The organism is Bradyrhizobium sp. Leo114 (assembly GCF_055229415.2).
This window is the reverse complement of record NZ_JBUYEN020000042.1, coordinates 1-57,109: the sequence shown is the minus strand read 5'-3', so window position 1 is coordinate 57,109 and position 57,109 is coordinate 1. Positions and strand designations below refer to the sequence as shown.

Here is a 57,109-nt window from a genome sequence, read left to right as displayed (position 1 = left end):
GCACATAGCCTTCCAGGCCCATGCCGCCGAACTCGCCGGTCGGCCAGGCCACCGTGAAGAACGACGCGTGAAAGCCGCCGCCGATCATAGATTGCGCGCCGAGGCCATAGCCCTTGCGCAGCACGATGCCGAACAGCGGCACGGTGAGACTCGCGCCGGTGACGAACATGCGCGAGACGTGACGCACGATCGCGGTCTTTTCGGCTTCCGGCCCGACCATGAAGCCGGGCGTGTCGCAGAGCGAGATGATCGGGATGTCGAAGGCATCGCAAAGCTGCATGAAGCGCGCGGCCTTGTCACCGGCCGGCGCATCGATCGCGCCGCCGAGGTGCTTCGGATTGTTGGCGATCAGGCCGAACGGCTTGCCTTCGATGCGGATGAAAGCGGTGATCATGCCGACGCCGAAGTCGCGGCGGATTTCGAGCACGGAGCCCTCGTCGGCGAGGAGATCGATCACCTTGCGGATGTCGTAGACGCGCAACCGGTTCTCCGGGATCGCGCGGCGGAGCAGCCGCTGGTCCGGCGCCTTCCAGTCGCCGGTCGCGCCCTGGAAGTAGGACAGGTATTTTTGCGCGGCGACGGTCGCCTCCGCCTCATCCTCCACGAGGATGTCGATGACGCCGTTCGGCGCCTGGAACGACACCGGACCGACCTCGGCCGGATGATAGACGCCGAGGCCGCCGCCTTCGATCATCGCCGGCCCGCCCATGCCGATCGACGCGTTCTTCGTCGCGATGATGACGTCGCAGCAGCCGAGCATCGCGGCGTTGCCGGCAAAGCAATAGCCGGAGACCACGCCGATGACGGGGACGAGGCCGGAGAGCCGCGCGAACTGCACGAAGGACGGGCCGTCGAGCCCGGTCATGCCGAGCCGGTCCGTATCACCCGGCCGCCCGCCGCCGCCCTCGGCGTAGAACACCAGCGGCAATCGCCACTGCTCGGTCAGCGTGAGCATGCGGTCGATCTTCTTGTGGTTCATATGGCCCTGCGTGCCCGCGAGCACGGTGTAGTCGTAGGCGATCACCATGCAGCGCGCGGCTTCCCCGCCGAATTTATCAGCATTCACGGTGGCGACGCCGGTGATCAGGCCGTCGGCCGGCGTGTTGCGAATGAGATCGTCGACCTTGCGCCGGCGGCGCTGCGCGGCGATGGCGAGCGAGCCGTATTCGACAAACGAGCCTTCGTCGACGAGATGGGCGACGTTCTCGCGCGCGGTGCGCTGGTTGGTCTTACGCCGGCGCTCGACGGAAGCTGGCCGGTTCTCATCCAGCGTGATCGCGTGGCGGGCGATCACCTCGGCGAGATCGGGACGGATGTAGTCGAGATCGATCTCCGCTTCCTCGGCGACATGGTGGCTGTCGACCTCGGCAGGCTCGATGAACAGAATCGCCTCGCCATGCATCAGCGTGACGCCGACGCCACCGGCGATCTTCGTCACCCTGCCGCCATGCGGCGCGGTGACGAGATGCTCCATCTTCATGGATTCGAGCACTGCGATCTGCTGGCCCGGACGGACGAGATCGCCCGCGGCGACATCGATTGCAACGATGGTTCCCTGCAGTGGTGCCGGGACGGCGACGGAGCCTTCCGGGCCTGCCTCGCCCGTCGACTGTCCGACCGACGCAGCAGCGCCGCCGTTGACCTCAACCAGCACTGGCTCATCGGCTTCCTTCGCCGCGGCGACCAGCGAGCCGGCATGCGCATCGATGAAATTGGTGCTGACCCGGTTGGCGGCAAAATCCGGATGCGCGAGGATCGCGCCGAGGAACGGGATGTTGGTGGCGACGCCGCCGATGCGGAATTCGCACAGGGTGCGGAGCGCTTTCTGAACGACGTCGGCCCAATTCGCGCTCGGCGAATGCACGATCACCTTCGCGAGCAGGGAATCGAAGGCGGCGCTGGTCTTGTACCCCGTATAACCAAAGGTATCGACCCGCACGCCCGGGCCGGACGGCAGGTCGAACACCGACAACGTCCCACCGGTCGGTTTGGTCTCGCCCTTCTCGTTCATCACTTCCATGTTGACGCGGAGCTGCATCGCAAAGCCGCGCGGCGACGGGATCGCTGCCTGCGCCAGACCGAGCGAGGCCAGCGTCGCGCCCGAGGCGACGGCAAGTTGCGCCTTGACGAGATCGATGCCGAGCACCTCCTCAGTGACGGTGTGCTCGACCTGCAATCGCGGATTGGCCTCGATGAAGGCGAAGGCGCCCTCGCCTTCACGTGCCTCGTCGTCAACGAGGAATTCGAAGGTGCCGAGATTGTCATAGCGCGCGGCGGCTGCCAGCTTCTTCGCGGCTTCGATGATGCGCGAGCGCTGGGCCTCGCTCAGCGACGGGCTTGGCGCCGCCTCGATCAGTTTCTGGTTGCGCCGCTGGATCGTACACTCGCGCTCCCACAAATGGCTGATCTGACCGGAGCGGTCGCCGATGATCTGCACCTCGATATGACGCGCTTTTCGGATCAGCCGCTCGACATAGACACCATCGTTGCCGAAGGCCGCCTTGGCCTCGGACTGGCAGCGCGCATAGGCCTGCTCCAGCTTGGCGGCGTCATCGACGATGCGCATGCCGCGCCCGCCGCCGCCGGCGATCGCCTTGACCATGACGGCGCCGCCGGGGCCGAGCGAGGCGAAGAAGGCCTTGGCTTCCTCCAGGCTGGTCGGGCCGCTGGTGCCTGATATGATCGGCACGCTGCAGCTTTTCGCCAGCGCCTTGGCTTTCGCCTTGTCGCCGAACAGTTCCAGCGCCTCCGGCGACGGTCCGACAAAGGTGATCCCCTCCGCAGCGCAGCGCCGCGCCAGCGCCGCGTTCTCGCTGAGAAAACCATAGCCGGGATGCAGCGCGTCGCATTTCGCAGCCTTGGCTGCGCCGATCACCGCTTCGATATCGAGATAGGCGCGCGCGCCGCGGCCCGGAATCTCGTGCGCCTCGTCCGCCGCGCGGACATGCCGCGACGTCGCGTCATCGGCCGGATAGATCGCGACGGTGGCGATGCCGCTTTCGCCCGCCGCGCGGGCGATACGGATGGCGACCTCGCCGCGATTGGCGATCAGCAATTTCTTGAAGGACATGAACGTTTCCATGAAAACTCTAGATCAGGCCGCGAGCTTCCACCTCTCCCCGACGGGGAGAGGTCGGCGCGCAGCGCCGGGTGAGGGGCAGCAGGTCCCACGAGAAAGCGTATCCCCTCACCCGGATCGCATCTTGCGATGCGATCCGACCTCTCCCCGCTGGAGAGAGGTGGGGTACCTTCGACGAGGCACCAACGCAGTGCAATCATGCTCTATCGATCCTTCATGGTCGGATCGAGCACGATGCGCAAGGACTCTCCGAGCGCGTTGAAGGCCAGCGACACGACCAGAATGGCGACGCCGGGCGCATACATCTGCTCCGGCGCGATCTCCATATATTGGTAGGCGCGCGCCAGCATCGCGCCCCAGCTCGGGTTCGGCGGCTGGATGCCGAGACCGAGGAAGCTGAGGCTTGCTTCCGCCAGCAGCGCCGCGGCCAGCAGCAATGTCACCTGCACGATGACGGGCTGCAGCGCGTTCGGCAGCACGTGCCGCCACAGGATATGCCAGGCCGGCGCGCCGAAACACCTGGAGGCATCGACATACAGCTCCTGCCGCACCACCAGCGTCCGCGCCCGGACGATGCGGGCGAGCGCCGGAAACATCACGATGCCGACCGCGATCATGCCGTTGGTGAGCCCGATGCCGAGCGCGCCGGTCACCGCGATCGCCAGCACGATTGCCGGGAACGACAGGAAGGTGTCGATGATGCGGCTGATGATATCGTCGGTCCAGCCGCCGAAGAAGCCGGCGACCAGCCCGACCGGCAGGCCGATGGCGACCGCCACGGAGACCGCGAGCACGCTGGCGTAGACGGTCGCCGGCGCGCCGTAGATCAGGCGGCTGAAGATGTCGCGGCCGAGGTCATCGGTTCCGAGCAGATGCGCCGGGCCCGGCGGCGCCAGCATGTTGTTGACGTCCTGCACGGTCGGAGAATAGGGCGCGATCCACGGCGCGCCGATCGCGACGACGACGAGCACCAGCAGCACGAGGATCGCAAGCGCGGCCCGCAGATCTCCGGCCAGCCAGCGCAGGAAGCGGCGCAGCCGGGTCGGCTTGGCAGGCGGTCGCGCAGAGGCCAGCGCGAGGTCGGTCATTGCTCGATCCTCGGATCAATGGCGGCGCAGAGCAGATCGGTGATCAGGTTGACCAGGATCACCACGATCACCATGGTGAACACGACGCCCTGCACGATCGGGAAATCCCGCTGGATCGCGCCGCGCACGATCAGGCTGCCGAGACCGGGAATGGCGAACACCGCTTCGATGACGACGGTCGCGGCCAGCATCCGGTTCACGAGCAGGCTGATGATGGTGAAGAGGTTGACGCTGACGTTCTTCAGCCCGTGCTGCCAGAGGATGCGGCTCATCGACAATCCCTTGGCGTGCAGCGTCCGCACATATTGCGACGATAGCACTTCCAGCAGCGAGCCGCGGAGCTGACGCGCCACTTCGGCCATGCCGTAGGCCGCGATCGCAATCCCCGGCAACAGCGCGTGCCTGATCGCCTCGAACGGAGACGCGGTGAAGGATTTGGCTCCGGTCGCCGGCAGCCAGTTGAGCCTGAGCGAGATTTCGGCGACCAGGATCATCGCGAGCCAGAAGCCGGGAATGGCGACGCCGAGCGAGGCGATCATGCTGACGGCCTTGTCGACCCAGCCATTGGGCTTGATCGCCGCAATCACGCCCATCGGAATGCCGGTCATGAGCGCGAGGATCAGAGCGATCACCACGATCAGAAGCGTGTTCGGAAAGGCGCGGCCGATCGAGGTTGCGACCTGCTCGCCCGTCAATAGCGATTGCGAGAGGTCGCCCTGCACGACGTTGCCGAGCCAGACGGCGTATTGCACCAGGAACGGCCGATCGAGCCCGTAGATGCTGCGGATCTCGGCAATGCGCGCATCCGAGGCGTTGTCGCCCGCGAGCGTCACCGCGATGTCGCCGGGCACGAGCTTCAGCAGCGCGAACACCATGAAGGTCGCGAGCACGATCACGGGCAGCGCCTGCAACAGGCGGCTGCCGACAACCCTGACCGGACTGCGTCGCGCCATGTTCCTCAGCTCTCCAGCCAGACGTCGTCGTATTTCGGCTTGCCGAGAAGGTTCGGCCGATAACCCTGCACCTTCTTGTTCATCGCGACCAGCTCGAACTGGAAGGCGAGCGGCGCGACGAAGGCGTTCTCCATCACCAGCCGCTGCACGGTGGCGAAGGCCTTGCGGCGCTGCTCGATGTCTTCCGATGCCCGCGATTCCTTGATCGCGGCCTCGAGTTCCGGCGGCACCGGCGCGCGGCCGGCATTGTAATAGGCGTCCTTGGTAAACATCAGCGAATAGGTCAGGCTCGGGTCCGGCCGCCCGGTCCATGCCGACAGCAGGCCGGAGCCTCGCTTTTCGCTGGCGAAGAAGGCGGCGGATGCTTCCGCAATCGGCGCGTTCGAGAACCGTGCGGTCATGCCCGCCTTGCGGAGCTGCTCGATCAGGATTTCCTGGCGCTGCACCGAGTCCTGGTCAGGATAACCGAGGAGATCGAGCGTGAGACCATCCTTGAAACCGGCTTCCGCCAGCAGCTTGCGCGCTTTGTCGGGATCGTAGGGGTAGAGCGCGGCGACCGATTTATCGTAGGCCCAATGTGCCTTCGGCAGGTTCATGTAGGCGGGCTCCGCCAGCCCGGCGAGCGCCGCCTTCACGAAGGACTCGCGCTCGATCGCGAAGTTGAGGGCCTGGCGGACCTTTGGATTGTCGAAGGGCGGCTTGGCCCAGTTCAGGAAGATCTGCAGGACATAAAGCGTCGGCCCGCTCACGACCTTGATGCTGCTGGCGCGATCGAGGATGGCCTTCTGGCGCGGCGGCAGTTGATAGATCAGGTCGTTCTGTCCGGCGGTGACGGAACGTGCACCGGTGGTGAGTTCCGGGATGATCGAAAACTCGATGCCGTCGGGAAGAGGACGGTTCGGCTTCCAGTATTTCTCGTTGCGCTTGACGACGATGCGCTCGCCATCCGCCCAGCTAATGAACGCGTAGGCGCCGGCGCCGACCGGCTTGCGCGCGACGGTGCCGCCTTCGGCCGCCTTCAGCGCTGATGGCGAGACCATCATGCCGGCGCGGTCGGAGAGGATGAGAGGCAGCGCGGTGTCGGGCGTGCTCAGCTTCAGCGTGACCTGCGTCGGGCTGGTGACCTCGACCGAAGCCACGGAAGCAAGATCAGCCTTGATGTTGGACTTCTGGTCGCTCTTGTTGCGCTCGAGGTTGAATTTCACGGCTTCCGCATCGAGCGGCGTGCCATCGTGAAACGTGACGCCGGTACGGATGTTGAGCACCAGGGTGTTCGGATCTATAAACTTCCAGCTCTCGGCAAGGCCGGGCTTGGGCGCCAGCGTCTCGAAATCCCATTCGATCAGCGTGTCGTACATCGTGAACAGAAAGGCGTGATCGGAGCCGGCGCCGCCGGTGGCCGGATCGAGGCTCGAAGGATTGGCGGGCGCCGAGATGCGCAAGGTGCCACCCCGCTTCGGGGCGACATCCGCCCACGCACGGCCACCGAGCGTCACGCCGGCTATCGCCGCCGATGTCAGCGCGATAGCCTCGCGTCGCGTCATCTCTGTCATGTCGTCTCCTCCCGGCAATTCTTGTTAGTTTGGCGCAAAGTTTGGATGCTCGGCGAAATGGCAGGCAACCCAGTGGTCCGGGTGAAGCTCGCGCCACTCCGGCGTCTTCTCGGCGCAGAGCGGCTGCGCGTGGGCACAGCGGGTGCGGAAGCGGCAGCCCGAGGGCGGATCGATCGGGCTCGGAATCTCGCCCTGCAGCATGATGCGGCTGCCCTCGCGCAAGTGTGACGGCAATGGTCGCGGCTCGGCCGACAAAAGCGCCTGCGTATAGGGATGCAGCGGATGCTCGGAGACGCGCTCGGTCGGCCCAAGTTCGACGAAGCGGCCGAGATACATCACGGCGATACGCTCGCTGATGTGGGAGACCACCGCGAGATCGTGGGTGATGAAGACATAGGTGAGACCGAGCTCACGCTGCAGGTCGGCGAAGAGATTGAGCACATCGCCCCGAATGGACATATCCAGCGCGGCCACCACCTCGTCGCAGACGATCAGCTTCGGTTTCAGCGTCAAGGCGCGGGCGATCACCACGCGCTGCTTCTGGCCGCCGGAAAGCTGGTGTGGATAGCGCTCGCCGACGTCCTGTGGCAGGCCGACGCGGTCGAGCGCCTCTCTCGCCTGCCACTCGCGCTCAGCACCGGTGCCGACGCGTGCAAGCTCGAGCGGTTCCAGCACTGACGAGAGGATGGTCATGCGCGGATTGAGCGCCGCATTCGGATCCTGGAAGATGATCTGGTAGTCGCGGCGGTGGCTTTGAAATCTCTTCCGCGGCAGCGCCAGCGGATCGATCCCCTCATGCCGGATGGCGCCCGCGCTCGGCTTGAGCAGGAATACCAGCGCGCGGCCGATCGTGGTCTTGCTTGAGCCGGATTCACCGATGATCCCAAAGGTCTCGCCGCGGCGGACGTCGAAATTGACGCCATCAACCGCCTTCACGGTGGCACGGCGATCGCTGGTCTGAAAGTGCACTTCGAGGTCGCGCACCGAGACGATGGTGTCCTGCCTGATATCGGGGGCAAGCGGCATCACTGCGTCCCGGCAATCGCGGCGATCGGCGCCGATGCCGCGTGCTGCAGCGCGCCCGGCAGATCGAGCTCGCGGAAGCGCCAGCAGCGTACCTTGCGGCCGCCTCCTGCGTCGCGCAGTTCCTGCTCAGCCTCGCAGCCCTGTGCCGCATGGGCGCAGCGCGCGCGAAAGCGGCAGCCGTTCGGCATATCGACGATCGAGGGCACACGGCCCGGGATCGACGGCAGCCGGCCGTGGCGCGGGCTCAAGTGCGGCAGCGAACGCAACAGGCCCGAGGTGTAGGGATGCAGCGGCCGCACCAGCGCATCGTCGACCGGGGCGTCCTCGATCACCTCGCCGGCATACATCGTGATCATCCGCGTGCAGGTCTCGGCGACCACGCCGAGATCGTGGGTGATCAGCATCAAGGCGGTGTTCGAGGTCTCGCTGAGCTCGCGGAGCAGCTCCAAAATCTGCGCCTGCACGGTGACGTCGAGCGCCGTGGTCGGCTCGTCCGCGATCAGAAGCTGCGGGCCGCAGATCAGGGCGGCTGCGATCATCACGCGCTGCCGCATGCCGCCGGAAAGCTGATGCGGATAGTCGTCGATCCGCCGCTCGGGCGAGGCGATGCCGACCCGGCGCAGCATCTCGAGTGTCTTCGCCCTCGCCTCCTCCTTGCCGACGCCGGTATGAACGCGCAGCGTCTCGGCAATCTGGTGGCCGACGCTGAAGACGGGATCGAGCGCGCTCATCGGCTCCTGGAAGATCATGGCGATCCGACGTCCGCGGATCGCGCGCATCGCCCGCGCGCTGCAGGAGACGAGGTCTGTGCCGTCGAACAGGATCGAGCCGTCGAGGCCGGCGAGATTGCGCGGCAACAGCCGCAGGATCGAAAGGCCGGTGATGGTCTTGCCGCAGCCGCTCTCGCCGACGATGCCGACGCGCTCGCCGGGCGCGATATCGAAATCGATCTTGCGCGTCGCCTGCCAGACGCCGACCGAGGTCTTGAAGCGGATGCCGAGGCCGCGCACCGACATCAGCGGCGGCGCAGCGCCGGCCGCGGCTTCCGATCGGGACTGTTGTCGTGCAGCCGCGGCCATCAACCCGCCGCCTGCTTCTTCTTCACGAGTTCTTCTTCCATCAGCATCTCGGTTCCGATGATGCCGTCGCGCTCAAGCTGCTCGATTTCGGCCTCCGACAGGCCAAGCATGCCGGAAAGAATCTCGTGGTTGTGCTCGCCCAGCGTCGGCGGTATCCGCCGGATCGGGAACGGGTGCGCGCTTTCACGAAACGGCATCGACGGCTGCGGATGCTTTCCGATGAAAGCGCGATTGACCTCCTGGATGAAGCCGCGCGCCTGAAGCTGTGGGTCACGCAGGAGATCGATCGGCAGCCGCGTCACGCCGGCGGCAACGCCTACGGTCTGCAGCAGGTTCATCGCCTCTTCCGCATCGCGTCCGGCGGTCCAGGCCGCGATGGCCGCTTCGATCTCGCTTTCGATCCGTCGCCGGCCGGCGGCAGTCTTCAGCGTTTCGTCACTGGCCCAGTCGGCGCGTCCGAGCAGTGTTGCGAGCCTCAGCCACATCGCGTCGCTGGACGCGGCAATCACGATCCAGTTGTCTTCGCCCGCACAGCGGAAGCAGCCATGCGGCACGAAGTCCGGGTGACGACTGCCGTATTTGATCGGCGGTTTTCCGTCGATCGACTGCGCGATGATCCAGGGCGCGGCGAACGGCATCATGCACTCGATCTGCGCAAGGTCGATGAACTGGCCCTTGCCGGTCAGCTTCGCATGGATCAGTGCGGTGAGCACTGCGGCGCAACCGTTGAGGCCGCCGACGGCGTCGCCAAAGGCGGTGTGGCTCATGACCGGCGGCCCGCCGGCATCGCCGACCACGCTCGGCAGCCCCGAGCCTTGCTCCAGGGTGGAGCCATAGGCGCGGCAATCGCGATGGACGCTGCCCGCGCCGAAGGCCGACATCGACATCATCACGAGCTTCGGGTTCAGCTTGCTGAGCACGTCATAGCCGAGCCCGAGTTTCGGCAGCACCTCGACCGAATAATTGTCGACGACGAGGTCCGCATCCGCGAGCAACCGTTTGGCAAGACTGAGCCCTTGCGGCCGGGTCAGGTCGAGCGTGATGGCGCGCTTGTTGCGGTTCATGATGCAATAGCGCACCGACTTCTCGTACATCTTCTCCAGTACATAGGCCGGCCGCCGGTCGACGCCGCGCCACCAGTCCGGATACTGGATCGCCTCGATCTTGATGACGTCGGCCCCGAGATCGGCAAGCGTGCGGGTGCAGATCGGGCCGGCCCAGCCCATCGAGAAGTCGATCACGCGGACGCCTTCGAGCGGCAAGCGGTTCGGCCCGCTCCGCTCCGGCAGCGGCACACGCGGCGGCGTCTCGATCTGTTGCTGTTCGCCGATGGCGGGAACCTTGCCGCCGCGGCGCGGCGGCGTGCCGGTTAACCGCTGCATGCAGCCGGCGGAAAATCCGCGCTCCTCGCCGATGGTGACGGGAACGGTCGCGCCGCGCGCCCGCTTCTCCCCATCGGCGATCAGCTCGGCGACTTCAGGCACCGGCACGATCGGGATTTTGCGCTTCAGCCCTTCGGCAAGCCATTCCTGTGCGGTGCGCTGCTTCAGCCGCGGCAGGAATTTGGCTTCGATCGCCTCGACATGCTGCAATCGATCGACGCCGAGGAACAGCTTTGGATCGTCGCGCAGCTCGAGCAATCCCAGCATCTCGCAGAACGAGCGCCATTGCGCCGGTGTCACCGTGGTGACGCCGAGCCAGCCCTGCTTGGTTTCGTAGATTCCGACCGGAAAGGTCGGCCAGAAGCGGTTGACGCCGATCCGCCGCATGATATCGCCGCGGGAAAACGACTCGAACATGATGTATTCGGTCACGGCGATGGTGGATTCGAAGATGCTCAGGCGGCTCGCGCGCCCGCGCCCGTCCTGCATCCGGCCCAGCACCGAGGATGACGCAGCGATAAAGCCCCACAGCCCGGCCAGAATGCCGGTCTGGAAATCCGGCGCGTGCATCGGCGGCCCTTCGGTCGGCCCCACCAATTTGATCAGCCCGGTCAGCGCGCGAATGGTCGAGTCGGTTGCGGCAAAGCTGGCGTAAGGACCGACATCGCCGAACCAGTCAGCTTCGAGATGGATCAGGCCGGGATGCTTCTCCTTGATGGCGGCGAGATCCACGGGCGGACAATCGGACGCATCGATATCGCGGCCGTCGAGCAGGATATCGCAGGACTCGATGAGTTCCGTCAGGCGGGACGAGGCGCTGGCATCCCAGCGATCGAACACGACGCTCGACTTGTTGAAGTTGAGGAACGCGAACCAGGCGCTCTCTCCTTTCGGAGTTAACGGCGCCGCGCGGCGAAGCGGATCGCCCGCTGGAGGCTCTACCTTCTGCACGGTGGCGCCGAAATCGGCGAACAAACGCGCGCAATAGCTGATCGCAGCCGCGCTCCCGATCTCGATAATCCGCAGATGCGACAACGCGCCCATCACGTTTCCTTAAGACCCCGCATGGCCAGCGCCAACGACGCACCGGCTCATTTTTTGTTGCGACCATCAAACCTTGCGGGCGCGATGATGCAAGCGGAAAATTCTCCCGCGTTGCGGAATTCGCTTTGACGTGCTTGCGTTTAGCGGCAGTCGAATTGCGCTTCGAACCAATTTTCGAGCGAAGTCGAAAGCGGTTGCCACATGCGCTGGAAGTGCGAGAGTTTTGCAGCACTGCTGCGATAGATCGCGCGCAACTCCTGTTCAATCGCAGGAAGATCGACGCCGATGACATGGCCTTCGCTGACGATCGTGCGTCCATCGACAACGACTTGCTTGAACAGCGACGCATTGCCGCGCGCGAACAAGAGATCGAGCGGGTCGACCAGCAGGATCTGGTCGCGGTCGAGCCGATCGAGATCAAGTGTGACGAAATCGGCCGGCGCGCCCGGCGAAAGCTCGCCGCTACCCGGCGCGCCGGTCGCGCGGCGGCCGTTGCGGATCGCGAGCGCGAAGAACTCGGCCGGCGTCCAGGTCCGCTTGAATCCGACGCCGCCGTGCATCATCTGCACCAGCCGCATCTCGCGTAGCACGTCGTCGTCCTCATCGAGCGCGAGCCCGTCCACGCCAACCGCGACCGCGCAGCCGCATTTGTGCGCGGCGGCGATCGGCGCAAGGCCGGAACGCAGATGCATGTTGGAACTGAAATTGGTGACAATGCGCGCCCCGGAGGCCGCGATCATGTCCAGCTCGTCAGGTCGCGCATGGATGCAATGCGCGAGCGTCAGGCGGTCGGAGAGAAAGCCGATGTCGCGCAGATAGCGGACGACGCCATCAGGAAAGTTCTGGTCCGCCCAGGCGCGCTGATAGATCGTTTCCAGCAGATGCATGTGAATGCGGCGGCCGGTCAGCGCGGAATTTTCGGCGACGGCCTCCAGCAACGGTTTGGAACACCACTGCACGCCGGCCGGGCCAAGCTGCACGTCGATCTTTGGGCCTGCAATCGCCGCGGCGATGGCGTCGGTCAGTTCGATATAGGCCTTCGGCGACATCGGCGCGCGGACCAGCAGGTCCTTGATCGTCTTGCGATCGTCGCCGGATAGATTTGATAGCACCAGCTCGGCATCGCCATAGACAACCGGATTCTGGTCGCGCACCGCGATCGCAAAGGCGATGCGGATACCGACGTCGGAAGCGGCGCGCGCGATCTCTTTGGCTTCCTCCACCAGCGGCATGGTTCCGCTCGGGCGGGTGTAATGCACCATCATCGCAGCGCAGCCGGCGCGCGCCGAGCGTGCCAGCGCGGAGGCCGCAGTGAGATAGGGATCGACCGGCGAGCCCAGTGCGGAGCGCAGCAGCCAGCTCTCCAGGGGCATGCCGAGCGCGCCGAAGGACGATGCGGTCGGCCGTGCATGATCATGGGCGTTGACGAAAGCAGGAAGCACGAAGGAGCGCGGCCCCGCCGGCGGCGCTCCCCGGTCGATGGAGGTGATGATGCCGTTGTCGTGCCGGAGCACGACGTCGTTGAGCACGCCGCGGTCACGACCGGCGAATAGGCTATGTGCCGGGACTTCGTTCGCCATGACCGCAGATTATCTCAGTTAGTGGTGTAGACCAACTCCCGCTCCGCCCGCGGCGGCAGGAACTCGCGGCTAAAGATTTCGGACGGCGTCGGCGTGCGGGTGAGCTGATAGCCTTCGACGATGATGCCGATGGCGCGGGCCATGCGGTCATCCTTGACGTCGCCGACGCCGATCTCCTTCATCTCCGGCGAGACGATCAGCTTGTCGAAGGAGTATTGCAGGCGGCGCTTCTCGACGTCGACATTGATCAAATTGTCGAAATTCACCGCGGCCTTCATGCCGGCGTTCTGGTCTTTTGCCACTGCGATCAGGCCCTTGTTGATGGCACGGACGAGGCCGGCGACGGCCTTCGGATTGGACGCGAGCAATTTGCGCGAGACCATCACGCCGTTGGAATAGAGATCCATTCCGTAATCGCCGAACGAGAACCACTTGAAGTCCTTCTCGGGATCCTGGCGGTTCAGCACCAGGTTGAAATAGCTGGTGATGTTGAAGACGAGCGCGGCGTCGATGTCGCCCTTGATCAGCATCGGCTCCTGCAGGTTCGGCGCCATGTTGGAGATCTTGATCTTCTCGCCATCGAGCCCGTTCTTGTGCACGAACACCGGCAGCAGCCGCGTGGTCGGCGTGCCCTGCGCGCCGCCGAGCGTGTGACCTTCGAAATCCTTGATGGTGTTGATGCCGCTCGATTTCTTGGCGACGATCGCGAACGGCGGCTGGTTCCAGATCATGTAGACCATCACAGGCGCGTCCTGCGGCTTGGTCGAAGCATTCTGGATGATGGCATTGACGTCGCCGAAGCCGGCGTCATAGGCGCCGGACATGATGCGTGTCACGGTCGCGCCCGAGCCTTCGCCCTGATCGATGACGACGTTGAGGCCTTCCTCTTTGAAGAAGCCATGGTCCTTGGCGTAGAAGAAGGCGGCGTCGGAGCCTTGGGTCTTCCAGCCGAGCGTGAACTTGATCGTGGTTTCCTCGGCCGCCGCTGGCCCTGTTAACAGGATTAGTCCCAACAGCGCGGCGCTCACTTTCCTTGACATGACGACCTCATGAATGATGGTTGATAAAACTCTTTCTCAGGTGGCAATCGCGTCGTTCTTGCGCGTGGCCCAGCCGGTGACCTGGCCTTCGATCAGCGAGAACACGACGTAGAGCGCGACGCCGAGGCCGGCGAGCACGAACAGGCCGGCGAACACCAGCGGCACGTTGAAATTGGAGGATGCGGTCATCATCACATTGCCGATGCCGCGATTGGAGGCGACGGTCTCCGAGAGCACCGCGCCGACAAAGGCGTAGGAAATCGCGACCTTCAGCGAGGCGAAGAAGAACGGCATCGTTCGCGGCAGACCGACATTCCAGAGGATGTCGAATTTGCTGGCGCCAAGCGCCTTCAAGACGTCCTCGAGTTCGGGTTCGGTGGTGGCAAGCCCGGTGGCGATGTTGACGACGATCGGGAAGAAGCAGATCGACAGCGCGGTGAGAACCGCCGGCACCGTGCCGGAGCCGAACCAGAGCACGAAGATCGGTACCACCGCGACCTTCGGGATCGAGGAGAAGCCGATCAATAGCGGATAGGCCGTGTCATAGGCAGTCTTCGAGACGCCGATGAAGGCGCCGAGCACGACACCGAGCGCCACACCCAATACGAAGCCGAACATCGTGGTCGCGAGCGTCTGGACGATGTGCGGCCACAGCACCGGAAAGCGCTCGAACAGTGTCACGAAGACCTGCGACGGACGCGGCAGCACGAGATCGGACATGCCGGTCATCAGGCAGAACAGTTCCCAGGCGACGAAGAACAGCACGATCAGCGCCGCCGACCACGCCTTCTGCTTGATATCGAGTGCTGTCATCTCAGACCGCTCCCTGCACTGCACTGCGCGCGTCAACGATCATCGCGCGCAGCTTCTGGTTCAGCGCGACGAAATCAGGCTCGAAGGTCATCGCCACCGTGCGCGGCCGGGCAAAGCCGACATGGCTGTCGTCGAGGATGCGGCCAGGCCGCGCACTCATCACGCAGATGCGGCTGGCGAGAAAGCCGGCCTCGCGCAGATCGTGGGTGACCAGCAGCACCGTCGGCTTGTGCGTCATCCAGAGCCCCTGCAGGATCGACCACAATTCCTCGCGCGTGAACTGGTCGAGCGCGCCGAACGGCTCGTCGAGCAGCAAGAGGCGCGGCTCATGGATCAGCGCGCGGCAGAGGTTGGCGCGCTGGAGCATGCCGCCGGATAGCTGCCAGGGAAAGCGGCCACCAAAACCTTTCAGGCCAACCTGCTCCAACAGCGCGTTGGCCTTGTCGCGGAATTCGCTCTTGCGGAGTCTTCGGAACTGCGAGCGGAACGGCTCAACGATCTTGAGCGGCAGCATGATGTTCCGCTCGATCGTCATCCATGGCAGCATGGTCGGATTCTGGAAGGCCATGCCGACCCGCATCGCGCGCGCCGCCACCTCGCGGCCGCCGACGATGACGACGCCCGTGGTCGGCTGCACCAGGCCGCTGACCAACCGCAGGATCGTCGACTTGCCACAGCCGGACGGACCGACCAGCGCGACGAACTCGCCGTCCGCGATCCGCAGTGTCGTTGTCGATAACGCCGGCACTGCACGCGCGCCACGGCCGAACGTCACGGAGGCGTCGGATAGTTCAATGGCAATCGGCGCGCTTCCGGAAGGAACCGGCTCGCCGGAGAATTCGGAATTTGCTTGCATGCGCATCACGGCAGAAAATGTATGCAAGCCAGATGCCAGCGCGGCTTTCCTACGGAATCAACGCGATCAGGGGAATCGGCACTGCTCCGGCGGATTCTTTTTAGGCAATCGGCTCATCAAAGTGCATGCAATTCGTGCGCACAATTATTGGACGCCTGTGCTAAGAATCGGCACGCAAGCACACTTACGGGACCAACCGATGGCGCCGCGCGCGGCCAGCAAGACTGCTGAATCGTCCGACAAGGTCAGCGTGATCTGCCGCGCGCTCCGCCGCGCCATCATCGAGCAGGCGCTGGAGCCGGGCGCGAAGCTGCCGGAGGATTCGCTCGGCGAGCGTTTCGGCGTCAGCCGCACCATTGCGCGCCATGCGCTCGGGCAATTGGCGGCCGAGGGGCTGGTCGAACTGCGCCGCAACCGCATCGCCGTGGTGGCGACGCCGAGCTGGCAGGATGCGCGCGACGCCTTCGATGTCCGGATTCAGCTCGAGCGGCTCGTGGTGCGCCATCTCGCCGGCAAGCTCACCAAGGCGCAGATCGCGGAATTGAATGCGCATGTCGATGCCGAGGACCGTGCGCGCGGCGGCTCGGACCCGGTCTCGATCCGGCTTGCGACCGAATTCCACATCCTGCTCGCGCACATGACCAACAGCCCGATCCTGATCCGGTACGTCAGCGAGATCGCCTATCGCTGCTGCCTGACGCTGTCGCTGTTCAGCCGCCCGCATTCCTCGGAATGCGCCATCAACGAGCATCGCGCGATCATTGCGGCGCTGGTCAGGGGCGACGAGGAGAAGGTGATGAGCCTGATGCACAGCCATCTGGACTCGGTGGCAGGCCGCGCGCTGGTTACTCCGGTCCCGCAGCGCGGCCGCGACCTGCTCGATATCCTCGCGCCCTATGCCGAAGAGGCGGAGGGTGGCCGCGTCGTGAAACTGCCTAAGGCGGCGCGCGGACGCTGACGACGATGCGAACCGCCTTCGATCTCGTCTTCCGCAATGTGCGCACGCGAGGTGCGAGCACGCCGGTCGATATCGGCATCGCCGGCGGCCGGATCGCGGCGATCGAACCGCATCTCATTTGCGAGACGGCGGAAATCGATGTCGGCGGCAAGCTGGTGCTGTCGGGCTTCGTCGACACGCATATCCATCTCGACAAGGCCTGCTTGCTCGGCCGCTGCGCTCATGACCATGGCAGTGTCAGCGAAGCCATCCGGGCGGTGGCGGCGATGAAGCGCGATTTCACCGTCGAGGACATCTATGCTCGGGGCGCGCGCGTGATCGAGCGCGCGATCACCTTTGGCACGACGCGGATGCGCACGCATGTGGAGATCGATCCGCGCATCGGCCTGCGCGGCTTCGAGGCGATCAAGGCGCTGAAGCGCGATTATGCCTGGGCGATCGATATTTCCCCGTGCGTGTTCCCGCAGGAAGGGCTGACCAATGATGCCGGCGCCGAGGAATTGCTGATCGCAGCGCTGCGCGACGGCGGCGAGGCGATCGGCGGCTGTCCCTATGTGGACACCGATCCGAACGCGCATATCGAGAAGATCTTCGATCTGGCGCAGGCGTTCGACGTCGACGTCGATCTGCATCTTGACTTCGACCTCGATCCGTCCTGGTGGCACATGGAAGAAGTGTGTCGCCAGACCGAGCGCCGGAACTATCAAGGACGCGTCGCCATCGGCCATGCGACCAAGCTCTCGGCGCTGCCACCGGATCGGCTGAAGACGGCGACCGAACGGTTGGCAAACGCTGGCGTTGCGGTCACCGTCCTACCCGCGACCGACCTCTATCTGCTGGGGCGCGACGCGACACATAACGCGCCGCGTGGCTTGACCGTCGCGCACAAACTCGTCACCGACGGCGTGCTCTGCTCTGTCGCGACCAACAATGTGCAAAATCCGTTCACGCCGTTCGGCGATGCCTCGCTGCTGCGGATGGCCAATTTCTACGCCAACATCGCCCATGCCAAGGTCAACGAATTCGACGCCTGCCTCGATCTGGTGACGGACCTCCCTGCCCGCCTGATGAACCTGCGGGACTACGGCATTAGCGTCGGCAATCCCGCTGACATCATCGTGCTCGATACCGATAGCGGCCGCGGCGCGATCGCGGAATTGCCCGAGGTGCTCATGGGCTTCAAGGGCGGCCGCCAGACCTTCGAACGGCGCCGGCCAATGCTGTTTCCGCCAAAGAGCTAATCGCAACCTGCCGATCTGGATTGCCGCTGATGTGATTGACGCGCCGGCCGTTCCATTGTTGTTATCGGCTCAACGAAACAACAACGCCGGGCAGGAAACCATGGGCAAGTCGTCCAACATCAGAAGCATCGAAACGCTCGCCTGCGATGCCGGCTGGCGGAATTACCACTTCGTCAAGATCACAACCGAAGACGGTGTCGTCGGCTGGAGCGAGTTCGACGAGGGCTTTGGCGCACCCGGTGTCACCGCCGCGATCGAGCGGCTGTCGACGCGGATCATCGGCAAGAACGCGCTGCAGCACGAGCGTATCTATGCCGAACTGTTCTCCGCGACCCGGCCGGCCGCCGGCGGCGTGGTGGCGCTGGCGCTCGGCGCGATCGAGAACGCACTGCTCGACGTCAAGGCGAAAGCGCTCGGCGTGCCCTGCTACGAGCTGCTCGGCGGCAAGATTCGCGACCGCATTCGGGTCTACTGGTCGCATTGCGCGACCTGGCGCATCAACCATCCCGACTGGTACAAGCCGGCCATCACCGACCTCGACGGCGTCAAAGCGATCGGCCGCGAGGTGCGCGAGAAGCGCTTCACGGCGCTGAAGACCAACATCTTCGTTTATACCGACGGCAAGCCGCAGGGCTGGCGGCCCGGCTTCGGCGCGCCGTTCGAGCCCGAGATCAATGTCGACCGCACGGTGCTGCGCAATCTCTGCATGCATTTGGAGGCGATCCGCGACGGCGCCGGGCCCGATGTCGATCTCCTGCTCGATCTCAATTTCAACGCCAAGACCGAAGGCTATCTGAAGATCCTGCGGGCGATCGAGAAGATGGACATGTTCTGGGTCGAAATCGACACCTTCAACCCGCAAGCGCTAGGTTACATCCGCCGCCAGAGCCCGCATCCGATCTCCTCCTGCGAGACGCTATTGGGCCTGCGCGAATTCCTGCCCTACTTCACCGAGCAGGCGATGGACGTCGCGATCATCGACACGCCCTGGAACGGCGTCTGGCAATCGATGAAGATCGCGAACGCCGCCGAACATTTCGAGGTCAACGTCGCCCCGCATAATTTCTACGGCCACCTCTGCACCATGATGAACGCGCATTTCTCCGCGGCGGTGCCGAACTTGCGGATCATGGAGACCGACATCGACCGGCTCGCCTGGGACCATGAGCTGTTCACGCATGTCCCTGAAATCGTCGACGGCCACCTCGTGATTCCGGACCGGCCAGGCTGGGGTACCGAGCCGAACGAAGAAGGCCTGCGCGCGCATCCGCCGAAGGCCAAGGGTGGACTGCTGAGTTACGGGCAGGCTGGGAAGAAGTAGGCCGCGCTTCGAGACTGCGCAGCCGACCTCTTAGGGTTCGATCGGAAGATCAGCCTCGAACAGGCGATTGAGGTCACCGATCAATGCAAGACCATTTTCGCGCGCTCTAAGCGCTGAATTGATCCGCTCTGACGCCGCCGCCTGGAACGCCATATAGCCATTGTATCGCGGCCGCACATAGGATCCTTCGAGCGTCTCACGTGTGCTCCGATAGAATTCCGCGGTCGCGCTGTTGACAACCGGATCATCCCAGGCGGTTGCATGTCCGGGCTGGCCGCCGGCAGCGGCGTAAGGTCCGCGCTGCACCTCTGCGCTTGCGACCCAATAGGCGAAATCGATGGCGTGCATCGCGTGCGACGTCTTGGCGGAAACAGCAATTCCGGTACCGCCAAGCGCGGCGCCAATCGGCTTGCGCGAGCCGATCGTCGGGATGTTGGCGAAACGGATCAGTCGTCGGCGGAAGGCAGTCTGGGCGTAGGACACGTAACCGTAGATGAACGGAACGCAGTCGATTTCCGAGGCATCATCGACCATCCTTTCGAACACGGCGATCGGGTCGCGGTCGAGGTCCGCGGGATCGATCAGTTCGGCAAGTTCGCGAATCCTGCGCCACACTTCGAGGCCCGTCTCGGCATCCACGAACCGGGACCGTTCAATGCCGCATGGCTGGCCGAGATGCGCTGCAAGCGTATAGAACACCATGAGGGAATGCGGCGGCCGGAGCGGAAGTGCCACTCGCCCGCGCCGCGCCAGTTCCATCACTTCGGTGAAGTCCGACGGAGCTTGCGCCAGCCGGTCCGGTCGAAATGCCTGGACCTGGGTGGCCGCGTCGATCGGAAACGCCCATTGTCTTCCATTCCACCTATATGAAAGGTACGACGGGCCGACGGATGCGGCTTCGAGCAAAGTCCGCTCCGCCGCCCGGCCGGTGACATCCAGCGGCAGCAGGCACTTCTCCTCGGTGACTTGCCCGACATGCGGATGATCGATCACAATCAGATCATAGCGGTCGGCGAGTTCCATCACCGGGAAGCTTTCGAAGTCCTGAAGCGAACGCTGCTCCCAGGTGACGTTCACTCCGGTGCGCCGTCGCCATATCTCCGAGCACGCGACCAGCGGGTCGTAGCCGCGCGGATGGCTCCACGTCATGCCCTTGAGATGGATCACAACCCGAACTCCCGGCGGAGGACGGCCGAATGCTCACCGATCTTCGGCGCCGCCTGATCACCCTTCGGCCTGAAGCCGTCGAAACGTAGCGGCACGCGCGTGGTCCGGATGCGGACATCCGCGCGCGACACGGTTTGCAGCATATCAAGCGACTTGAAGCCCTCACTCGCCAGCAATTCAGGCCAGGTCAGGACCTTCGCGCACCAGATGTCGGCGGGCTCGAGGATCGAGAGCCAGTCGTCACTGGTTCGCTCGGCCAGCCGCTGGGCGATGATGGCCTTGATAGCGTCCCGGTCATTGAACCAGCTCGCGGGGTCGTCGCGATAGGGTGCGAGCGCATCCAGGCCGAGCAGGTCGGCGAGTTTGGGGATCGGCGCCATGGCGATCGCCAGGAACCCGTCCTTGGTCGGATACACGCCATATGGCGCGGCCAGATAGGCGTGAGCGCTGCGACGCGCGGAGCGGCTGGGCAGCCGCCCGCCGTCATTCAGATGTACCGTCAGCACCTCGAGCTGGAAGTCGATGAGTGCTTCAAGCAAGCTCGTCTCCACATGAGCGCCCTCACCAGTCACGCCGCGTCGGACCAGGGCAGCGAGAATACCCTGGGCCATCGTCGCGCCGGCCATCATGTCGGCAACCGCAAGCCCGAAAGGGACCGGTCCTTGGGCATCGTCGCCATTCAGCCACATCACGCCGGACCGGGACTGTGCCAGCAGGTCCTGGCCCGGGCGTTGCACCCACGGCCCCTCCTTGCCGTAGCCCGTGATGGAAGCGTAGACGATGCGCGGATTGAGCGCTCTCACGGCATTGTAGTCGAGCCCGATTCGCTCGATGACGCCGGGACGGAAATTCTGAACCACAACGTCCGCACGCGCGAGGAGCGTGCGCAGCGCCGCCAAATCGTTCGGGTCCTTGAGATCGAGGGCCAGGCTTTCCTTGCCGCGGTTGATCGCGTGGAAGATCGTGGAGTCACCGCCGATCTCTGCGTCGCTGAGATACAGGCGACGCGACAGGTCGCCGCTCTCCGGCCGTTCGACCTTGATCACCCGCGCTCCGAGATCGAGCAGGCGGAGGCAGCAATAGGGACCGGATAGAAACTGGCTCATGTCGACGACCAGAAGACCTTCGAGGGGAAGCGTCGTTTCGAACATCGGGCCACCTTCTGTCGGACAAGTTCGCGCTCGCAGTGCCGGACTGCTCAAGCGCCCCTGCAGTTGATCCGCTCCGGCGCCATCATTCTTATATGAATATAATACTTACAAATGAATGGCAACCTCCGGCGTGACGAATCCCGGGCCGGCCAACGCAACCTGAGGGTCACTGGCCGGGCGTCAGGTCGGCGGCGGAATTCAGGCTACGCCCGCGGCAGCAGAAATCTCGCCTGCCGTCGTGAGCAGCATCGCGAGAATGTCGTCTCGTGATGGCGCGTCGTCGCGGTCGAGACGACGAATATGCGGACAGGTAAGCGCCGCAAGTGGGATTCCGGTCGAGCTGAGAATCGGAGCGGAAATATTGGTGACTCCGGCGGTTTGCTGGCTTGGACGAACCTCGTAGCCTCGCTGTCGCACCTTTGCGATGATTTGCTCGAACCTTTCCGGTAAAGTCTCGCCTGGAATAGGCACTCGCTCGTCGAGCATCAGCTTGCGCTCTGTCTCGGTCACGAAGGCGAGCAAGACGTGGCCCGATCCGGTGTTCAGCAGGCTGATATGCGAACCCACACGTATCGAGAGCCCCCAGTAATCCGGAGCATCGGTCTGTGCGATGACCACTCCGCTGCCCCGGTCATAAACCACCATGTGGCAGGCCTGCTCCGCCTTGCGCGTGAAGCGGCGCATCGCAGGGAGTGCGAGACTTACGAGGCGCCGCATGGGCGGATGCCGATGAGCCAGCCCAAACAGCTTCAGGGACAGTTCGTAGCGATCTTCGCTGGTCCGCACGACGTAGTACCGCCGAACCAGCCGGTCCAGCATCCGGTAGATCTCGTTAGGTGAACGGTCGAGCGCCTTGGCGATTTCGGCCTGCGAAAGTCCCTCATCGGTACTCGACAAGAGCTCGATGATGTCGAGGCCCTTGTCCAGCGCAGGCGCCTTGTAAAGCTCTTCCGTCGTTTCATGTTTCTTCGTCATTGCTCACCCACGGCCCATAGGCGGCGACAATAGCACACGACCGGATTGCCGCCGGCCAGTGCCGCCGACGTTTTCGACGGCTTTTTCGGGGCACTTGACTTTCTTCCATATATGAAAATACTTTCCATATTTGAATAATGGCGGCAAGAGCCTTCGCGGCGTCGCTTGCTGCGCCGGGAGGACGTCAAGGAGTTTCACGCATGATCGTGAGCGAGCTTTTTTTCGAGGATTACCAGATCGGCTTCAGCCGCCGCACCCTCGGCCGCACGATCACGGAAGCGGACATTGTGATCCACGCCGGCCAGACTGGCGACAATTTCCCGCATCATATGGACGCCGAGTGGTGCACCAAGCAGGATTTCAAGCAGCGGATCGCACACGGAACGCTGGTCTTCAGCGTCGGCATCGGCATGACCGCGTCCACGATCAATCCGCACGCAATGTCCTACGGCTACGACCGGTTGCGGTTCATTCGCCCGGTCTTCATCGGTGACACCATCACCGTCAACGCAAGCATCACGACCAAGCGCGACCACGCCAAGCGCGCCGATGTGGGTGTGGTCGTCGAATCGATTGAGATGCTGAATCAGTCCGACGAAACCGTGCTCGTCTGCGAGCATCTCTATCTCGTCAAGCGAAGACGGCCCGGCGACGAGTGCCGCAAACCGCATTGAGACATTGCGCAAGACAACAAAGTTTAAACAAGGGAGGTCCGATGATGTCGCAGAATACCCTGGATTCGCCGCTGGAGAGCGCGATCCGGCGATCCGCATGGCGCTTGCTGCCGTTCCTCATGCTAATGCTTGTCCTGGCATTCCTCGATCGGGTCAATATAGGCTTCGTCAAGCTCGCCTATCAGGCCGATACCGGCATCGGGGACGCGGCCTATGCTTTCGGAGCAGGCATTTTCTTTATCGGCTATGCCCTGTTCGAGGTGCCCAGCAATCTCATCATGACGCGCGTCGGCGCACGCACCTGGCTCGCGCGCATCATGGTGAGCTGGGGACTGATCTCCGCGGCGATGATATTCGCGCGTTCGGACACCGTCTTTTATGTCCTGCGCTTTCTCCTCGGAGTCGCTGAGGCTGGCTTTTACCCGGGAGTGCTGCTCTATCTGACCTACTGGTTTCCGGCCAAGCAACGAGCGCGGGCAACCGGCCTGTTCTATCTCGGCGTCCCCCTCTCACTCGTATTCGGGAGCCCGCTCAGCGGCTACTTGCTGCAATTCGATGGGGTGTTGGGGCTGAAGGACTGGCAGTTCGTTCTTGCGGTCGAGGGATTAGCCGCAGCTTTTGTTGGCATCATTGCGTTCTTCTATCTTTGCGACCGGCCCGCGGAGGCGGCCTGGTTGACGCCGGCGGAGCGCAAGGCGCTGTCCGACGAAATCGCGCGGGAGGAAGCCCTCAAGGCGGGGCAGGTAAAGCATTCAGCCCTCGGTGTGCTCAGGGATGTGCGGGTTATCGCCTTCATCTTGGTCTACTTCTGCTTCCAAGTCGGCACCTCGCCGTTCTCTTTCTACTTCCCCTCAAAGCTCGCCTCGGCCACGGGAGGCAAAGTCGACTTTACGATCGGCCTCCTGTTGGCACTTCCCTGGCTGTGCTCGGCGATCGTCACCCTGCTTGCGACCGCATACGCCGATCAGCATCAGAATCATCGCCAGGTCGCTATAGTGCTGATCATCGCCGGCGTTCTGGCATCGGCCGCCGTCGGATTCACCAACAATCCGATTCTGCTGGTGATCGCCTTCTGTATTGCTGTCCCGGGGCTGACCTCGTCGCAGCCGGTCTTTTGGAGCCTGCCGACGCAATATCTGAGCGGCATCGGCGCGGCGAGCGGGATCGCCTTCATCGTATCCCTGGGCAATCTGGGCGGGTTCTTCTCGCCACAGATCAAGACCTATGCGGAGCAGGCCCTTGGCAACAGCAGCGTCGGCTACTTGGTCCTGTCGGTGATTGCAGCCGGTGCCGCAGTCATCCTGCTGGGTCTGCCGCAACATGAACCGCGCGCCCGCTTCGCGCCGCCGCTCGCCAAATTAGACGCCGCAGCCAGGAAGGATCCTGCCTAACCGTGCAATGCGAAGGCAGGCAAGAAAATCAAAGGATCGGCTGAGAATGCCGGCCGTTTTAAAGAGGGCCAGATGAGCAAACGTCTCAGTGGAAAGACCGCCGTTGTGACCGCGGCCGGAAATGGTATCGGGCGCGCGTCCGCAATGATGCTTGCCGCAGAAGGGGCAATGGTGTGGGCGACGGATATCGACCAGGTCGCGCTCGACGAGTTGAGAAGAGATGCAGACCCCGGCTTGCATCTGCGAGCTCATTGCCTGGATGTGCTCGATCCAGTCAAGGTAAGGCAATTCGCCGAATCGCTCGGACCGATCGACGTTTTGTTCAACTGCGCAGGCTACGTACATGCAGGAGATATTCTGCATTGCGAGGAGAGCGCTTGGGATCTCAGCTTCGATTTGAACGTGAAAGCGATGTACCGCTCCATCCGGGCGTTTCTTCCCGCAATGATCGAAGCTGGCCGCGGCGGCTCTATTATAAACATGGCGTCCGTTGCTTCGAGCGTGAAAGGTGTCCCGAACCGTTGCGCCTACGGCGCCTCCAAGGCGGCCGTGATCGGTCTGACGAAATCCGTTGCGGCGGACTTCGTATCCCATCAGATTCGTTGCAACGCCATTTGCCCCGGCACGATCGAGTCACCTTCCCTGCAAGCTCGCATAAAGGCACAGGCACTGAAGGACGGACTGGACGATGCCGCAGCACGTCAGAGCTTTACGTTGCGGCAGCCACTCGGAAGACTTGGTCGACCCGACGAGGTCGCGGCTCTCGTCACATATCTTGCTTCGGATGAGTCGGCGTTTACAACAGGAGCGATCCACATCATCGATGGCGGCTGGTCAACTTGAGTAGCTCGGTGGTTGGGCCCCGGCTCCAGCCCGGGAGGACGGAGCGGCATTTCATCCCACACGATCACTTATCGCCAGGCGCGTTCAAAAATGCGCTTTCGACCACATCGCCGATCGGTTGCCAGACATTGCCGTCGAACTGCACCAGACGCATCTGCTTGATCGGGCGGAAATCGGTCGGGCCGGTGTTGATCGCGATGCCCGGCAGCGCGACCGGGTTGAGATAGTTCTTCAACGACGTAGCCTGGCGCATGATGTTCTCGCGCGACACATCATCACCGCACTGCTTCAGCACCTGAACAAGGGTCTCCGCCGCCGCGTAGCCGAAGATGGCGTAGCTGTCCTCCTTGTCGCCGTCGGGATAGTATTTGTCCATGAAGGCCGACCATGCCTTGATCGGCGGATCCTCCTTCCATGCCGCATCGTCGGCGTCCTTCAGGAAGGATGTCGAGATCACGCCGAGCGCATTCTGCAATCCCGCTGGCCGCAGCGCGCTGGCGATCGAGGCCGAGGCATTGTCGAGGATGAAGACCGGATGCCAATCCAGGTCGGCCGCGATGCGAATGGCGCGGGCGGCGATAGCCGGCGCTCCGTTGAACACCAGTATGTCGGCGCCGGAATCCTTCAATATCTTGATCTGCACCTGGATCGAGGTATCGGACGCATCAAAGGCGAGATCGGCGACGATCATGCCGGCGGTATCGCCGAGACCTTCCTGCAATCCCCTGAACAGATCGCGGCCGAACTGATCGTTTTGCCAGAGCACGGCGATCTTGCGGTCGGGATAGGACGCCTGGATGTAATTCGCATAGATCTGGCCCTCCGCGCGGAAGGTCGGCTGCCAGCCCATGCTCCACGGATATGTCTTCGGATTTGCCCATTCCTCGTCGCCCGAAGCGACGAACAATTGCGGGATCTTCTTGTCGTTGAGATAGGTCCGGGTCGCGAGATTGCTCGGCGTGCCGAATGAGCCGAACATCAAGAGCACGTTCTCCTTCTCGACCAGTTCGCGCGTCTGCTGAAGCGCGGTGCGCGGATTGGAGCTGTCGTCGACGGAGATGAACTTGATCTTGCGTCCGTTGATGCCGCCGCCCTCGTTGACCATGTCGAAATAGGCGGCTTCTGCCCTGCCGATGGTCGCAAAGGCCGCCAGGGGTCCGGTGTAGGGCATGACGTTGCCGATGCGGATCTCATTATCCGCGGCGCCTCCCTCGGACGCCTGCTGTGCGCTGGACGGCGCCCACGCGAGAAGCAGTGCGGCGACGAGGGACAGCGACAATCTTGCTTTTCTTTGTTGCATCGGCATCGCCTCAAACCTGCTCGGACGGCAGCCTGCTGCGTTTCCCGCCCACAACAATAGCGCGTAAATATGGGCAGAGAAATGAAATGGTGCGTTGCAGCGATCTAGCGATCATCGACGGTCAGCGCCGAAAGGAACTCCCATCAGCGCGAACAAAGCGGAGAACATTGTCTATTTTATCGCCACCGCCCGGGACGTATAGATCAAAAACACCACCGTGCCGGCCAGCAGGGCTGCAGCCATGAAGATCATCACGGCCGGCAATCCATAGAGCGCCGCCACCGCGCCGGTTATGGACTGCATCAGTGCCGCGCCGAGGAAGAAGGAGAGATTGATCGCCGAAAGCGCCTTGCCTGCGCTCTGGGCGTCGACGAGCTGTCTGGTCATGCCGTAGAGCAGCGGCTGCGCCGAGACGGCAAGACCGATCAGGACGAACAGGACGAGATCATATTGCGGCGGCATGACGGCGACGCCGAACAGGTTAGATACCGGGTAACCCGGAGCTCCCAGGGCCATCAGGAGAAGCAGCAGCGCCGATGCGAAATGGGTTGCCGCAACCAGGGTGCGCCCGTGGCCGAGCCTGCGATCGGCCACGCCGATGCAGACTGGACCTATGATCAGCGCCAGCGTGAACAGGCCGAGCTGGTTGCCGGCTTCGATGCGGGTGAGGCCCTTGACCTCCATCAGCCACGGCCCGCCCCACAATCCCCTGAGCACGAGCGACGCGGCCAGCGAGACCAGCGACAAGGCGACCAGGCCCCGGAGCTGATGGGACAGGCCGAGGCGCAAGACTTCCATCATCTGCGAAAGCGGCGACGAATCGTCCTTGTGTTCAGCCGGCTGTCTCGGCACCAGCGCGAACACCGCAAGCAGCACCGCGACACCACCGACCGCCGATATCCAGAACCCCGCGCGCCAGCCAAAACGCTCGACCACGAAGGCCAGTGGGCTCGACGACAGCAACATGCCGATGTTGCCGATCGACAGGATCGCACCCGACCACAGGCCAAACTTGAACGGGGAAAGCTGTTTCGCAGCCAGCGTCATCGGGCACATCAGCATGCCTGATGTCGCGATCCCCAGCATGAGCTGGCCAACGAGGAAGCTCCCCGGTCCAGTCGCAAACGCCGATGCCACCGCCCCGAAGATGGTTCCGATGAGCAGGCCCAGGGAGACCGGGCGAACGCCGAAGCGGTCCATCGCGGCGCCGACAGGAACCTGCGATGCGGCAAAGGCGAAATGGTAGATCGAGGTCAGGCTGGCGAGCGTCTGCGGCGGCGTCGCGAAATCGGCGGCCATCAGGTCGAGGCTGATGGCCGGGATCGTCCGCAGCAGGGTCGATAGCATATGGCCACAAGCCAGGGCCAACAGAGCATAAATCAGCGTGCGGGTACTGGACCCCGCATCTTCTTTGGTAACGCCGCCCACGAATCGTCTCGTCTTCCGAGGAATTTCGGGACGGCGTATCACCAATAGGCAGAGAACGCCAATCTCTGCCTAGGTATTGGGCAGTTTAGTGCTTATGGAACACCAGCGTCCGCACCTCGATGCTCTCGCGAGGCTCTGCATCAGCCGGCGTCGTCGGATCGATGAAGGCCGTATGCGGCGCGAAGCGCGTGCGGCCGTCGGTTGCCGAATCGTAGCACTTGAGCAGCAGCGCTTCGTCGGGGGTCATTTCCGGGAAATAGAACCAGCGGTGGTTCGCATTGTATTTCACGGAATAGGTCTCGCCCTGACGGTTCGGATAGATCAAGTCGGAGGCGATGAGATCGCCCTGCTCCACCGACTGGCCGTCGCACATCGCCAGCGGCGCATCGCGCAGCGGCCCGCGGATCGGCCTCCACAGGTTGATCACCTGGGCGCGACCTTTGAGAAGTTCGTTGGCCTCCTCAGGCAGATGTTCGAACACGCGGTTGCGGCCGGACAGATCGGTCTGGTCGACATGGACCCGAGTCGCCGGCTGGCGCGGCGTCCCGTCACGCACATCAGGTGCACCCTCGACGCGCTTGCGCACGGTATGGTCGAAGATGACGACCCGATCCGCCTTCAATGTCGCCTTCAGGAAGGCTTCGACGGCGGGATAGTAGACGCGCCTGATTTCGTTGTCGTCGTAGTAGTTCTTCACCACGGTCGGATGCTTGACGAGAGCGAAGCCTTCACGGTCGAGCGAAAACTGGTTGGCGATCAGACGGCCGTCGAAGATCGGAACGTTGTGGGGTTCGGGGAGCGCCGTCGACTTGGGCTCGCCAGGCGGCGGATCAAAGGCGTAGGTGCGTGGCTTGCCCGCTGTCGGGGCGAGATAGTTGAGCTCGGCAGTGACGAAGGGAAGCGACTCGATCTTGGTTTCATGCAGGCCCATGGTGGTCTCCCGGACTCCCTATTGTTCGTTCTGCTTCATTTTGGCCCGGTGAACCGTCCCGGCAAGGGAGGCCAAGAAATAGCAACGTTGACATTCTTGCGAGGATGAAACGTGGAAAATCCTTTCGGCGCTCTCGACTCGCCAAGCGGATTATTTCCGCCGATCACGCGTTCGGGAGGTGCGCTCCCTCTCCTACCCTCGTCATTGCGAGCCGCCGCTCTCTCCCCCGTCATTGCGAGCGCAGCGAAGCAATCCATGCCTCGACAAGCGGAGAGATGGATTGCTTCGCTTCGCTCGCAATGACGCTGGTGTGAGCGCTTTCGCGACTCATCTTGTTCGACCCCAGGGGGAGGTGGAAGATTGGCCCGGGCCTACAAACCCGTGCCCTTGCCGATCGCCGTCGCGAACGAGCGGTCGACGATCTCGGCGGCATTGAGCTGCTGCTTGATCAGACCCCAGCGGTGATAGAGATCGATGGTCTTCTGCTCATCGCTCACGACGGTGTCATCGATAGGCGTGATCTGGATCTTGGCCCGCGCCAGCCAGTTCAGTGGCACCGAGGTCGGGATGTTCATCAGCTTGCCCCAGGTCTCGGCATAGCCGGCGACATTGTTCTGCGACCATGCCCGCGCCGCGGCGAGGCGACGGACGAAATCCTGCAACTGCTCGTGCTTGTCCTTGATCGCGCTCGGCGTTGCGACCTGAAAGCCGAGGCCGGGCGTGATGCCTTCGGCGGTGATTACGCGGCGCGACTTGAAGAGTACCTCTTCCTGGCTGACATAGGGCTCCCAGGTCGACCAGGCCTCGACCGACCCTTGCGTATAGGCGACCTTGGCGTCCGAGGGTGCGAGGAAGACGATCTGCACATCGCTCGCCTGCCAGCCCCTGGATTCGAGCGCGGCCAGGATCAACTGATGCCCGATCGAGCCGCGGCCGGTTGCGATCTTCTTGCCGCGCAGGTCGTCGAAACTCTTGATCGCGGATGTCTCGGGCACCAGGATCGCGAGCCCTTCGCGCGACTGCCGCACCGCCGCGATCGCTTTCACCGGCACGCCCGCTGCGGCGGCAAAGGTGAAGGGCGCATCGCCGACGAGGCCGGTGTCGATCGCGCCTGCGCTGAGCGCTTCCAACAGCGGTGCGGCCGCCGCGAACTCCTTCCACTCGATCTTGTAGGGCACGTCCTTGAGCACGCCGGCGGCTTCCACCACCGCCTGCGAATTGCCCTTCTGGTCGCCCACGCGCAGCGTGGTTTGCGCGGACGCGATGCTCGTGCCGCTGAGCGCGAGCAAAACAGCGAGAGCAAACCGGATCATTCGGCGGCAATCCCACGCATCGCATTGCGCTGGGCGATCAGCTTGCGCGTCAGCGGGATCAATTCACGGCCATAGTCGATCGCATCGATCAGCGGATCGAAGCCGCGGATCAGGAAGTGACTGACGCCGAGGTCGTAATAATCGGCGAACACCTCCGCCACCTGCTCGGGCGCGCCGACCAGCGCCGTGGTGTTGCTGTTGGCGCCGGTCAGCTTGGCAATCTCGGTCCAAAGCCGCTTGTCGATACGCGCGCCTTGATCGGCAAGCGCAAGCAGCCGCTTCGCGCCCGCGGTGGCATGACCATCAGCTGGCTTGCGGTAGCCGGTCTGGTCCTGCAATTCGGTGGCGCGCTCGAGGATCGACTGCGCCTTGGCCCACGCCTTCTCCTCGGTGTCGGCGAGGATCGGCCGCACCGAGAGGCTGAAGCGCGGCGCCGGCCGGCCGTGCTTGGCGGCAGCAGCGCGTACGCGCGCGGTGACGTCGCGCACCTGCGCATAAGATTCTCCCCACAGCGCGAAGGTGTCGGCGTGCTTGCCCGCGACCTCCACCGCGGCATCCGAGCCGCCGCCGACAAAGGTGTAGATGCCGCCCTTCTGATGCGGCTTAACTTGCGAAAAGCCCCGCTCGACCTGGTAGTACTTGCCGCGATAGTCGAACGGCTTCTCGCTGGTCCATTCCAGGCGGACGATGTCGAGGAATTCGCTGGTGCGCGCATAGCGCTCGTCCTTGTCGTCGAGCGTATTGCCGTCCTGGCGCAGTTCGGTGGCATTGCCGCCAGTGATGACGTGCAGCGAGACGCGGTCAGGGTAGAACTGGTCGAGCGTGGCGAGCTGACGCGCCAAGAGCGTCGGCGCGGTGAAGCCCGGCCGCTGGGCGATCATCACTTTCAACGTCCTGGTGATGCCGAGCACGTGCTGGGCGACCTGCAGCGCATCCGGCGTCGTCGAGTGAAACGCGAGCAGCGCGCGGTCGAAACCGGCAAGCTCATGCGCCTTGGCGACCGTCTCGAGATAGGGCGGATCGAGCACGGGACCGGAGCGCACGATGGTCTCGGACGCATTGTTGTTGGTGATGAAGCCGATGAACTCGACTGACATGGGGAAGCTCCGATCTTGTTGGCTGTTGTTCAGATGCCCAGCGCCAGGCGTCCGGCGGCGATGCGGGTGGAGTCATCCTGCGGGGTGTGGACGCGGCCGCACAGCACATCGCGAAAATGCCGCTCCAGCGGATTGTGTCGCGACAGGCCGTGATTGCTGGTCAGTGACAGCGCGTCCTCCACCACGGCGACGGCATTGTTGGTCACCGTCAGCTTGACGATATTGGACTCGGTCGCACTGAGCGGCAAGCCGGCATCGAACTCGGCGGCAAAACTGTCGATCAGGCGTGCATTGACCGCAAGCCGCGCCTCGATGCCGCCGAGGATTTCCTGAGCTCGTGGCAATGTCGCGAGCGGTCCGCCGAGATTGGCCGGAACACGTTCGCGCAGGAACTTGATCAGCCAGTCGCGCGCGGCGCGGGCGATACCGTCATAGATCGCGGCCACGAAGATGGCGTGGATGGTCGCCTGGGTGACATCAGGCGCGGTCCACTCCTCCGGCTTCCGCACGTCGACCTCGTAATCGAGCGGAAACACGACGTCGTCGAAGATCACGTCGTGACTGCCGCTCGCGCGTAGGCCCAGGTGGTTCCAGGTCTCCTCGATCCTCGTTCCGGGCAATCCTGCGGGCACCAGGAACTGGCCGACGCGGGTTTCCGTCTCGTCGGTCTTGGCCCATACCAGATACCATTTCAGGATCGGCGCGCCGGTCGAATAGATCTTGCGGCCACTCAGCCGCCAGCCGGTCTCGGTGCGGCGCGCAATCGTCGCCGGGAGGCCGCCGCGCGCGGGCGATCCCAGTTCGGGCTCGACACGCAGCGCGTTGACCAGAGCGACGCCCTCGACTGTCTCCTTCGCAAGCTTGCGCGACAGGCGCGCGGGCCAGCGCGGGCTGCGCGCCATCACCAGATGGTTGATGTAATGCATCGACAGCACGAGCGCGGTCGACGGATCGGCCTTGCCGATGATGCTCAGAATGCGCACCGTGTCGCGGGCGCCCGCCCCTGCCCCGCCAAGCGCGGCCGGGACGGTCAGCGCGAGGAGACCGGCTTTCGCGAGGTCGTCGAAATTCTCAAACGGAAAGCTGGCGTCGCGATCGTGCGCTGCCGCCCGCGCGGCAATGACCTCGGCAAGCTTTAAGGCGCGCGCGACATGGTCCGGCGCTTCCGACGGCGTCAGCTCTTTCGCCGCTGTTACCATGTCGCGTCCAGCCCAAGCAGGCCGAGTATCTGCCGGCGCAGATCGGCGAGATAGGGATCGCCGCGATGGCGCGGATACGGCCGATCGACTTTGACGTCGGCCTTGACGCGCGCCGGGCGGTCGCTGAGCACGATGACGCGGTTGGCGAGGAACAGCGCTTCCTCCGCATCGTGCGTGACGAGCAGCGTGGTGAAGCCCTTGCGCTGCCAGAGCGAGACGATCTCCGCCTGCATGGTGATCCGCGTCAACGAATCCAGCTTGCCGAGCGGCTCGTCGAGGATCAGCACCTTCGGATCGTTGACGAGCGCACGCGCCAGTGCGACGCGCTGTGCCATGCCGCCGGAAAGCTGGTGCGGATACGCTTTCTTGAAGGCGGAGAGGCCGACGAGATCGATCGCTGCGTCGACACGCTGCCGCTGGCTTTTCAGGATGCCCTGCGCCTCCAGCCCGAGCGCGACATTGTCCCAGACCGAGCGCCAGGGAAACAGCGTCGGGTCCTGGAACACGACGACGCGCGACGGGTGCGGTCCGTTGATGCGGATATCGTCCTCACGCAGCACGCCGCTGCGCGGCTTCTCAAGTCCGGCCACCAGCCGCAGCAGGGTGGACTTGCCGCAGCCGGACGGGCCGAGCAGCGCGACGAACTCGCCGGGCTTGATCGCCAAGCTGACGTCCTCGAGCACGGGCAGCACGGCGCCATCGATATCGAAAGCGTGGCTGACATGCTCGATATCGAGCTCGGCGCCGACGGCAGGATAAGTGATCGCTTCGGCCAAAGCGGCGGCTACCATTTGACGACACCTTTCTGCCAGACCAGCAGGCGGTCGCGCGTCTTGAACAGCAGCGTGATCGCGCCGGAGCAGAGCAGCGACATCACGATCAGCGCGGCATACATGTTGGCATAGGCGGCCCAGCCCTGCGCCCATTGCAGGTACCAGCCAAGCCCGGCCTTGACGCCGATCATCTCGGCCACCACCAGCACGGCGAACGAGGAGCCGAGCCCCATGAAGAGGCCGACGAAGACATGCGGCAGCGCCGCTGGGATCGCCACCTTCAGCACCAGGAACGACGGCTTTGCTCCCAGCGTCCGTGCGACGTCGTAATAGGCGTTGGGCACGCTCGCAACGCCGGACCAGGTCAGGACAGTCACCGGGAAGCCGGTGGCAAGCGCGATCAGGAAGGTGCTCGCGCTCCAGCTCGAGGGAAAGGTGAAGAAGGCGAAGGGCAGCCAGGCGGTGGCCGGCAACGGTCCGATGAAGCGCAGCACCGGATGCACCCAGTAGCCCACCTTCTGCGACCAGCCGATCGATACGCCGGTCAAAAACCCGATGGCCGCGCCGATGATATAGCCACCGAGCTGCAGCTTCACGGATGCGATGACGCTGTTGAACAGCTTTGGCAGATCATCGGTATAGACTTCCACGATCGCCTGCGGCGGCGGGAAGAACGGCAGCGGCAGCCAGCCGAACTTTGCGGTGGCGATCTCCCAGAGCGTCAGAAATGACCCGAGCGCCACCAGCCACGGCGCGCGCCGGCGCAGCGCCACGCCGGCGCCACCGAGAAAATCGTCGCCGAGTGTCCCAAGCAGTGCGAGCGCTGCGATCAAGAACGCGCCGATCGCAACCCCATTCGTTCGCGACCAGTCGCCAAGATCTTCCCAGTAGAGGCAGGACGCACCGAACGCCAGCCACGCGACGCCAGCGGCCAGACCGGCGCCATAGCCGCCGCTGCGCAGCTTCTCCAGCCAGCCGGGGCTGACAACTGCCGCGGCCTGTCCGGCGGCGGCCGATGCATCAGACACTGAATACGTCGACATAAATCCGTTCCGCGAATTTCGCCGTGTCAGTGCTTTGCTTGAACACCGAGACGGTCTTCAGATCGTCGGCGTACCCTTTCAGCTCGCGCTTCAGGACTTCGCCAACAGGGTGATGGTGATGGGTGTGATAGCGCGCCATCGCTTCGAGATCGGCGAGCGTCGCAGTCTTCGGCGCATAGGGCTGGAACGACTTCGCGGCCTTGTCCGGATTCTGCGAGGTGAACATGGCGGCATCGAGCAGCGCCTGGGTGATGGCGCGCGCGACATGCGGCTCATTACGCACGAGAGAGCCGCGGAGGCCGACGATGCAGCAGGTCTTGTCGCGATATTCACCGTCGAGATTAGACGCGACTTCCTTGTACTGGCTGTCCTTGAGCCAGAGATAGGCGAGCGGATCGGAGGCTAGGAACGCCTGCACCTCGCCTTTCTCGACCGCGACGTTGAGAAGGTTGCCGGGATAGGCGCGCCAGTCGACGTCCTTGTTCGGATCAAAGCCCTGCTTGGCAAGCTGGATCGAAAAGAAGTTCTTGTCGGGACCGGCGAGATCGCCGACAGCGACGATCTTGCCCTTGAGGTCGGCGAGCTTGTCGACGCCGGAGCCTACCCGGGTCAGCACGCGCATGCAGCCGCCATGGGTGCCGGCGGCGATCTTGACGTCAAAGCCTTGCTCCAGCGGCTTGAGCCAGCGCAGCGCCATGCCGAGCCCGGCATCGCTCTTGCCGGTGGCGATCGCCTCCAGCAATTGGTCGGTGGAGCCGCTGTAATTGACGAGTTCGATGTCGAGGTTCTGCTTCTGGAAGAAGCCGTAGTCGATTGCGACCGGCAGCGGCGCAAGACACACCGCGCCTGCGTTCCATGACAGCTTCAATTTGCGCGGCGCACCGGTCAGCGGCGGCGCGTCAGATGCCGTCTTGCAGATCGGGAATTCGGAGAAGTCGATCGCCGGTATTGCACCGCGCGCGGAAAACGCCTGCGCGCCAAACGCGCCGATCGGCGCGGCAAACGCGGCAGCCGCGCCGGCCCGGAGCAGCGTCCGCCGATCCATCGCCAATCTATTCTTCTTCTCTTCAATCGACATGCTCACCCCTATGTCCGACATGGCTCCGCCGTCCGCGCGAACGGCCCAGCCCGCGCACATCTCATCCAGAGCTATTGTTGTAAGAAGGCGGATTTCTCCGGCGCTATTGGCACCCAATGCAACCGCCAAATGATGCGGTGCGATCGTGTCATCGTCAATGAAATGGAATTTCGAATGTGGCGCGCGCGAAAGGGATTATCTCCACGATCCCAGCGGCGGACGATGAAACGATTTCGTCGTGACGCGATCGTCGGCAGCGCACGTACTGACGCAAATCGCGCGGGAATTTAGCCCTCTTTGTAACGGTGCGCGTGGCGCCTTCTCCGCAGAGGAACCCAACGAGACGTTCTTTGTCGTCAGCTGCGCCAATACAGATTTCCGTTTCGTTGACTGCGCGGGGTTCGCTCATAGACTCGATGGAACGCTCATGTGCTCTCTGCGCAATGGGCGAATGAAATCACAAAAGAGATGGACATGCGCAGGCTCACTCGCTTTCACTCCGTTACGCGCAAGCTGGCGACTGCATTCGTCGCTACCGCAATCACCCTTTCCTCAGTCCTCGCAGCGCTGGCCGACGACGCAATCGTGTTGCGGGTCGGCGACCAGAAGGGCGGCAACCGTTCGCTGCTCGACATCTCAGGTTTCGGAAAGAATCCGCCCTACAAGATCGAGTGGTCGGAATTTCCTGCGGCCGCGCCGATCCTCGAAGCCTTGAACGCGGGCGCGCTCGACGTCGGCTATACCGGCGACCTCTCCTTCCTGTCGGTCTATGCATCGGGTGCGCCGATCAAGGCGATCGGTGGCACGCGGTCCGACGCCAGGACGCAAGCCATCCTGGTGCGCGAGGATTCGCCGATCAAGACCGCGGCTGATCTCAGGGGCAAGCGTCTCGCCGGCACGCGAGGCGGCTGGGGGCAATTCCTGATCGACGCGACGCTGGAGAAATCCGGCTACAAGCTCGAGGACGCGGCGTTCGCGCCGCTCGGCCCGGTCGATGCCAAGATCGCACTGCTTGCGGGATCGATCGACGCCTGGGCGGTGTGGGAGCCCTATATTTCGTTTGCGACGCTGAGGGACAAAGCACGCGTCGTTGCCGACGGCCAAGGCCTGACGCCGACGATCACCTTCATTGTCGCCTCCGATAACGCTATCGCCACCAAGCGCGCCGCGGTCCAGGACCTGCTGCAGCGACTGAACAAGGCACGGCTGTGGTCGCTCGATCATCTCGCCGACTATGCGAAGAACACGGCCGAGCTGACCAAACTTCCGGAGGACGTGCTGCTGAGCGCCTATACCGCGCAGAAGACCAGCCCGATCGCAATCGACGAGAACGTGGTCAAGGAAGTGCAGGAAGCCTCCGACCGCGCCACACGCTACGGCATCCTGTCGAAGACGATCGACGTCGGCAAAGCCGTCGATCGCAGCTTCACCGCGGGCGCCAGTCTGAATTGATTGTCTCTTGAAAGGGCGGTTGGTGCCGCCGCGATGGACGCTGCGCCCCCTCTCCCGCTTGCGGGAGAACATTGGGCTGAGGGTGTCTCCACGATGGGACCATCCGTGAGGAGAGAGCTCTCACCCGGCGCTAAGCGCCGACCTCTCCCGCAAGCGGGAGAGGTGTCGTAAAGCGAGGAGACGTCGGATGCCCGGTCCTCTTCATCTTGCGCTCATCGTCGCGGGCCACCTGGCCTGCATGGCCCTGCTCGTGGGGCTTTCGTTTTGATGGCTTGTTCCCACGAGCGCTGATTGCCGCGCCCCGCGTTGCGGAGGGATAGAGGGTCAGGCCTCACGCGAACGCCGGGCGCGCTTCATAGCAAAAAGGCCCCCGCTTCCGGAGGCCTTTTGCCTTAGACCGCGTCCTTGGCGGCCTTGACCGGGCGAGCCCGGACGACCTTGCGGGCCGGCTTGGCCTTGAACACCGTCTCTTCGCCGGTGAAGGGGTTGATGCCCTTGCGCGCCTTGGTCGCGGGCTTCTTGATCACCACGAACTTCGCGAAGCCGGGGACGAGGAACACGCCGTTCTTCTTCAGCTCCTTATGACCGACGTCCGTGAGGGTATCCATCACGTTCTTGACGTCGCGCTTGGAGAGTTCGGTGGTGGTCGCGATCTTCTCGATCAGTTGCGACTTCGACAGTTGGGTAGCCATGGTTGCTCCATTGATTCTGGAAACGGCACGTTATGGCGGAAACTGGCTAAAAAAACAGGGTTTTCAGCATTCTTCACAGCTATATCGCCGCTGATACACCGGAATCCTGCGTTTTTCCCGGGTTTTTTGGCTGGTCGAGGCTCGCCACCGCCTCAGACAGCCCCTCCATACGCCCGCGAACGGGCCAGCCGGCACCCTGCCGACCCCTATTTTTCCGCTGCAGATTCGCACTCAGTGATTCGCGGTCCCTGCCGAAGCTCGCCTCACTGAGCCGCAGCCGACAACGCCGGTCTGGTGTGGGGCCAGGACAATGATCGTTCAGATTGCGCGGCAATTGAGAAAATGACCTGGGGTTCCCCTCCCCACACAACATCGGCTAAAGACGGCCTGCGGCCCCACGCCGCGCGCTGCCCGACGCTACTTTCTGGAGACCTTGTATGGATTTGGCCCGCCTCGAGATCAACCGCCGCACCGCACTTCTGACGTCGGCCGCCATCGCCGCCAACGTCATCAACCCGATGCGGGCATTTGCGCAGGAGACGCCGCGCAAGGGCGGCGTGTTCAACGTCCACTACGGCGCCGAGCAGCGCCAGCTCAATCCGAGCCTGCAGGCCTCGACCGGCGTCTACATCATCGGCGGCAAGATCCAGGAGAACCTGGTCGACCTCGACGCCGACGGCAAGCCGGTCGGCGTGCTCGCCGAGAGTTGGGAAGCCACCCCCGACGGCAAGACGGTCACCTTCAAATTACGCAAGGGCATCACCTGGCACGACGGCAAGCCGTTCACCTCTGACGACGTCGCGTTCACCGCGATGAACATGTGGAAGAAGATCCTGAACTACGGCTCGACGCTGCAACTGTTCCTGACCGCCGTCGACACGCCCGATCCGCAGACCGCGATTTTCCGCTACGAGCGGCCGATGCCGCTCAACCTGCTGCTGCGCGCCCTGCCGGACCTCGGCTACGTCTCAGCCAAGCACCTCTATGAGAATGGCGACATTCGTCAGAACCCGACCAACCTGGCGCCAGTCGGCACCGGCCCGTTCAAGTTCGTCAGATATGAGCGCGGGCAATACATCATCGCCGACCGCAATCCCGACTACTGGCGGCCGAACGCGCCCTATCTCGACCGCATCGTCTGGAAGGTGATCACCGACCGCGCCGCCGCCGCGGCGCAGATGGAGGCCGGCGAACTGCACTACAGCCCGTTCTCCGGGCTCACGATCTCGGACATGGCGCGGCTTGGGAAGGACAAGCGCTTCATCGTCTCCACCAAGGGCAACGAGGGCAACGCGCGCACCAACACGATCGAGTTCAACTTCCGCCGCAAGGAACTTTCCGACATCCGCGTCCGCCGCGCCATCGCGCATGCGATCAACGTGCCGTTCTTCATCGACAACTTCCTCGGCGATTTCGCCAAGCTCGGCACCGGCCCGATCCCCTCGACCTCGACCGACTTCTATCCGGGTGCGGACACGCCGCAATATCCTTACGACAAGGCCAAGGCGGTCGCGCTGCTCAATGAAGCCGGCTACAAGCCGGGCCCCGGCGGCACGCGCTTCTCGCTCCGGCTGTTGCCCGCACCGTGGGGCGAGGACATCTCGCTGTGGTCGACCTTCATCCAGCAATCGCTGCAGGAGATCGGCATCCCCGTGGAGATCGTGCGCAATGACGGCGGCGGGTTCCTGAAGCAGGTTTACGACGACCACGCCTTCGACCTCGCCACCGGCTGGCACCAGTACCGCAACGATCCCGCGGTATCGACCACGGTCTGGTATCGATCCGGCCAGCCCAAGGGCGCGCCCTGGACCAATCAATGGGACTGGGAAAACAAGACAGTCGACAAGACCATCGACGATGCGGCCACCGAGGTCGATCCGGTCAAGCGCAAGGCGCTCTATGCCGAGTTCGTCAAGGAAGTGAATACGGAACTGCCGGTCTGGATGCCGATCGAGCAGATCTTCGTCACAGTCATCACGGCAAAAGCCCGCAACCACTCAAACACGCCCCGCTGGGGCTCGTCGAGCTGGCACGATCTTTGGCTTTCCGCGTGATCCTCAATACGTCAAGATGAGACCATGCGCATCTTGAGCCTTGCGGGGCGGCGGCTCGCCGCCTCGATCCCGACCCTGTTCCTGATCCTGATTGGCGTCTTCCTGCTGCTGCAGATGGCGCCGGGCGACACCGTCGACGCGCTGATGGCGCAAATGGGCGGCGGCGACGCCGCGACTGCGCGCGAATTGCGCCAGTTCTACGGGCTCGACCTGTCAATCCCGATGCAGCTCGCCAACTATCTCTGGCGCCTGGTCCGGCTCGATCTCGGTTTCTCCTCGATCTATGGCAAGCCGGTCGCCTCCGTGATCCTGGAGCGGCTGCCGCCGACCATCCTCCTGATGACGGCGTCGCTGTCGTTCGCGTTCTTCTTCGGCCTCGTGTTCGGCGTGATCGCCGCGCGCGGCGTCAACCGCTGGCCGGATACGCTGATTTCGACGCTCGGCTTGATCTTCTATGCAACGCCGTCGTTCTGGTTCGGCCTAATGGCAATTGTGGTGTTCTCGGTCTACCTGCAATGGCTGCCGTCGGGCGGTTTCGAGGATATCGGCACCGTGCAGACCGGCATCTGGCGCGTGCTCGACATCGCAAGGCACCTCATGCTGCCCACCTTGACGCTCGGGCTGATCTTCCTTGCCATTTACCTGCGCATCATGCGCGCCTCGATGCTTGAGGTGCTCAACCTCGATTTCGTCCGCACCGCCCGCGCCAAAGGCCTGGACGAGACCCACGTCGTGACACGGCATGTGCTGCGCAATGCCCTGCTGCCGATGGTGACGCTGATCGGGTTGCAGGCCGGCACCATGCTCGGCGGCTCGGTCGTCGTCGAAAGCGTGTTCTCGCTCCCGGGCCTCGGGCGGCTGGCCTACGAATCCGTGGTGCAGCGTGACCTCAATACGCTGCTCGGCATCGTCTTCGTCTCGGCCCTGCTCGTGATCGTGGTCAACTTCGTGACCGACCTCCTCTATGCGCGGCTCGATCCGCGGATCTCGGCGGATAGCTGACATGGACGTGCTGAAACGCTATTTCCGCAGCCCCGCCGCGGTGATCGGCCTGGTCCTGCTGCTCGTCGTGATCGCGATGGCGATCAGCGCCGGCTTCCTCTATCCGCGCGATCCGCTGTCGCTCGCAGGGCGCCCGCTGATCTGGCCGTTCTCCAACCCGCGTTTCCTGCTCGGCACCGACAATTCCGGGCGCGATATCGCCGCGCAAATTTTCTACGGCGCGCGGATCTCGCTTCTGATCGGCGGCGTCGCGACGGCGATCGCGATCCTGATCGGGATCCTGGTCGGCGCCTTTGCCGGCTATTATGGCGGCTGGGTCGACAATGTCCTGATGCGGATCACAGAGGCATTCCAGACCCTGCCGAATTTCGTGCTGCTGCTGGTGCTGGTCGCGGTGTTCGGCTCGACGCTGACGACCGTCACCATTGCGGTCGGCGTCGTATCCTGGCCGGCGCCGGCGCGATTGACCCGTGCCGAGTTCCTCTCACTGCGCAACCGCGAGTTCGTCCAGGCCGGCAAGACGCTGGGGATGCGGGACATCAAGATCATCCTCGGCGAGATTCTGCCCAATGCGCTGCCGCCGGTCATCGTCTATGCCAGCGTCGTGATGGCGGTCGCGATCCTCCTGGAGAGCGCGCTCGCTTTCCTCAGACTATCCGATCCCAATGTCGCCTCGTGGGGCAATCTGATCGGGCTCGGCCGCGACGTGCTGCGCGTGCAGTGGTACGTCTCGGCGATCCCTGGGATCGCCATTCTCGTCACCGTGCTCGCGGTATCGCTGGTCGGCCAGGGGCTGAATGATGCGCTCAATCCGAGGCTGAAGAGCCGATGAGCGACGCCATTCTTTCGCTCGAGAAGTTGAGCGTGCGCCTGCCGGAGGGCGCCGACCGGCCCCATGCGCTGTCGGACATTTCGCTGTCGATCGCCTCGAACGAGATCCTCTGCGTGGTCGGCGAATCCGGCTCCGGCAAGTCGATGATGGCGAACACCATCATGCGGCTATTGCCGAACGAGGTGAAAATCGAGAATGGCCGGATGCTGTTCGAGAGCCGCGATCTCTGCGCCGCCGATACGGCCGAGATGCGCGAGGTGCGTGGCGCCGGCATCGCCATGATCTTCCAGGAGCCGATGACCGCGCTCAACCCGCTGCGCACCATCGGCGACCAGATCGGCGAAATGTTCTCGATCCACACCGAACTATCGAAAGCCGAGATCAACGCGCGCGTGCTGGCGCTGCTCGCCGACGTCCGCATTCCCGATCCCAAGCTGGCCGCAAAGGCCTATCCGCATGAGCTTTCCGGCGGCCAGCGCCAGCGCGCCATGATCGCGATGGCGCTGGCGCTCGACCCAAAGCTCCTGATCGCAGACGAGCCGACCACCGCACTCGACGTCACCACGCAGGCGCAGATATTGAAGCTGATCCGCGACCTGCAGCAGCGCAAGAAGACGGCGGTGCTGTTCATCACGCACGATTTCGGCGTGGTCGCCGAGATCGCAGATCGCGTCGTGGTGATGCAGCACGGCAGGATCGTCGAACAGGGCACGGCTCACCAGATGCTGAGCCATCCGGCGCATCCCTACACCAGGCAGCTCATTGCCGCCGTACCACCGCTGAAAGCACCGCCGCCACGGCCGCTGTCGAGCGAGAACATCCTGACCATTTCCGACGTCTCAAAGACCTATCGCACCGGCGGCTTCCTCGGACGTGGCGCGCGCGTCACGGCCGCGGTCAAGGATACCTCTCTCGATCTGCCCAAGGGCGCAACGCTTGGCATCGTCGGTGAATCTGGCTCGGGCAAGTCGACCCTAGCGCGCTGCATCGTGCGCCTGATCGATCCCGATACCGGATCGATCGTGCTCAATGGCAAGGACTGGGCAAAACTGTCGCGCGAACAAGTCCGCCGCGAAACCCGGCATATCCAGATGGTGTTCCAGGATCCCTTTGCCTCGCTCAACCCGCGCCGCAAGGCGGCCGAGTTGGTGGCACAAGGCCCCATTGTCCACGGCACGCCGCGCGCCACGGCGATTGCCGAAGCCAGGAAATTGTTCGAACTGGTCGGGCTTGATCCGTCCGCCGGCGATCGCTACCCGCATGAATTCTCCGGCGGCCAGCGCCAGCGCATCGGGCTGGCACGGGCACTGGCGCTGAAGCCTGACGTGCTGGTCGCGGACGAGCCGGTCTCCGCGCTCGACGTTTCCGTGCAGGCGCAGGTATTGAAGCTCTTGGCCGATCTGCGCCAGCGGCTCGGCCTCTCCATCATCTTCATCACCCACGATCTGCGCGTCGCCGCGCAGATCTGCGACCTCGTCGCCGTGATGAAGGATGGCGCGGTCGTCGAGCAGGGATTGGCCGCCGACGTGTTCGGCCACCCGAAGCATCCCTACACAAAGGCGCTGCTGGATTCGATTCCAGGCGGCGATTTCGCGCGCGAGCACGAAACGGCGAGTATGCTCTAGGCGGCGCGCCGTTCGATAGTCTGAGCCATGCGCTTCGCGCTATCGTCAGCCGCCTTGAGCGACATGTCGGCCATTCGTCGGCCGCATCCCACAGCGTTCTCCACGGTTTCTCGCACAAAATCACTTTGGACGGCGAGAACATCCTGAGGAGTACGGCAGCGCCACAATTCGTTCATGCGGTTCATACTGCACTCCATTTGGTGCCGGACGAATGCCAGATACTCTTGCGACATCCCGCTCATCCCTTTGGCAATTGCGGTGGTGGACTGAAGGACGCTGGCGGCGCTGTGAGCCGACCTTTCGGTTGCACGTTGTGCTTCCTCCGATAGTCCAAGTGCACCACCAAATTGATCGGTGGAGCGGCCCATGACCGCTGTCGTCATATCCAGGCCGAACCGCAGGGCGCTCTGTACCGCCTCGGCATTTTGGCGCAGCAGATCGGTGCTAGCCCGAGCCATCTCTTGACTGGCCTCAGCCGCGGTTTCTCCAATCCGTCTGGTCTGTTCAGCAGTTCTCTCGCTGACGCGCCGAACTGCATCCTCGGCGGCTTGAGTAGACTTATCCTCTGGACGTGGATTTGCCATCTGTTGCCTCCTCGTTATTGATTGTAGTTGGATATTGCAGTCGGGATTCCCGTGCGACTGGATCGCTGAACAGCGGGGCGAATCCTTCGCAACCAAACGCGGTGAGCTTACAACCGTTCCGGCATTTCTTGAGCTTTTGGGATGCTCTATAGGCGCCGGCTCCAAACTCGATTTCTGCGGCCTGGAACTCGGGCAGCCAGCTGCTCATCAAGCCGGGGCGTACATTGGATGATATCCGAGTTAGGTCAGGAATGCTCTCCTGACGGATATCGCGCTCGGCACAGCGTTCCCCTGCTCTAGATCTCCCGCGCGTCGCGGCGGCGGTAGACCAATAGCATCAAGGGCGCGAGCTTTCGCAGCAGTCCATGCGCAGCAATCGGCCGCGCGTCGGTGAACGGCAGCGCCAAGTCTTTCACCGCTACGCCTTGCACCGCCTTTGCAAACTCGGCGCCAATCGCAATCGTCAGCGCCACTGCGCGGCCGTTGCAGCCGGTCCAGCCATAGGCGTCGGGGCCGAGCTGGTGGAAGCGCGGCAGGAAATCGGTGGTCATGCCGACATAGCCGCTCCAGACGTGATCGAAGGAGATTTCGCCGATCTGCGGCCACAAGCGTTGCAGCCGTTCGGCCACCCTCGCCTTCAGCCGCGCGGCCTTGTCGCCCGGGCCGACCACGGCGCCGCCGGTGACGAGCCGGTTGCGCGCGTCGTAGCGCGCGAAATAGAGCTCGCCATGAGTATCGGACATCGCCTGCCGTCCCGGGATGATGGACTTGCGGATATTGTCCGACAATGGTTGCGTCGCCATCTGCCAGGACAGCACCGGCATCACCTCGGTCGCGATCTCCGGCACCAATGATTTCACGATCTCCCCGCTATAGGCATTGGTCGCGACCACCAGCGCGCGGCCCGAGATCTCGCCGTTGGCGGTCTTCACCACCCAGCGGTTATTCCTCCGCTCGAAACTCTCGACCGGAGAGCGCGCATAGATGCGTCCGCCGAGATCAAGCACGGCGCGCGCGAGCCCCCGCGCCAGCGCCAGCGGATTGATGTGGCCGCCGCTCCTGTTCCAGAAGCCGCCGTACCACGCATCCGAGCCCAGCATGTCGCGGACCTGATCGCGTGACAGCAATTCGACCGGCGCGCCGAATTTCGACCATTGCCGCACCCGCCGCTCGGCGATCTTGATGCGGCCGGGCGAATGCACCGGCTGCACCCAGCCGGCCTGCTCCTGCTCGGCCTGGATATCGTATCGCCTGGCGACGTCGAACAGCGTCGAGGCGCTGTCGCGCAGCAAGCCGACAAAGCGCTCGCCGGCTGCGCGATGCTTGGCGACGATGTCCTCCGGATCGGGCCGCGACAAGGTCGGGATCACCTGGCCGTTGTTGCGCCCCGAGGCGCCCCAGCCCGGCTCCATCGCCTCGACGACAGCCACGTCCACGCCGGCCTCGCGCAAATGCAGCGCGGTCGACAGCCCCGTGAAACCGCCACCGATCACGACCACGTCGGCCTGCCGGGCGCCGGTCAATTCGGGCAGATCAGGCCCCGCGGGCGTCACTGCCGCCCATAGGGAATCGGGCCAGCGGACATCTGTTCTTTCCATCATCAATCTCTTCACGAGCGTTGCTCGGCGGCCAATGGGAACGTCGGCTTGCGGGCGCCGGATCGATCTGTTTAGTGTAGTACGCCATCTATCCATGCCGGGGAAACAACAGAGTGTCACTCAAGAACGTCATCGGAATCGATCACGCCGTGATCATGGTGAAGGATCTCGACCGGGCTGCCGACAACTGGAAGCATCTCGGCTTTACCGTTTCGCCGCGCGGCACCCATAGCGCGCATATGGGATCCGGCAACTACACCATCATGCTCGACCCCGACTATATCGAGCTGCTCGGCGTGCTCACCCCGACCGAGCACAACGCGCCGGCGCGGGCATTCCTGGAGCAGCGCGGCGAAGGCATCGAGCGCATCGCATTCACCGCGGTCGATTCGGCTGCGGGTGCCGAGGAGATCCGCGCGCGTGGTTACGCGCCGATCGGCCCAACTGATTTCGAGCGGCCGGTGACGATGCCTGATGGCTCGCTGTCGGCGGCCAAATTCCGCACCTTCCAATGGCCTACCGCGGAGGCGCCGGGCGGCGTGCGCATCTTCGCCTGCCAGCACAAGACCCGTGAGACGGTGTGGATTCCGGAATTGATGACGCACGCCAACGGTGCGAAACGCCTGAGACAAGTGCTGATCGTGACATCAGAGCCGGCCAAGGATGCTGCGCATCTGTCTGAGATGATCGATGTCGCAACAAGGAACGAAGCCGATGGCGCCGTCACTGTCCCCTCGGGCTCTGACCGCGCGGACTTCGTGTTCGCGACAAAGGACCAACTCGGCAAACGCTATCCCGGCGTCTCGCTGGCCGCGCTGCCCGAACGCGGCGGCGCCGGCCTGGTGATCGCGGCCGATGTTAGTGCAGCGGAGAAGGCACTGGGCCCGATCGGCGTACACAGTGCGGGCGCGATCTGCGTACCGCCTGCGGCGGGCAACGGCACGTTGCTTGCTTTCGTCAAGGCATAATCGACCAACCACTCGCGCGACAATTGTAGTGTATTGTCGCGCACATTAGGGCTAGGCAGAGCCCGCGCAGACGCTAGTATCTCTCCCAAACAAAAAACGAGCAGGGAGAGAATTATGACGGATCACCAGATCTCGCGCCGGCAGCTTTTGGCCGGCACGGCTGCGGCCGGCGCGCTCAGCCTCACCGGATTTCCGGCGCGCGCCGACATCGACTGGAAGAAATATAACGGCACCAAGCTCGAGGTGATCCTCGCCAAGGGGCCGCGCGGCGACAATCTGCAAAAATACATCAAGGAATTCACCGCGCTCACCGGCATCCAGGTCGAGTCCGAGCAGATCCCCGAGCAGCAGCAGCGCCAGAAATGCGTCATCGAGCTCGCTTCGGGCAAGCCGAGCTTCGACGTCGTGCATCTGAGCTATCACGTGCAGAAGCGGCAATTCGAGAAGGGCGGCTGGCTCGCCGATCTCTCCGGCTATTTGAAGGACCCGAATTTCACTCCGCCCGATCTGGTCGAAAGCGATTTCTCCGCCGCCGGACAGCAATACGCCAAGAACGACAAGGGCCAGATGCTGTCGCTGCCGTGGTCGGTCGACTATTTCATCCTCTATTACAACAAGGAGCTGTTCCAGAAGAAAGGCGTCGAGGTGCCGAAGACGCTGGACGAGATGGTGGTGGCCGCCGAGAAGCTCACCGACCCCAAGGAAGGCACCTTCGGTTTTGTCGGGCGCGGCCTGCGCAACGCCAACATGGCGATGTGGACCAACTTCTACCTCAACTATGGTGGCGAATTCCTCGACAGCAAGGGCAACATCCTGACCGACGGCCCCGAGGCGATCGAAGCCACCAAGCTGTACCAACGGCTGCTCACCAAATCGGCGCCTCCAGGCGTCGCCGGCTTCAACTGGATGGAATCGATGGCCTCGTTCACGCAAGGCAGGTCCGCGATGTGGATCGATGCCGACGGCTGGGCGCCGCCGCTGGAAGACCCGACCGCCTCGCGCGTCGTCGGCAAGGTCGGCTACACCCTCGTGCCCGCCGGCCCCAAGGGCGCGTTTTCCTCGACCTATGGCGACGGCATCGGCATCGCCGCGGCGAGCAAGAACAAGGAAGCCGCCTATCTGTTGTGCCAATGGGTGGTCTCCAGGACGCAGGCTGCGCGATTGCTGCAGGCCGGCGGCGGCGTGCCGTTCCGCAATTCGATCGTAAACGACCCTGATGTCGCCAAGGGTGTGAAGACTCAGGAATGGCTGAAGTCGGTCGTCGACTCCGCCAAGATCAGCAAGCTCGGACTGCCCGTCATCATCCCCGTCGCCGAATTCCGCGACATCGTCGGCGCGGCGCTCACCGCGACGCTCTCCGGCGCCGATCCCGCGACGGAGTTGAAGAAGGCGCACGAGCAATTCCGGCCCATCCTGGAACGCAGCGAAAAAGCGTGAGCACGATAACCGAGACGACTCCGGCCGCGACGGAAACCTCCGCCGCGCCGGAGCAGGAATGGCATCGCCCCACCTACTGGCCTTTCGTGCTGCCGGCGCTCATCGTCGTACTGGCCGTGATCGTGTTTCCCTGGCTGTTCACGATCTGGATGAGCTTCAACGAGTGGAAGGTCGGCTCGCCCACCACCTTCGTCGGCTTTGCCAATTATCTGCGCTTGCCGAACGATCCGCGTTTCGTCGAGGCGGTCGGACACACCATCATCTACACCGCGCTGTCGGTGATATTGCCGCTGATCTTCGGCACGCTCGCGGCCGTGGTGTTCCACCAGCGCTTTGCCGGGCGCGGCTTCCTGCGCGGCGTCTTCATCATGCCGATGATGGCCACGCCCGTGGCGATCGCGCTGGTCTGGACCATGATGTTCCACCCGCAGCTCGGCGTGCTCAACTATCTCTTGTCGCTGGTCGGCCTGCCGCCCCAGCTCTGGGTGTTCAATCCCGCGACCGTCATTCCATCGCTGGTGCTGGTCGAGACCTGGCAATGGACGCCGCTGGTGATGCTGATCGTGCTCGGCGGCCTCGCCGCGATCCCGACCGAGCCCTATGAGAGCGCGGAGATCGACGGCGCCGGCTTCTGGCAGATGTTCCGCTACATCACGCTGCCGCTGATCATGCCGTTCCTGTTCATCGCTGGGATGATCCGCATGATCGACGCGGTGAAGAGTTTCGACATCATCTTCGCGATCACGCAAGGCGGCCCCGGCTCTGCCTCGGAGACCATCAATCTCTATCTCTACAGCGTCGCCTTCGTGTATTACGATTTGGGCTACGGCTCGGCGATCGCGGTGGTGTTCTTCCTCTTGATCGTGCTGCTCGCGGCGGTGCTGCTCTACTTGCGCAAGCGGATGCTGTGGACCGAGATCGGAGGCGGCGCATGAGCCCGCGCCAACTGCTGGGCCAGATTGGCCTCTGGTTCTCGGTGTTCGTGATCGTGTCGCCGGCGATCCTGTTCTTCCTCTGGATGATCTCGCTGTCGCTGAAGTACGAGATCGACAACGCCGCCTATCCGCCGGTGTTCATCCCCGAGCAGTTCGCCTGGAAGAACTATACCGAGGTGCTCGCCTCCAACCGCTTCCTGACCTATTTCTTCAACAGCCTCATCGTAACGGGCGGCGCGACGCTGCTGGCGATGCTGGTCGGCGTGCCCGCCGGCTACGGCATCGCGCGGATGGCGGCGCATAAATCGGCGATCGTGATCCTGATCGCGCGCATCACGCCGGGGCTGTCGTATCTGATCCCGCTGTTTCTGCTGTTCCAATGGCTGGGACTGCTCGGCACGCTGGTGCCGCAGATCATCATCCATCTCGTGGTCACCGTGCCGATCGTGATCTGGATCATGATCGGCTATTTCGAGACAACGCCGCTGGAACTCGAGGAAGCCGCACGGATCGATGGCGCCACGCGCTGGCAGGTGTTCCGTCACGTCGCGCTGCCGATCGCGCGCCCCGGACTTGCCGTTGCCTTCATCCTTGCGGTGATCTTCTCCTGGAACAATTTCGTGTTCGGCATCGTGCTGGCGGGACGCGAGACGCGCACGTTACCGGTTGCCGTCTACAACATGATCTCGTTCGACCAGTTGAGCTGGGGTCCGCTCGCCGCCGCGGCGCTGCTCGTGACCTTCCCGGTGCTGCTGCTCACGGTGTTCGCCCAGCGCCAGATCGTCGCCGGGCTTACTGCGGGTGCGGTCAAGGGTGGATGACTTCGTGGCCGCGCCGCCGCTGCATCCCCTCATCCTGAGGAGCTTGCGGAGCAAGCATCTCGAAGGATGAGGCCACCAGCCGGGCCTCATGGTTCGAGACGCGCTACGCGCTCCTCACCATGAGGGTCAGCCAATCTTCAAGGCCTCCAATACCGCCGCTGAGCTCGCGACCCAGCCGAAGATGCCGCCCTGGGCCTTGATCATCTTCAGGCCCATCTCGTGAAATTCGGGAAAATAGGATGCGCAGCCGTCGGAGATAACGACGCAGCGATAGCCGCGGTCATTGGCCTCGCGCACGGTGGTGTTGACGCAGACCTCGGTGGTGACGCCACACACCAAGAGATTATCGATGCCGTATTTCTGCAGCACATCGCCCATCTCGGTCGCGTAGAACGCGCCCTTGCCGGGCTTGTCGATCACGATCTCGCTGTCGAGCGGATAGAGCTCGGGGATGATGTCGTGGCCGGCCTCGCCGCGGATGAGGATGCGGCCCATCGGACCGGGATCGCCGATGCGCAAGGATGGCGCGCCACGCTCGACCTTGGCGGGCGGCGCGTCGGAAAGGTCGGGCAGATGCCCTTCGCGGGTATGGATCACCAGCATGCCGGCATCGCGCGCCGCCGACAGCAACGCGCCGATCGGCTTCACGGCGCGCGCAAGCTGGCTGACGTCATTGCCGAGCGTTTCACCGAAGCCGCCGGGCTCCATGAAATCGCGCTGCATGTCGATGATGACGAGCGCGGTCTTGGTCCAGTCGAGCGCGATCGGCTCCGGCTCCGCGACGATCTTCCCCAAAGGATCGCTTGAGTTCGCCATGACGTGCGTGCCCCGAACAAGAGAATTCCTGATCGGGGATTAAGCAAGCGCCGTGCCATTGTGTACAATTCGAGATCGTGCACTCCCGGACGCAGCCCTCATCTGAAGAGATGGACGAGCCCGATGCTGATGGCGAGCAGCACCAACAGCGACAGCGTGACCGCGGCTGTCACGCGTCCTCCGACGGTGGCGATGACGCGGATATCAACGCCGAGGCCAAGGGCCGCCATCGACAGGACGGTGAGCAGGACCGCCGCCTTTGTCACCAAGGGGACCACGGCATCCGGAACGAGTTCGAACGATCGGAGCGCAGCAAGGACCAGAAAGCCGATGATGAACCAGGGCACGAGTTTGAACGGACTGATCGATGCCGCCTTCTCGTTCGTGCGGCGGCTGGCAACAAATAGCGAAAGGCCGATCACGATCGGTCCCAGCATCAGCACGCGCACCAGTTTCACCAGCGTCCCGATCTGCGTGCTGACGATGCCGGCAGGCACGGTGGCGGCAAGCACCTGGGGAACGGCATAGACGGTAAGTCCGGCCAGGATGCCGTATTGCGTCGCCGTCAATCCCAGGAGCGGGATCAGCAAGGGCAATCCCAGCACCATCAGCACGCCGAGAATGGCGGTGAATGAGATCGACGAGGCGATGTCGTCGCTGTGGGCGTCGATCACGGGGGCAACGGCCGCGATTGCCGAATTCCCGCAGATCGAATTGCCACACGCGATCAGGATCGACAGCTTGGTCGGCAGGCCCAGCACGCGGCTGACCCCAAAACTGAGCGCCAGCATGATCGCGACTGTCCCTGCGATCGCGCCGATCAGCGCCAGGCCGGACGCCGCAATCGCGGCGAAGCTGATCGAGGCCCCCAGCAGCACGACGGCGACTTCGAGCAGTTGCTTGGCGCTGAAGGCGATCCCCGAGCGCCATCGCTCGGACGGATTCCAGGCGGTGCGGATCGCCATTCCCAGGAGGATCGCGATCACCAGGGCTTCCACATAGGGATGGTCGAAGGCCCGTTCCTCCAGATGCTGGACGCCGACCGCGACGATCGTGATCGCGCCGCACAGCACGATGCCGGGAAGAAGGCTAAATGTGCGGGCGACGGCGCTGGGACGCCCTGCTGTTTCCTTGATACCATTGGTATTATCAGCCACGGTGGCACTCCCTATCGGGGAATAATTTATGCGCCTACCGTGATGTTTTGGCTAATATATTCTCCGATGTCCCCAGTCACGAGAAGTTATATTCCGTGACAAGGATAACCCGGACTGACGCGGCCGGTCCATGGTGCCCATGGCGGGCGGCGCGGGGCTTTCGGCTATACGAAGGAGAGTGACCGGATCTGAGGTCAGAGGGCTGCGAACAGGCCCTGCGCCCAGGCAACGGCGCGGTCGAAATTGAAGACGCCAGCCTCAAAATAGGCGGCGCGGGCGATCACGATGCCAGCAACGAGCAGCCAGAACGCGCTGGTGCCGGCACGCAGCAGCCAGGAGGACGCACGTCCAGGGGCGCGAACGCTCTCAGCCGTCATCGGCTCGCCAAACGCATCAAATCCGGGATTGCTCATGGCCGCTTCCATTGAAACCGACCTCAAATGTCGTCAATTGCAGCCAGGAAGCAATGGTAGCGAAATGTCTTTTGCGGCAGCGACTTGGAAGCGCGTTCCCCGACGCCGGCTCAGGGAAGAATTTTTATCCCCGCAGCTCCAAATCGTGCGGAAATGGCCGCCGAAGCTACCCGGCCTGCGCCAGCACGGCCGGCCTCAGGGACCTCAGACCGTACCGACAACTCCCTCGACCAGATAGTCGGTCGTCTCCAATGCGGGATCATAGAGCCCGGTGTCCTTGGAGGTGATGACCTTGCCGGTATTGCTCTTCACGCCGGCGACGAAGATCGGCTTGCCGGCCTTCAGCTCGGCGATTGCGGCGGTGGCGGCATTGCGGCCGGCTTCGCTGCAGCCGGCTCCGAACGGCGAACTCACCACCATGTCCTTGTCGTAGCCGCCGATCACCATGTTCGGCAGCTTCTCGCCCTTGGCGATCATGCCGGCAAAGCTCTTGTAGACCGTCTCCCATTTCAGCTCCGCGCCGGTGATGAATCCCTTGGGCGCGAGATCCGCCTGGTTGGCGTTATGGCCGCAGCTCTTCACGCCGCGCTTTTCGGCGGTCTCGATCACCACCTTCGGGCTGTCGATGTGGCAGGCGATGATGTCGCAGCCGGCGTCGACCAGCGCGTTGGCCGCTTCCGCCTCGCGCACCGGCAACGCCCAGTCGCCGGTGATGATGAGCTGCACCGTGACATCGGGATTAACCTTGCGCGCGCCGAGCATGAACGAGTTGACGTTGCGGAGCACCAGGGGGATCGGCTTTGCGGCGATATAGCCGATCTTGTTGGCCTTGGTGGACAGGCCCGCGGCAATGCCGTTCACATAATGGCCCTGATCGAGATAGCAGAAATAGCCACCGGCGTTGGCGGGATGCTTGTCGGCCTGCCAGAGCGAGGTCGGATGGCGGAATTCGACCTTCGGATACTTCTTCGCCGCATCGACCATGAACGGGTTGAAGTAGCCGAACGACGTCGGGAACAGCAGCGTCGCACCGTCGATGTTGATCATCGACTCCATGGTTTTCGCAACCGCCACGGTCTCCGGCACCTTCTCTTCTTCGACGACCTTCACGCCCGGCACATCCTTGAGCGCCTTGGCGGCGACCGCGTGGGCCTGGTTCCAGCCATAGTCCTGGCGAGAGCCGACATAGATGATGCCGACCGTGAGCTCAGCGGCGCGCGCCGGCTGGCCGAGAGCGGAGAGAACGAGGGGACTTGCGGCGGCGCCAGCGAGAAAGGTGCGGCGGGAAAGTGGAGGCGTGGTCATTGATACTCTCCTTGATCGCCGAACCATTGGCGCGGCTGTGATACTGGTGATGAAATCCTGTCCCCGGTCATTTCGCGGCCCGTGCCTTGCGCCGCGGCAGGCGCGCGATCTTGGATCCGCTGCCGGTCTCCGCCGCTTCCGTGTAGCGAGACAGCACCGCGCCGAGATCGAATTGCGCATCGCGATCCTGATCGAGCAGCGCCCTGTGCTCGACCGCGCCGAGGTGATGGTCCATCAGCTCGATCGCAACCTCGGCATTGCGGCTGCGCAGCGCAGCCACGATTTCGCGATGTTCGTTGACGGCGCAGTCGGCGGAATGCGGCCGGCCGTACAGCGCCAGGATCAACGAGCAGCGCGATACCACTTCGCCGAGATAGCGGCGGAACAGACTGTTGCCCGCGAGCTCGCCAAGCTTGACATGGAATTCGCCGGCGAGGCGGATGGAGACTCTCGCTTCGCCAGCCTTGCGCGCAGCTTCTTCCTTGCGGACATGCCCTTCGAGCTCGGCGCCGAATTCCGGCCGCCAGCGCGCGATCACCAGCCGCACCACTTCGCGTTCGAGCGTGCGGCGGACCTCGAAGACTTCCCTCGCCTCCTCCAGCGTCGGCTTGGCCGTGGTGGCGGTGCGCCGCGGCGGCGCATCGACCAGACCTTCCGATTGAAGCTGCGCCAAGGCTGCGCGCACCAGCGTGCGGCTCATGTGAAACTGAGCACCGAGCTCGTCCTCCGGCAGCTTCGTGCCCGGCGGCAACGCCTGCTCGATGATCGCCTGGCGCAGCGCCTGGCAGGCAACATCAACGCGGGTCGATTTCTTGCTCATCCGAAATCCGCATGCGCCGTCGGACGAGAATGCGTCCGCGATTGCGCATACGATAGTTCGGCATTTCGTACACAGGATGCGGCAATATTGGTCGATGCGCTCGAATAAACGGCAGCACGACGCTCAAAGTTTGCGCTTCGAATGCGCGGCAAAACGCAGGATAACTGCAGCTCGATATCCGATTGGGTGTAATTCTGTATACAGGATTTTACTATCTCGGATCGCTGCGGAGGGAATGCCATGAAGGAAACAGTCGTTAAGTTACGATTGAACCAGCAACAGCTTGAACTGATGGACCGCACCATCGCGCAGGGTGTGGCGCGTGATCGCGCGGCGCTGGTCCGTCTCGCGCTGCGCGAATACGCCGCCAACCGGAAGGCCGAGACCGCGAGAAGCTCGCGATGACCACGCGCAAGATCATATCGGAATGGCTACTCGAGCCGGGCACCGGCAAGGCGATCGAATTGTTGAAGGGGCAGATCCTGCGCATCGAGCAGGTCGAAGGCGGCCAGTGCGCCGACTTCAACTGCTTCAACCTGCATGACTACAAGGAGTTCATGCATTGCGGCCGCACCCGCACCGTGCACGGCTTTCATCCGACCAAAGGCACCTTCATGTGGTCGGCGCCGCCACGCGAGCGCGCGATGCTCTATATTCTGGAGGACACCGTCGGCCGCAATGACGTGCTGTTCCCGCGCTGCAGCGCCTATGTCTATGAAGCGGCCTACGGCTTTGCCGTTCACACCAATTGCCACGACATCCAGGCGGAAGCGCAGCGCGAATATGGGCTGACGCCCGACGACGTGCACGATTCCTTCAACCTGTTCATGTGCACCGGCGTCGACGCCGACGGCCATGCCTACATGACCCGTCAGACCACCAAGCCCGGCGACTATGTCGACCTGCTGGCACTGATGGATGTGCTGGCGGTCCCCAATGTCTGCGGCGCCGACGTGATGAAGACCAGCAACTTTGCGCTGAAGCCGCTGAAGCTCACGGTGTTCGAGGCGACCGAAGCCGATCTCGCCAACGTGCCGAAGACGCCCGTGCTCGCGAGCCAGCGAACGCCCAAGGATTTCAGGAACCCGATCATCAAGAGCGACCGCGCCTTGCGGCGGGATCCCGACTACAAGCCGGAGTTTCCGAACACGCCGATCGTGCTCACCGAACTTCCGATCACACTGACCGCGGAGGAAATCGCGATGTTCGACGCGGTCAAACTCACCGACATCTACGGTGATGACGACGCGGCGGCGTTGCGCGACATCCTGTTCTCCTGGTGGGAAGAGCGCTTCCTGCAGGCGCATGCCGGGGCGCCGGCGATCGAGGCCTGAGCGATGGACGCGATCCCGGCTCCGGACGAAGTCACCTTCGACTTCCGCAAATTGTCGGCGCGCGAGCGCTACAAACTGATGATCGGCACCGTGGTGCCGCGGCCGATCGCGCTGGTAACGACAGTCGATCCAATGGGGCGCATCAATGCCGCGCCGTTCAGTTTCTTCAACTGCCTCTCCGCGGACCCGCCGATCCTCGCGCTCGGGGTGGAAAACCATCCCGATATGTCGTTCAAGGACACCGCACTGAACATCCGCCTGACCGAAGTCTTCACCGTTAACATCGTCGCGCACGCGATTGCGGAAGCGATGCATGTCTGCGCAGTGCCGTTTGCGGCCGGCCACGACGAGCTCAGGGCCGCGGGGTTGACGGCGATGCCGGGCACTGCTGTGGCCTCGCCCTGGATCAAGGAGGCTCCCGCTGCCTTCGAATGCCGCCGCCATGTCACGCTGGAACTGGGAAAATCCCGCCAGATCATTCTCGGCGAGATTGTCTTTGCACATTATCAGCGCGAGGTGATCGATGCCGAGCGCCTGTACATCGATCCGGCCAGACTCGACGCGATCGCACGTCTTGGCGGCAACACCTGCGCCACCATCCGCGACCGCTTCGAGATGCTGACGCCGACGATGGAGGAATTCGAGGCAATGGCGGCGCCTGAAAAATAGTCTTTCGATGCAAACAGAAATCGGATTTTCTTCGCTTAATCCCAGAAACGACCAGCACTGAACAGGGAGTTCGACATGAACGGACTTGGCGGCCTCAATAAATCACCCAACGGCGTCGTGATCGGGCTTGTTCAACTGCAATTGCCGATCGTGGCGACCAAAGTCGATCTGGCGAAGCAGACCGAGAAGATCGTCTGGATGGTCGGCAAGGCGCGGCGCAATCTGTCCACGATGGACCTCGTCGTGTTTCCGGAATACTCGCTGCACGGCCTGTCGATGGACACCAATCCCGAGATCATGAGCCGGCTCGATGGGCCGGAGGTCGCCGCTTTCAAGCGGGCCTGCATCGACAACAAAATCTGGGGCTGCTTCTCCATCATGGAGTACAACCCCGACGGCAACCCTTACAATTCAGGCCTGATCATCGACGACCACGGCGATATCAAGCTTTACTATCGCAAATTCCATCCCTGGATTCCGGTCGAGCCGTGGGAGCCCGGCGACATCGGCATTCCCGTGATCGAGGGACCGAAGGGCGCCAAGATCGCTCTCATCATCTGCCATGACGGCATGTTCCCCGAGATGGCGCGCGAATGCGCCTACAAGGGCGCGGAGATCATGATCCGCACCGCCGGTTACACCGCGCCGATCCGCGAGAGCTGGCGTTTTACGAATCAGGCCAACGCGTTCCAGAATCTGATGGTGACGGCCAATGTCTGCATGTGCGGCTCCGATGGCTCGTTCGATTCCATGGGCGAAGGCATGATCGTCAATTTTGACGGCACCATCATCGCCCACGGCACCACCGGCCGCGCGGACGAGATCATCACCGCCGAGGTGCGCCCTGACCTGGTACGCGAGGCGCGGATCAACTGGGGCGTCGAGAACAATATCTATCAGCTCTGGCACCGCGGCTATGTCGCGGTGAAGGGCGGCGCGATGGATTGTCCCTACACGTTCATGCAGGACATGGTCGCAGGTAACTTCCGCCTGCCGTGGGAAGACCAGGTGAAGATCACCGACGGCACCTCCTGCGGCTTCCCAGCGCCGACGCGGATGTTCGGCAAAACAGCGAAAGCGGCGGAGTGATTTGTAGATGGGGTAACGGGCCGCGGTCTGCCCTCCAAGCAAGCCGCGCTTGCTACGGCGCTATGGGTGGCGCGCTGCGCGCGGCTTGCTTGGAGGGCGGGCGGTCGTCCCTCACATTGATGGTGTGACG

General features: G+C 63.5%; 50 protein-coding genes (1 of these 50 cut by a window edge). 19 read left to right on the top strand and 31 right to left on the bottom strand.

The features are described from left to right. The 11 genes from ACZIRK_RS35145 to ACZIRK_RS35095 all read right to left on the bottom strand — a co-directional run. On the bottom strand, positions 1–3,070 hold the 5' portion of the coding sequence (locus tag ACZIRK_RS35145; RefSeq protein WP_474419050.1) for a carboxyl transferase domain-containing protein. It extends 242 nt beyond the left edge of the window; only the first 3,070 of its 3,312 coding nucleotides appear in the window; it begins with the start codon at positions 3,068–3,070; its stop codon lies beyond the left edge, outside the window. A gap of 212 nt (positions 3,071–3,282) precedes the next feature. Then, positions 3,283–4,167, bottom strand: a complete 885-nt coding sequence (locus tag ACZIRK_RS35140) for an ABC transporter permease (protein WP_474419049.1) — start codon at positions 4,165–4,167, stop codon at positions 3,283–3,285. After that, complete coding sequence (locus tag ACZIRK_RS35135; protein WP_474419048.1) at positions 4,164–5,120, bottom strand: ABC transporter permease; 957 nt, start codon at positions 5,118–5,120, stop codon at positions 4,164–4,166. The genes ACZIRK_RS35140 and ACZIRK_RS35135 overlap by 4 nt, the downstream gene beginning before the upstream one ends. A 5-nt stretch (positions 5,121–5,125) precedes the next feature. Then, positions 5,126–6,673 carry an ABC transporter substrate-binding protein gene (locus ACZIRK_RS35130; protein ID WP_474419047.1) on the bottom strand — a complete coding sequence of 516 codons (1,548 nt, stop codon included), beginning with the start codon at positions 6,671–6,673 and terminating at the stop codon, positions 5,126–5,128. A 24-nt stretch (positions 6,674–6,697) separates the two neighbouring features. Then, complete coding sequence (locus ACZIRK_RS35125) at positions 6,698–7,699, bottom strand: ABC transporter ATP-binding protein (protein WP_474419046.1); 1,002 nt, start codon at positions 7,697–7,699, stop codon at positions 6,698–6,700. After that, positions 7,699–8,778: an ABC transporter ATP-binding protein gene (locus ACZIRK_RS35120; protein ID WP_474419045.1), complete on the bottom strand. Its 1,080-nt coding sequence runs from the start codon at positions 8,776–8,778 to the stop codon at positions 7,699–7,701. The genes ACZIRK_RS35125 and ACZIRK_RS35120 overlap by 1 nt, the downstream gene beginning before the upstream one ends. Beyond that, on the bottom strand, positions 8,778–11,204 hold the full coding sequence (locus ACZIRK_RS35115) for a CaiB/BaiF CoA-transferase family protein (RefSeq protein ID WP_474419044.1): 2,427 nt from the start codon (positions 11,202–11,204) through the stop codon (positions 8,778–8,780). The genes ACZIRK_RS35120 and ACZIRK_RS35115 overlap by 1 nt, the downstream gene beginning before the upstream one ends. Before the next feature lie 140 nt (positions 11,205–11,344). Continuing rightward, complete coding sequence (locus ACZIRK_RS35110) at positions 11,345–12,784, bottom strand: amidohydrolase family protein (protein ID WP_474419043.1); 1,440 nt, start codon at positions 12,782–12,784, stop codon at positions 11,345–11,347. A 14-nt stretch (positions 12,785–12,798) separates the two neighbouring features. Continuing rightward, positions 12,799–13,824 carry an ABC transporter substrate-binding protein gene (locus ACZIRK_RS35105; protein WP_456644008.1) on the bottom strand — a complete coding sequence of 342 codons (1,026 nt, stop codon included), beginning with the start codon at positions 13,822–13,824 and terminating at the stop codon, positions 12,799–12,801. Positions 13,825–13,860: 36 nt separating this feature from the next. Continuing rightward, the gene (locus tag ACZIRK_RS35100) at positions 13,861–14,637 is read right to left on the bottom strand and encodes an ABC transporter permease (RefSeq protein ID WP_474419042.1); all 777 of its coding nucleotides are present in this window, start codon (positions 14,635–14,637) and stop codon (positions 13,861–13,863) included. 1 nt (position 14,638) lies between these two features. Further along, entirely contained in the window at positions 14,639–15,493 is an 855-nt protein-coding gene (locus ACZIRK_RS35095) for an ABC transporter ATP-binding protein (protein WP_474419041.1), read from the bottom strand. Between the two features lie 199 nt (positions 15,494–15,692). On the opposite strand from ACZIRK_RS35095, the gene ACZIRK_RS35090 reads away from it, so the two are divergent. From ACZIRK_RS35090 to ACZIRK_RS35080, 3 genes are all read left to right on the top strand, one after another. Continuing rightward, positions 15,693–16,451, top strand: a complete 759-nt coding sequence (locus ACZIRK_RS35090; protein ID WP_456644005.1) for a GntR family transcriptional regulator — start codon at positions 15,693–15,695, stop codon at positions 16,449–16,451. Between the two features lie 5 nt (positions 16,452–16,456). Continuing rightward, positions 16,457–17,692, top strand: coding sequence for an amidohydrolase family protein (locus ACZIRK_RS35085; protein ID WP_474419040.1), 1,236 nt, complete (start codon positions 16,457–16,459; stop codon positions 17,690–17,692). A 100-nt stretch (positions 17,693–17,792) separates the two neighbouring features. Next, a complete protein-coding gene (locus tag ACZIRK_RS35080) occupies positions 17,793–19,013 on the top strand; it encodes a mandelate racemase/muconate lactonizing enzyme family protein (RefSeq protein WP_456644003.1) in 1,221 nt (406 codons plus the stop codon). Between the two features lie 30 nt (positions 19,014–19,043). Here the strand turns inward: ACZIRK_RS35080 and ACZIRK_RS35075 are convergent, their stop codons facing one another. The 3 genes from ACZIRK_RS35075 to ACZIRK_RS35065 all read right to left on the bottom strand — a co-directional run bounded on the left by ACZIRK_RS35075 (position 19,044) and on the right by ACZIRK_RS35065 (position 22,306). Continuing rightward, a complete protein-coding gene (locus ACZIRK_RS35075; RefSeq protein WP_474419055.1) occupies positions 19,044–20,162 on the bottom strand; it encodes an extracellular solute-binding protein in 1,119 nt (372 codons plus the stop codon). Between the two features lie 14 nt (positions 20,163–20,176). Next, positions 20,177–21,331, bottom strand: coding sequence for a CaiB/BaiF CoA transferase family protein (locus ACZIRK_RS35070; RefSeq protein WP_474419039.1), 1,155 nt, complete (start codon positions 21,329–21,331; stop codon positions 20,177–20,179). 198 nt (positions 21,332–21,529) lie between these two features. Further along, the gene (locus tag ACZIRK_RS35065) at positions 21,530–22,306 is read right to left on the bottom strand and encodes an IclR family transcriptional regulator (protein WP_208824636.1); all 777 of its coding nucleotides are present in this window, start codon (positions 22,304–22,306) and stop codon (positions 21,530–21,532) included. Between the two features lie 200 nt (positions 22,307–22,506). Between ACZIRK_RS35065 and ACZIRK_RS35060 the strand changes: the two genes are divergently transcribed. The 3 genes from ACZIRK_RS35060 to ACZIRK_RS35050 all read left to right on the top strand — a co-directional run bounded on the left by ACZIRK_RS35060 (position 22,507) and on the right by ACZIRK_RS35050 (position 25,214). After that, on the top strand, positions 22,507–22,980 hold the full coding sequence (locus ACZIRK_RS35060) for a MaoC family dehydratase (RefSeq protein WP_456644001.1): 474 nt from the start codon (positions 22,507–22,509) through the stop codon (positions 22,978–22,980). A gap of 44 nt (positions 22,981–23,024) precedes the next feature. Then, positions 23,025–24,371: an MFS transporter gene (locus ACZIRK_RS35055; RefSeq protein WP_474419038.1), complete on the top strand. Its 1,347-nt coding sequence runs from the start codon at positions 23,025–23,027 to the stop codon at positions 24,369–24,371. 72 nt (positions 24,372–24,443) lie between these two features. After that, positions 24,444–25,214 carry an SDR family oxidoreductase gene (locus ACZIRK_RS35050; protein ID WP_474419037.1) on the top strand — a complete coding sequence of 257 codons (771 nt, stop codon included), beginning with the start codon at positions 24,444–24,446 and terminating at the stop codon, positions 25,212–25,214. A 64-nt stretch (positions 25,215–25,278) separates the two neighbouring features. On the opposite strand, the gene ACZIRK_RS35045 is transcribed toward ACZIRK_RS35050, so the two are convergent. The 9 genes from ACZIRK_RS35045 to ACZIRK_RS35005 form a co-directional block, all read right to left on the bottom strand. Further along, entirely contained in the window at positions 25,279–26,514 is a 1,236-nt protein-coding gene (locus ACZIRK_RS35045; protein ID WP_474419036.1) for an ABC transporter substrate-binding protein, read from the bottom strand. Between the two features lie 171 nt (positions 26,515–26,685). Beyond that, positions 26,686–27,942, bottom strand: a complete 1,257-nt coding sequence (locus ACZIRK_RS35040) for an MFS transporter (protein ID WP_474419035.1) — start codon at positions 27,940–27,942, stop codon at positions 26,686–26,688. Positions 27,943–28,027: 85 nt separating this feature from the next. Next, on the bottom strand, positions 28,028–28,873 hold the full coding sequence (locus ACZIRK_RS35035) for a CmcJ/NvfI family oxidoreductase (RefSeq protein WP_456643996.1): 846 nt from the start codon (positions 28,871–28,873) through the stop codon (positions 28,028–28,030). A gap of 371 nt (positions 28,874–29,244) precedes the next feature. Then, the gene (locus ACZIRK_RS35030) at positions 29,245–30,186 is read right to left on the bottom strand and encodes an ABC transporter substrate-binding protein (protein WP_474419034.1); all 942 of its coding nucleotides are present in this window, start codon (positions 30,184–30,186) and stop codon (positions 29,245–29,247) included. Then, a complete protein-coding gene (locus ACZIRK_RS35025) occupies positions 30,183–31,283 on the bottom strand; it encodes an LLM class flavin-dependent oxidoreductase (protein ID WP_474419033.1) in 1,101 nt (366 codons plus the stop codon). Before ACZIRK_RS35025 ends, ACZIRK_RS35030 begins: the two co-directional genes overlap by 4 nt. Before the next feature lie 29 nt (positions 31,284–31,312). Further along, entirely contained in the window at positions 31,313–32,482 is a 1,170-nt protein-coding gene (locus ACZIRK_RS35020; RefSeq protein ID WP_474419032.1) for an acyl-CoA dehydrogenase family protein, read from the bottom strand. Beyond that, positions 32,476–33,273 (bottom strand): ABC transporter ATP-binding protein, encoded by a 798-nt coding sequence (locus ACZIRK_RS35015; RefSeq protein ID WP_456643992.1) that lies wholly within the window; start codon positions 33,271–33,273, stop codon positions 32,476–32,478. The genes ACZIRK_RS35020 and ACZIRK_RS35015 overlap by 7 nt, the downstream gene beginning before the upstream one ends. Then, on the bottom strand, positions 33,267–34,298 hold the full coding sequence (locus tag ACZIRK_RS35010; RefSeq protein ID WP_474419031.1) for an ABC transporter permease: 1,032 nt from the start codon (positions 34,296–34,298) through the stop codon (positions 33,267–33,269). Before ACZIRK_RS35010 ends, ACZIRK_RS35015 begins: the two co-directional genes overlap by 7 nt. Beyond that, complete coding sequence (locus ACZIRK_RS35005; protein WP_474419030.1) at positions 34,276–35,376, bottom strand: ABC transporter substrate-binding protein; 1,101 nt, start codon at positions 35,374–35,376, stop codon at positions 34,276–34,278. Before ACZIRK_RS35005 ends, ACZIRK_RS35010 begins: the two co-directional genes overlap by 23 nt. A gap of 474 nt (positions 35,377–35,850) precedes the next feature. On the opposite strand from ACZIRK_RS35005, the gene ACZIRK_RS35000 reads away from it, so the two are divergent. Further along, positions 35,851–36,828: an ABC transporter substrate-binding protein gene (locus ACZIRK_RS35000; protein ID WP_474419029.1), complete on the top strand. Its 978-nt coding sequence runs from the start codon at positions 35,851–35,853 to the stop codon at positions 36,826–36,828. A 392-nt stretch (positions 36,829–37,220) separates the two neighbouring features. Here the strand turns inward: ACZIRK_RS35000 and ACZIRK_RS34995 are convergent, their stop codons facing one another. Continuing rightward, entirely contained in the window at positions 37,221–37,520 is a 300-nt protein-coding gene (locus ACZIRK_RS34995; RefSeq protein WP_028164358.1) for an HU family DNA-binding protein, read from the bottom strand. A gap of 437 nt (positions 37,521–37,957) precedes the next feature. Here ACZIRK_RS34995 and ACZIRK_RS34990 point away from each other — a divergent pair, with 437 nt between their 5' ends. Genes ACZIRK_RS34990 through ACZIRK_RS34975 form a run of 4 tightly spaced genes read left to right on the top strand, consistent with a single transcriptional unit; the run spans position 37,958 to position 43,033 of the window. Beyond that, positions 37,958–39,574: an ABC transporter substrate-binding protein gene (locus ACZIRK_RS34990; RefSeq protein ID WP_474419028.1), complete on the top strand. Its 1,617-nt coding sequence runs from the start codon at positions 37,958–37,960 to the stop codon at positions 39,572–39,574. Between the two features lie 24 nt (positions 39,575–39,598). Then, positions 39,599–40,576 (top strand): ABC transporter permease, encoded by a 978-nt coding sequence (locus tag ACZIRK_RS34985; RefSeq protein ID WP_474419027.1) that lies wholly within the window; start codon positions 39,599–39,601, stop codon positions 40,574–40,576. Position 40,577: 1 nt separating this feature from the next. Beyond that, positions 40,578–41,408, top strand: coding sequence for an ABC transporter permease (locus ACZIRK_RS34980; RefSeq protein ID WP_474419026.1), 831 nt, complete (start codon positions 40,578–40,580; stop codon positions 41,406–41,408). After that, positions 41,405–43,033, top strand: coding sequence for an ABC transporter ATP-binding protein (locus tag ACZIRK_RS34975; protein ID WP_474419025.1), 1,629 nt, complete (start codon positions 41,405–41,407; stop codon positions 43,031–43,033). The genes ACZIRK_RS34980 and ACZIRK_RS34975 overlap by 4 nt, the downstream gene beginning before the upstream one ends. Here ACZIRK_RS34975 and ACZIRK_RS34970 read toward each other — a convergent pair. Then, on the bottom strand, positions 43,030–43,617 hold the full coding sequence (locus ACZIRK_RS34970) for a phasin family protein (protein WP_474419024.1): 588 nt from the start codon (positions 43,615–43,617) through the stop codon (positions 43,030–43,032). The two genes, ACZIRK_RS34975 and ACZIRK_RS34970, sit on opposite strands and share 4 nt — an antisense overlap. Before the next feature lie 296 nt (positions 43,618–43,913). Next, complete coding sequence (locus ACZIRK_RS34965; RefSeq protein WP_474419023.1) at positions 43,914–45,215, bottom strand: NAD(P)/FAD-dependent oxidoreductase; 1,302 nt, start codon at positions 45,213–45,215, stop codon at positions 43,914–43,916. Positions 45,216–45,328: 113 nt separating this feature from the next. Between ACZIRK_RS34965 and ACZIRK_RS34960 the strand changes: the two genes are divergently transcribed. The 4 genes from ACZIRK_RS34960 to ACZIRK_RS34945 all read left to right on the top strand — a co-directional run bounded on the left by ACZIRK_RS34960 (position 45,329) and on the right by ACZIRK_RS34945 (position 49,376). Then, positions 45,329–46,183, top strand: a complete 855-nt coding sequence (locus ACZIRK_RS34960; RefSeq protein ID WP_474419022.1) for a VOC family protein — start codon at positions 45,329–45,331, stop codon at positions 46,181–46,183. 114 nt (positions 46,184–46,297) lie between these two features. Then, on the top strand, positions 46,298–47,620 hold the full coding sequence (locus tag ACZIRK_RS34955) for an ABC transporter substrate-binding protein (protein ID WP_474419021.1): 1,323 nt from the start codon (positions 46,298–46,300) through the stop codon (positions 47,618–47,620). Beyond that, positions 47,617–48,555, top strand: coding sequence for a carbohydrate ABC transporter permease (locus ACZIRK_RS34950; RefSeq protein WP_456643980.1), 939 nt, complete (start codon positions 47,617–47,619; stop codon positions 48,553–48,555). The genes ACZIRK_RS34955 and ACZIRK_RS34950 overlap by 4 nt, the downstream gene beginning before the upstream one ends. Further along, positions 48,552–49,376, top strand: a complete 825-nt coding sequence (locus ACZIRK_RS34945; RefSeq protein WP_474419020.1) for a carbohydrate ABC transporter permease — start codon at positions 48,552–48,554, stop codon at positions 49,374–49,376. The genes ACZIRK_RS34950 and ACZIRK_RS34945 overlap by 4 nt, the downstream gene beginning before the upstream one ends. Before the next feature lie 126 nt (positions 49,377–49,502). Here the strand turns inward: ACZIRK_RS34945 and ACZIRK_RS34940 are convergent, their stop codons facing one another. The 5 genes from ACZIRK_RS34940 to ACZIRK_RS34920 form a co-directional block, all read right to left on the bottom strand. Further along, positions 49,503–50,192, bottom strand: a complete 690-nt coding sequence (locus ACZIRK_RS34940; RefSeq protein ID WP_474419019.1) for a cysteine hydrolase family protein — start codon at positions 50,190–50,192, stop codon at positions 49,503–49,505. Positions 50,193–50,290: 98 nt separating this feature from the next. Beyond that, a complete protein-coding gene (locus ACZIRK_RS34935; protein WP_456644035.1) occupies positions 50,291–51,328 on the bottom strand; it encodes a YeiH family protein in 1,038 nt (345 codons plus the stop codon). A gap of 215 nt (positions 51,329–51,543) precedes the next feature. After that, on the bottom strand, positions 51,544–51,762 hold the full coding sequence (locus ACZIRK_RS34930; RefSeq protein ID WP_456643977.1) for a hypothetical protein: 219 nt from the start codon (positions 51,760–51,762) through the stop codon (positions 51,544–51,546). Positions 51,763–51,966: 204 nt separating this feature from the next. Next, a complete protein-coding gene (locus ACZIRK_RS34925; protein ID WP_474419018.1) occupies positions 51,967–53,067 on the bottom strand; it encodes a BMP family ABC transporter substrate-binding protein in 1,101 nt (366 codons plus the stop codon). Between the two features lie 67 nt (positions 53,068–53,134). Further along, a complete protein-coding gene (locus tag ACZIRK_RS34920) occupies positions 53,135–53,887 on the bottom strand; it encodes a GntR family transcriptional regulator (RefSeq protein WP_474419017.1) in 753 nt (250 codons plus the stop codon). A gap of 240 nt (positions 53,888–54,127) precedes the next feature. Between ACZIRK_RS34920 and ACZIRK_RS34915 the strand changes: the two genes are divergently transcribed. From ACZIRK_RS34915 to ACZIRK_RS34900, 4 genes are all read left to right on the top strand, one after another. Then, positions 54,128–54,292 carry a hypothetical protein gene (locus tag ACZIRK_RS34915; RefSeq protein WP_456643974.1) on the top strand — a complete coding sequence of 55 codons (165 nt, stop codon included), beginning with the start codon at positions 54,128–54,130 and terminating at the stop codon, positions 54,290–54,292. After that, positions 54,289–55,221 carry a DUF1989 domain-containing protein gene (locus tag ACZIRK_RS34910; protein ID WP_474419016.1) on the top strand — a complete coding sequence of 311 codons (933 nt, stop codon included), beginning with the start codon at positions 54,289–54,291 and terminating at the stop codon, positions 55,219–55,221. Before ACZIRK_RS34915 ends, ACZIRK_RS34910 begins: the two co-directional genes overlap by 4 nt. Before the next feature lie 3 nt (positions 55,222–55,224). Further along, entirely contained in the window at positions 55,225–55,890 is a 666-nt protein-coding gene (locus ACZIRK_RS34905) for a flavin reductase family protein (RefSeq protein WP_474419015.1), read from the top strand. Between the two features lie 75 nt (positions 55,891–55,965). After that, the gene (locus ACZIRK_RS34900) at positions 55,966–56,979 is read left to right on the top strand and encodes a formamidase (RefSeq protein ID WP_474419014.1); all 1,014 of its coding nucleotides are present in this window, start codon (positions 55,966–55,968) and stop codon (positions 56,977–56,979) included. The last annotated feature ends 130 nt before the right edge of the window (positions 56,980–57,109 follow it).

Bases quoted from the DNA above. Each gene is read 5' to 3' on its own strand.
- ACZIRK_RS34990 (WP_474419028.1), top strand. From the start codon at position 37,958: ATGGATTTGGCCCGCCTCGAGATCAACCGCCGCACCGCACTTCTGACG.
- ACZIRK_RS35105 (WP_456644008.1), bottom strand. From the start codon at position 13,824: ATGTCAAGGAAAGTGAGCGCCGCGCTGTTGGGACTAATCCTGTTAACA.
- ACZIRK_RS35080 (WP_456644003.1), top strand. From the start codon at position 17,793: ATGGGCAAGTCGTCCAACATCAGAAGCATCGAAACGCTCGCCTGCGAT.
- ACZIRK_RS34920 (WP_474419017.1), bottom strand. From the start codon at position 53,887: ATGAGCAAGAAATCGACCCGCGTTGATGTTGCCTGCCAGGCGCTGCGC.
- ACZIRK_RS35090 (WP_456644005.1), top strand. From the start codon at position 15,693: ATGGCGCCGCGCGCGGCCAGCAAGACTGCTGAATCGTCCGACAAGGTC.
- ACZIRK_RS35120 (WP_474419045.1), bottom strand. From the start codon at position 8,778: ATGGCCGCGGCTGCACGACAACAGTCCCGATCGGAAGCCGCGGCCGGC.
- ACZIRK_RS35005 (WP_474419030.1), bottom strand. From the start codon at position 35,376: ATGTCGATTGAAGAGAAGAAGAATAGATTGGCGATGGATCGGCGGACG.
- ACZIRK_RS34930 (WP_456643977.1), bottom strand. From the start codon at position 51,762: ATGAGCAATCCCGGATTTGATGCGTTTGGCGAGCCGATGACGGCTGAG.
- ACZIRK_RS35055 (WP_474419038.1), top strand. From the start codon at position 23,025: ATGTCGCAGAATACCCTGGATTCGCCGCTGGAGAGCGCGATCCGGCGA.
- ACZIRK_RS35020 (WP_474419032.1), bottom strand. From the start codon at position 32,482: ATGGTAACAGCGGCGAAAGAGCTGACGCCGTCGGAAGCGCCGGACCAT.
- ACZIRK_RS35110 (WP_474419043.1), bottom strand. From the start codon at position 12,784: ATGGCGAACGAAGTCCCGGCACATAGCCTATTCGCCGGTCGTGACCGC.
- ACZIRK_RS35045 (WP_474419036.1), bottom strand. From the start codon at position 26,514: ATGCAACAAAGAAAAGCAAGATTGTCGCTGTCCCTCGTCGCCGCACTG.
- ACZIRK_RS34945 (WP_474419020.1), top strand. From the start codon at position 48,552: ATGAGCCCGCGCCAACTGCTGGGCCAGATTGGCCTCTGGTTCTCGGTG.
- ACZIRK_RS34915 (WP_456643974.1), top strand. From the start codon at position 54,128: ATGAAGGAAACAGTCGTTAAGTTACGATTGAACCAGCAACAGCTTGAA.
- ACZIRK_RS35030 (WP_474419034.1), bottom strand. From the start codon at position 30,186: ATGATCCGGTTTGCTCTCGCTGTTTTGCTCGCGCTCAGCGGCACGAGC.
- ACZIRK_RS35000 (WP_474419029.1), top strand. From the start codon at position 35,851: ATGCGCAGGCTCACTCGCTTTCACTCCGTTACGCGCAAGCTGGCGACT.
- ACZIRK_RS34970 (WP_474419024.1), bottom strand. From the start codon at position 43,617: ATGGCAAATCCACGTCCAGAGGATAAGTCTACTCAAGCCGCCGAGGAT.
- ACZIRK_RS35035 (WP_456643996.1), bottom strand. From the start codon at position 28,873: ATGGGCCTGCATGAAACCAAGATCGAGTCGCTTCCCTTCGTCACTGCC.
- ACZIRK_RS34980 (WP_474419026.1), top strand. From the start codon at position 40,578: ATGGACGTGCTGAAACGCTATTTCCGCAGCCCCGCCGCGGTGATCGGC.
- ACZIRK_RS34995 (WP_028164358.1), bottom strand. From the start codon at position 37,520: ATGGCTACCCAACTGTCGAAGTCGCAACTGATCGAGAAGATCGCGACC.
- ACZIRK_RS35075 (WP_474419055.1), bottom strand. From the start codon at position 20,162: ATGACGTGGAGCCATCCGCGCGGCTACGACCCGCTGGTCGCGTGCTCG.
- ACZIRK_RS34900 (WP_474419014.1), top strand. From the start codon at position 55,966: ATGAACGGACTTGGCGGCCTCAATAAATCACCCAACGGCGTCGTGATC.
- ACZIRK_RS34975 (WP_474419025.1), top strand. From the start codon at position 41,405: ATGAGCGACGCCATTCTTTCGCTCGAGAAGTTGAGCGTGCGCCTGCCG.
- ACZIRK_RS35100 (WP_474419042.1), bottom strand. From the start codon at position 14,637: ATGACAGCACTCGATATCAAGCAGAAGGCGTGGTCGGCGGCGCTGATC.
- ACZIRK_RS35085 (WP_474419040.1), top strand. From the start codon at position 16,457: ATGCGAACCGCCTTCGATCTCGTCTTCCGCAATGTGCGCACGCGAGGT.
- ACZIRK_RS34955 (WP_474419021.1), top strand. From the start codon at position 46,298: ATGACGGATCACCAGATCTCGCGCCGGCAGCTTTTGGCCGGCACGGCT.
- ACZIRK_RS35050 (WP_474419037.1), top strand. From the start codon at position 24,444: ATGAGCAAACGTCTCAGTGGAAAGACCGCCGTTGTGACCGCGGCCGGA.
- ACZIRK_RS35025 (WP_474419033.1), bottom strand. From the start codon at position 31,283: ATGTCAGTCGAGTTCATCGGCTTCATCACCAACAACAATGCGTCCGAG.
- ACZIRK_RS34905 (WP_474419015.1), top strand. From the start codon at position 55,225: ATGGACGCGATCCCGGCTCCGGACGAAGTCACCTTCGACTTCCGCAAA.
- ACZIRK_RS35135 (WP_474419048.1), bottom strand. From the start codon at position 5,120: ATGGCGCGACGCAGTCCGGTCAGGGTTGTCGGCAGCCGCCTGTTGCAG.
- ACZIRK_RS35095 (WP_474419041.1), bottom strand. From the start codon at position 15,493: ATGCAAGCAAATTCCGAATTCTCCGGCGAGCCGGTTCCTTCCGGAAGC.
- ACZIRK_RS34985 (WP_474419027.1), top strand. From the start codon at position 39,599: ATGCGCATCTTGAGCCTTGCGGGGCGGCGGCTCGCCGCCTCGATCCCG.
- ACZIRK_RS35115 (WP_474419044.1), bottom strand. From the start codon at position 11,204: ATGGGCGCGTTGTCGCATCTGCGGATTATCGAGATCGGGAGCGCGGCT.
- ACZIRK_RS34940 (WP_474419019.1), bottom strand. From the start codon at position 50,192: ATGGCGAACTCAAGCGATCCTTTGGGGAAGATCGTCGCGGAGCCGGAG.
- ACZIRK_RS35125 (WP_474419046.1), bottom strand. From the start codon at position 7,699: ATGCCGCTTGCCCCCGATATCAGGCAGGACACCATCGTCTCGGTGCGC.
- ACZIRK_RS34965 (WP_474419023.1), bottom strand. From the start codon at position 45,215: ATGGAAAGAACAGATGTCCGCTGGCCCGATTCCCTATGGGCGGCAGTG.
- ACZIRK_RS35065 (WP_208824636.1), bottom strand. From the start codon at position 22,306: ATGACGAAGAAACATGAAACGACGGAAGAGCTTTACAAGGCGCCTGCG.
- ACZIRK_RS35140 (WP_474419049.1), bottom strand. From the start codon at position 4,167: ATGACCGACCTCGCGCTGGCCTCTGCGCGACCGCCTGCCAAGCCGACC.
- ACZIRK_RS35015 (WP_456643992.1), bottom strand. From the start codon at position 33,273: ATGGTAGCCGCCGCTTTGGCCGAAGCGATCACTTATCCTGCCGTCGGC.
- ACZIRK_RS35070 (WP_474419039.1), bottom strand. From the start codon at position 21,331: ATGTTCGAAACGACGCTTCCCCTCGAAGGTCTTCTGGTCGTCGACATG.
- ACZIRK_RS34925 (WP_474419018.1), bottom strand. From the start codon at position 53,067: ATGACCACGCCTCCACTTTCCCGCCGCACCTTTCTCGCTGGCGCCGCC.
- ACZIRK_RS35130 (WP_474419047.1), bottom strand. From the start codon at position 6,673: ATGACAGAGATGACGCGACGCGAGGCTATCGCGCTGACATCGGCGGCG.
- ACZIRK_RS34910 (WP_474419016.1), top strand. From the start codon at position 54,289: ATGACCACGCGCAAGATCATATCGGAATGGCTACTCGAGCCGGGCACC.
- ACZIRK_RS35010 (WP_474419031.1), bottom strand. From the start codon at position 34,298: ATGTCGACGTATTCAGTGTCTGATGCATCGGCCGCCGCCGGACAGGCC.
- ACZIRK_RS35060 (WP_456644001.1), top strand. From the start codon at position 22,507: ATGATCGTGAGCGAGCTTTTTTTCGAGGATTACCAGATCGGCTTCAGC.